44 protein-coding genes, 3 tRNA genes and 1 pseudogene (1 of these 48 running past the window's edge) are annotated in these 57,671 nt (G+C 39.8%); 22 read left to right on the top strand and 26 right to left on the bottom strand.

What is annotated here, in order from left to right; translation table 11 throughout:
- The 6 genes from ASJ81_RS17905 to ASJ81_RS17885 form a co-directional block, all read right to left on the bottom strand.
- A protein-coding gene (locus tag ASJ81_RS17905) for a hypothetical protein (protein ID WP_245860273.1) crosses the window boundary here: on the bottom strand, positions 1-139 show its beginning. It extends 1,664 nt beyond the left edge of the window; only the first 139 of its 1,803 coding nucleotides appear in the window; its start codon is at positions 137-139; the stop codon falls past the left edge of the window.
- Positions 140-1,120: 981 nt separating this feature from the next.
- Positions 1,121-2,071, bottom strand: coding sequence for a glycosyltransferase family 2 protein (locus tag ASJ81_RS17900; protein ID WP_095645530.1), 951 nt, complete (start codon positions 2,069-2,071; stop codon positions 1,121-1,123).
- Between the two features lie 1,055 nt (positions 2,072-3,126).
- Complete coding sequence (locus tag ASJ81_RS22985; RefSeq protein WP_170943393.1) at positions 3,127-3,264, bottom strand: hypothetical protein; 138 nt, start codon at positions 3,262-3,264, stop codon at positions 3,127-3,129.
- A gap of 501 nt (positions 3,265-3,765) precedes the next feature.
- Positions 3,766-4,779 (bottom strand): hypothetical protein, encoded by a 1,014-nt coding sequence (locus tag ASJ81_RS17895; protein ID WP_245860272.1) that lies wholly within the window; start codon positions 4,777-4,779, stop codon positions 3,766-3,768.
- A gap of 505 nt (positions 4,780-5,284) precedes the next feature.
- The gene (locus ASJ81_RS17890; protein WP_095645529.1) at positions 5,285-6,448 is read right to left on the bottom strand and encodes a glycosyltransferase family 4 protein; all 1,164 of its coding nucleotides are present in this window, start codon (positions 6,446-6,448) and stop codon (positions 5,285-5,287) included.
- Between the two features lie 8 nt (positions 6,449-6,456).
- Positions 6,457-7,587, bottom strand: coding sequence for a glycosyltransferase family 2 protein (locus ASJ81_RS17885; protein WP_245860271.1), 1,131 nt, complete (start codon positions 7,585-7,587; stop codon positions 6,457-6,459).
- A 347-nt stretch (positions 7,588-7,934) separates the two neighbouring features.
- On the opposite strand from ASJ81_RS17885, the gene wrbA reads away from it, so the two are divergent.
- Entirely contained in the window at positions 7,935-8,576 is a 642-nt protein-coding gene (gene wrbA, locus ASJ81_RS17880) for an NAD(P)H:quinone oxidoreductase type IV (protein ID WP_095645527.1), read from the top strand.
- Between the two features lie 75 nt (positions 8,577-8,651).
- Here wrbA and ASJ81_RS22980 read toward each other — a convergent pair whose 3' ends face one another.
- On the bottom strand, positions 8,652-8,807 hold the full coding sequence (locus ASJ81_RS22980; RefSeq protein WP_170943392.1) for a hypothetical protein: 156 nt from the start codon (positions 8,805-8,807) through the stop codon (positions 8,652-8,654).
- 645 nt (positions 8,808-9,452) lie between these two features.
- Positions 9,453-10,733, bottom strand: a complete 1,281-nt coding sequence (locus ASJ81_RS17875; RefSeq protein ID WP_095645526.1) for a PKD domain-containing protein — start codon at positions 10,731-10,733, stop codon at positions 9,453-9,455.
- 1,541 nt (positions 10,734-12,274) lie between these two features.
- Between ASJ81_RS17875 and ASJ81_RS17870 the strand changes: the two genes are divergently transcribed.
- Complete coding sequence (locus ASJ81_RS17870; protein ID WP_245860268.1) at positions 12,275-14,029, top strand: glycoside hydrolase family 15 protein; 1,755 nt, start codon at positions 12,275-12,277, stop codon at positions 14,027-14,029.
- Between the two features lie 214 nt (positions 14,030-14,243).
- Here the strand turns inward: ASJ81_RS17870 and ASJ81_RS17865 are convergent, their stop codons facing one another.
- Together ASJ81_RS17865 and ASJ81_RS17860 are read right to left on the bottom strand one after the other, a co-directional pair.
- On the bottom strand, positions 14,244-14,681 hold the full coding sequence (locus ASJ81_RS17865; RefSeq protein WP_095645525.1) for a GNAT family N-acetyltransferase: 438 nt from the start codon (positions 14,679-14,681) through the stop codon (positions 14,244-14,246).
- Between the two features lie 67 nt (positions 14,682-14,748).
- Positions 14,749-16,026: a M20 metallopeptidase family protein gene (locus ASJ81_RS17860; RefSeq protein ID WP_095645524.1), complete on the bottom strand. Its 1,278-nt coding sequence runs from the start codon at positions 16,024-16,026 to the stop codon at positions 14,749-14,751.
- Between the two features lie 477 nt (positions 16,027-16,503).
- Here ASJ81_RS17860 and ASJ81_RS17855 point away from each other — a divergent pair, with 477 nt between their 5' ends.
- On the top strand, positions 16,504-17,445 hold the full coding sequence (locus ASJ81_RS17855) for a nucleotidyltransferase domain-containing protein (protein ID WP_095645523.1): 942 nt from the start codon (positions 16,504-16,506) through the stop codon (positions 17,443-17,445).
- A gap of 260 nt (positions 17,446-17,705) precedes the next feature.
- Here the strand turns inward: ASJ81_RS17855 and ASJ81_RS17850 are convergent, their stop codons facing one another.
- Positions 17,706-19,202: a PGF-pre-PGF domain-containing protein gene (locus ASJ81_RS17850; RefSeq protein ID WP_095645522.1), complete on the bottom strand. Its 1,497-nt coding sequence runs from the start codon at positions 19,200-19,202 to the stop codon at positions 17,706-17,708.
- A 466-nt stretch (positions 19,203-19,668) separates the two neighbouring features.
- Here ASJ81_RS17850 and ASJ81_RS17845 point away from each other — a divergent pair, with 466 nt between their 5' ends.
- The gene (locus tag ASJ81_RS17845; RefSeq protein WP_245860266.1) at positions 19,669-21,168 is read left to right on the top strand and encodes a DUF4139 domain-containing protein; all 1,500 of its coding nucleotides are present in this window, start codon (positions 19,669-19,671) and stop codon (positions 21,166-21,168) included.
- A gap of 268 nt (positions 21,169-21,436) precedes the next feature.
- Here ASJ81_RS17845 and ASJ81_RS17840 read toward each other — a convergent pair whose 3' ends face one another.
- A complete protein-coding gene (locus tag ASJ81_RS17840) occupies positions 21,437-23,323 on the bottom strand; it encodes a hypothetical protein (protein ID WP_170943391.1) in 1,887 nt (628 codons plus the stop codon).
- A 419-nt stretch (positions 23,324-23,742) separates the two neighbouring features.
- Here ASJ81_RS17840 and pheA point away from each other — a divergent pair, with 419 nt between their 5' ends.
- The 6 genes from pheA to ASJ81_RS17810 all read left to right on the top strand — a co-directional run bounded on the left by pheA (position 23,743) and on the right by ASJ81_RS17810 (position 32,487).
- Positions 23,743-24,636, top strand: a complete 894-nt coding sequence (gene pheA, locus ASJ81_RS17835; RefSeq protein WP_095645519.1) for a prephenate dehydratase — start codon at positions 23,743-23,745, stop codon at positions 24,634-24,636.
- A 430-nt stretch (positions 24,637-25,066) separates the two neighbouring features.
- Positions 25,067-25,960, top strand: a complete 894-nt coding sequence (locus tag ASJ81_RS17830; protein ID WP_095645518.1) for an OadG family protein — start codon at positions 25,067-25,069, stop codon at positions 25,958-25,960.
- Between the two features lie 191 nt (positions 25,961-26,151).
- Positions 26,152-27,126 carry an AAA family ATPase gene (locus ASJ81_RS17825; protein WP_095645517.1) on the top strand — a complete coding sequence of 325 codons (975 nt, stop codon included), beginning with the start codon at positions 26,152-26,154 and terminating at the stop codon, positions 27,124-27,126.
- A gap of 110 nt (positions 27,127-27,236) precedes the next feature.
- Positions 27,237-28,118: a DUF58 domain-containing protein gene (locus tag ASJ81_RS17820; protein WP_095645516.1), complete on the top strand. Its 882-nt coding sequence runs from the start codon at positions 27,237-27,239 to the stop codon at positions 28,116-28,118.
- 2 nt (positions 28,119-28,120) lie between these two features.
- Positions 28,121-29,998, top strand: coding sequence for a DUF7408 domain-containing protein (locus tag ASJ81_RS17815; RefSeq protein WP_095645515.1), 1,878 nt, complete (start codon positions 28,121-28,123; stop codon positions 29,996-29,998).
- Positions 29,995-32,487 carry a vWA domain-containing protein gene (locus ASJ81_RS17810; RefSeq protein ID WP_095645514.1) on the top strand — a complete coding sequence of 831 codons (2,493 nt, stop codon included), beginning with the start codon at positions 29,995-29,997 and terminating at the stop codon, positions 32,485-32,487. The genes ASJ81_RS17815 and ASJ81_RS17810 overlap by 4 nt, the downstream gene beginning before the upstream one ends.
- Before the next feature lie 238 nt (positions 32,488-32,725).
- Here the strand turns inward: ASJ81_RS17810 and ASJ81_RS17805 are convergent, their stop codons facing one another.
- The 6 genes and pseudogenes from ASJ81_RS17805 to ASJ81_RS17780 all read right to left on the bottom strand — a co-directional run bounded on the left by ASJ81_RS17805 (position 32,726) and on the right by ASJ81_RS17780 (position 36,990).
- Positions 32,726-33,322, bottom strand: coding sequence for a diacylglycerol/polyprenol kinase family protein (locus ASJ81_RS17805; RefSeq protein ID WP_095645513.1), 597 nt, complete (start codon positions 33,320-33,322; stop codon positions 32,726-32,728).
- Between the two features lie 220 nt (positions 33,323-33,542).
- Positions 33,543-34,721 (bottom strand): annotated as a pseudogene (locus tag ASJ81_RS17800) (sugar phosphate nucleotidyltransferase).
- A 151-nt stretch (positions 34,722-34,872) separates the two neighbouring features.
- Positions 34,873-35,280 carry an OB-fold nucleic acid binding domain-containing protein gene (locus ASJ81_RS17795; protein WP_095645512.1) on the bottom strand — a complete coding sequence of 136 codons (408 nt, stop codon included), beginning with the start codon at positions 35,278-35,280 and terminating at the stop codon, positions 34,873-34,875.
- 31 nt (positions 35,281-35,311) lie between these two features.
- Positions 35,312-35,782 (bottom strand): FKBP-type peptidyl-prolyl cis-trans isomerase, encoded by a 471-nt coding sequence (locus ASJ81_RS17790; RefSeq protein ID WP_095645511.1) that lies wholly within the window; start codon positions 35,780-35,782, stop codon positions 35,312-35,314.
- Positions 35,783-35,905: 123 nt separating this feature from the next.
- Positions 35,906-36,475: an FKBP-type peptidyl-prolyl cis-trans isomerase gene (locus ASJ81_RS17785; protein WP_095645510.1), complete on the bottom strand. Its 570-nt coding sequence runs from the start codon at positions 36,473-36,475 to the stop codon at positions 35,906-35,908.
- A 5-nt stretch (positions 36,476-36,480) separates the two neighbouring features.
- Positions 36,481-36,990 (bottom strand): FKBP-type peptidyl-prolyl cis-trans isomerase, encoded by a 510-nt coding sequence (locus ASJ81_RS17780; protein ID WP_095645509.1) that lies wholly within the window; start codon positions 36,988-36,990, stop codon positions 36,481-36,483.
- A 572-nt stretch (positions 36,991-37,562) separates the two neighbouring features.
- Between ASJ81_RS17780 and ASJ81_RS17775 the strand changes: the two genes are divergently transcribed.
- Positions 37,563-38,135, top strand: a complete 573-nt coding sequence (locus ASJ81_RS17775) for a hypothetical protein (RefSeq protein WP_095645508.1) — start codon at positions 37,563-37,565, stop codon at positions 38,133-38,135.
- A 413-nt stretch (positions 38,136-38,548) separates the two neighbouring features.
- On the opposite strand, the gene ASJ81_RS23935 is transcribed toward ASJ81_RS17775, so the two are convergent.
- From ASJ81_RS23935 to ASJ81_RS17755, 5 genes are all read right to left on the bottom strand, one after another.
- Complete coding sequence (locus tag ASJ81_RS23935; protein ID WP_275112583.1) at positions 38,549-39,346, bottom strand: cytochrome P450; 798 nt, start codon at positions 39,344-39,346, stop codon at positions 38,549-38,551.
- A 251-nt stretch (positions 39,347-39,597) separates the two neighbouring features.
- Positions 39,598-39,843, bottom strand: a complete 246-nt coding sequence (locus ASJ81_RS23930; protein ID WP_245860279.1) for a hypothetical protein — start codon at positions 39,841-39,843, stop codon at positions 39,598-39,600.
- A 34-nt stretch (positions 39,844-39,877) separates the two neighbouring features.
- Positions 39,878-41,323 carry an NAD(P)/FAD-dependent oxidoreductase gene (locus ASJ81_RS17765; RefSeq protein WP_212556109.1) on the bottom strand — a complete coding sequence of 482 codons (1,446 nt, stop codon included), beginning with the start codon at positions 41,321-41,323 and terminating at the stop codon, positions 39,878-39,880.
- The gene (locus tag ASJ81_RS22975) at positions 41,310-41,549 is read right to left on the bottom strand and encodes a ferredoxin (protein WP_170943389.1); all 240 of its coding nucleotides are present in this window, start codon (positions 41,547-41,549) and stop codon (positions 41,310-41,312) included. Before ASJ81_RS22975 ends, ASJ81_RS17765 begins: the two co-directional genes overlap by 14 nt.
- Positions 41,550-42,645: 1,096 nt before the next feature.
- Positions 42,646-42,717 (bottom strand) — tRNA-Ala (locus tag ASJ81_RS17755).
- 223 nt (positions 42,718-42,940) lie between these two features.
- On the opposite strand from ASJ81_RS17755, the gene ASJ81_RS17750 reads away from it, so the two are divergent.
- A tRNA-Ile gene (locus ASJ81_RS17750) sits at positions 42,941-43,017 on the top strand.
- Positions 43,018-43,079: 62 nt separating this feature from the next.
- Positions 43,080-43,156: transfer RNA gene (locus ASJ81_RS17745), tRNA-Ile, on the top strand.
- A gap of 413 nt (positions 43,157-43,569) precedes the next feature.
- On the opposite strand, the gene ASJ81_RS17740 is transcribed toward ASJ81_RS17745, so the two are convergent.
- Positions 43,570-43,983, bottom strand: a complete 414-nt coding sequence (locus tag ASJ81_RS17740) for a transcriptional regulator (protein WP_095645506.1) — start codon at positions 43,981-43,983, stop codon at positions 43,570-43,572.
- A 1,300-nt stretch (positions 43,984-45,283) separates the two neighbouring features.
- Complete coding sequence (locus tag ASJ81_RS17735; RefSeq protein ID WP_095645505.1) at positions 45,284-45,685, bottom strand: transcriptional regulator; 402 nt, start codon at positions 45,683-45,685, stop codon at positions 45,284-45,286.
- A gap of 557 nt (positions 45,686-46,242) precedes the next feature.
- Here ASJ81_RS17735 and hdrA point away from each other — a divergent pair.
- The 3 genes from hdrA to hdrB are packed head-to-tail and all read left to right on the top strand — an operon-like array spanning position 46,243 to position 50,256.
- A complete protein-coding gene (hdrA, locus tag ASJ81_RS17730) occupies positions 46,243-48,648 on the top strand; it encodes a ferredoxin:CoB-CoM heterodisulfide reductase subunit HdrA (protein WP_095645504.1) in 2,406 nt (801 codons plus the stop codon).
- Positions 48,648-49,358 carry a ferredoxin:CoB-CoM heterodisulfide reductase subunit HdrC gene (gene hdrC, locus ASJ81_RS17725; protein ID WP_095645503.1) on the top strand — a complete coding sequence of 237 codons (711 nt, stop codon included), beginning with the start codon at positions 48,648-48,650 and terminating at the stop codon, positions 49,356-49,358. The genes hdrA and hdrC overlap by 1 nt, the downstream gene beginning before the upstream one ends.
- Positions 49,312-50,256: a ferredoxin:CoB-CoM heterodisulfide reductase subunit HdrB gene (gene hdrB / locus ASJ81_RS17720; RefSeq protein ID WP_095645502.1), complete on the top strand. Its 945-nt coding sequence runs from the start codon at positions 49,312-49,314 to the stop codon at positions 50,254-50,256. The genes hdrC and hdrB overlap by 47 nt, the downstream gene beginning before the upstream one ends.
- Before the next feature lie 103 nt (positions 50,257-50,359).
- Here hdrB and ASJ81_RS17715 read toward each other — a convergent pair whose 3' ends face one another.
- The gene (locus ASJ81_RS17715; RefSeq protein ID WP_048107632.1) at positions 50,360-50,770 is read right to left on the bottom strand and encodes a pyridoxamine 5'-phosphate oxidase family protein; all 411 of its coding nucleotides are present in this window, start codon (positions 50,768-50,770) and stop codon (positions 50,360-50,362) included.
- 338 nt (positions 50,771-51,108) lie between these two features.
- Here ASJ81_RS17715 and ASJ81_RS24320 point away from each other — a divergent pair, with 338 nt between their 5' ends.
- From ASJ81_RS24320 to ASJ81_RS22970, 6 genes are all read left to right on the top strand, one after another.
- The gene (locus ASJ81_RS24320) at positions 51,109-51,240 is read left to right on the top strand and encodes a hypothetical protein (RefSeq protein WP_275112582.1); all 132 of its coding nucleotides are present in this window, start codon (positions 51,109-51,111) and stop codon (positions 51,238-51,240) included.
- A 6-nt stretch (positions 51,241-51,246) separates the two neighbouring features.
- Positions 51,247-51,534 carry a GNAT family N-acetyltransferase gene (locus tag ASJ81_RS17710; protein ID WP_095645501.1) on the top strand — a complete coding sequence of 96 codons (288 nt, stop codon included), beginning with the start codon at positions 51,247-51,249 and terminating at the stop codon, positions 51,532-51,534.
- Positions 51,535-51,678: 144 nt separating this feature from the next.
- Positions 51,679-52,188 (top strand): GNAT family N-acetyltransferase, encoded by a 510-nt coding sequence (locus ASJ81_RS17705; RefSeq protein ID WP_245860265.1) that lies wholly within the window; start codon positions 51,679-51,681, stop codon positions 52,186-52,188.
- Between the two features lie 880 nt (positions 52,189-53,068).
- On the top strand, positions 53,069-55,261 hold the full coding sequence (locus ASJ81_RS17700) for a PAS domain S-box protein (protein ID WP_141241798.1): 2,193 nt from the start codon (positions 53,069-53,071) through the stop codon (positions 55,259-55,261).
- A gap of 274 nt (positions 55,262-55,535) precedes the next feature.
- Positions 55,536-56,768, top strand: coding sequence for a homoaconitase large subunit (gene hacA / locus ASJ81_RS17695; RefSeq protein ID WP_245860275.1), 1,233 nt, complete (start codon positions 55,536-55,538; stop codon positions 56,766-56,768).
- Between the two features lie 379 nt (positions 56,769-57,147).
- Positions 57,148-57,324 (top strand): hypothetical protein, encoded by a 177-nt coding sequence (locus ASJ81_RS22970; RefSeq protein WP_170943387.1) that lies wholly within the window; start codon positions 57,148-57,150, stop codon positions 57,322-57,324.
- The last annotated feature ends 347 nt before the right edge of the window (positions 57,325-57,671 follow it).

Raw genomic sequence — 57,671 nt, 5'->3', positions numbered from 1 at the left:
GAGCGCAGAAAGGTATCCATTCAATACTGGTTGCCCCAAAATGGCCAAGTGAGTGTACAAAATGATAAGGTGAGAAAGCAAACACAATTCCTGCAATGAAAGAAGAGATTCTGTCATTAGTCAGATACCTTACAAGCAAATATGCACCGTATGCCCCAAAAATAAATGAGAATAACCATAGTATAGTGTATATGACGTGAATTTCCATTATACTGGATAAAATGTATGAAAGAATTTGATTAAATGCCGATTGAAAGGGTGAAGCTGGGATTCCATCCGGATAAAATATTAAATAATCGTGTGTTAATTTTGTTAGTCCAGGGTTGAATATCGCTACTGGCATATACCAGAGTATTCTTATCCATTGAAATGCGTCACCGTCTCCCGGAATATGATTACGTATATTGAAAACTACAGGATAAGTGAGTATAAAAGTTAATAAAGTATACAGTGTTAAGACACTGGCATGTTCTTTCAAACTTTTGGTGGAAAAGTTCAATATTTGGCTATTAATTAAGTGTTTTTTTAGCCATTTCGGTGTACCCGATATCATCGTTCCTCTCATGGGTAAAACTCGATTATGATTTTACTCGGTTATTTTAAGTTTATGTGAGATCAGCCTCTGGTTAGCCATTTGGCAAATTAATTATATATGCACTTAACTTTTTAAGTATTGTTTAGTTCTTCAAACTTCTTAGTTATTTGAATCTTTTATAATTCTTCAAATATTTTTAACGTCTATTTTTAAGTTATTCTTTTTTAAATTTTCTTTGTAAATATTTTTAAATTTTTTTAATCCTCTTTTTTAATTCCTGTTCTTTAATTATTATTTTCTTTAATTCTTTTTTTGTATGGAATTTCAGGGGTATTATTAAGTTAATGGTTGGGATTCCACTGAAGAGCCAGAATCAGATTTCTATTATTTTGTGGAAAGTTTAATGTTTTTACGGGTTATTTCTCAGGATATGTAGAAAACTTTGTGAAATAGTATCTCCATCAGTTTGAATTGAAGAAGCCACCCATTTGGCATATATTTACTCATAAACTTCAACCTTTTGGAACTGATCTGGATAGGGTTTCTAAGGAGCTGTAAAACGTTAAAACTGAAGTAACTACAATTTTACCTGCCATTTTCCAGTTCATAGCTATCGTATTTTATGATATAATCATCGTTATTTCTCGAGTTCGTGATCAGTTCTCCTATCAGGCCAAGGGAAATAAACTGAGCTCCAGTGACTGTAAGTAAGATTCCGAGCATGAGAAGAGGTCTATCTCCTATTTTTAGTCCTGTAGCCCACAAAACTATCAAATATATGGATATAATCACCCCGGATAACCCAAAAAGGATCCCTATACCTCCGAAAACGTGTAGAGGCCTCTTTTTGTACATCATCAGAAACGTAACTGTAATAAGGTCAAGAAATCCTTTCAATAACCTTTCAATCCCATACTTTGATTCTCCGTGTACTCTCGGGTGATGTTCAACTTCAATCTCTCCCACAGTGTAACCTTTCCAGTAAACAAGAGCCGGGATGTAACGATGAAGTTCTCCATACAAATTTATGTTTTTTACGACATAGTTATTGTATGCTTTATATCCGCAATTGAAGTCGTGGACTTTGACTCCAGTTATGAATCGAGTTAACCGGTTAAAGACTTTTGAAGGTAATGTTTTTGAAATAGGGTCCTGTCTTTTGTTTTTCCAGCCAGAAACCATATCATATCTTTTTAATTCTTCTATAAACCTGGGAATTTCGTTAGGATCATCCTGCAGATCTCCATCCATGGTGATGACAAAATCTCCTTTTGACCGTTTGAATCCGCAAGACAGAGCTGCAGCCTTTCCATAATTTCTCTGAAATCTTACAACCTTAACCTTAGAATTTTTTATTTTTTTTATTTCTTCAAAGGTACCATCTGTAGACCCATCGTCAATAAAAATGATTTCATATGTTATTTCAATTAGGGACGGTAGTGAAAGAGTACTGTATAGTCTCTCGTATAGTTCCAGTATATTTTCCTCTTCATTATGGACTGGGATTATAATTGATAAATTGGGTTTACTAGACATGCATATCCTCTAGAATGTGGCGGCGCACTCTGGAAAATATGCCGGAGTACGTGCTGTATAAACTGCTTCTGGTGTATAGTTTTTCGATTTTATAGTTGGTTTTTGAGATGTATATATTTAAGATGTATATAAATGTCCGTTTAAATGTTTAATGCTTATAAAAAACACAACTATGCGTACTACTGTATTATTTGCTTGGAAATACGGGCCAGTCTTTATAACCAAGTGTCAAAGTAGTCCAGACCTCGGTACTCAAGTTACAGAGAAAGAGGAGACAACTTAACTCATTCTTACCTATCCATACTAAATAATGTGAACAGGAGTTTAACTATAAAGCAGTCCACACTGTCAGTGCTCAGACTACTGAGATATGGACCATAAGTATAACCCATTTTGACCTAACACCACTAAATAATGTAAATCGGAATTTAACTACTTTTCTGACTCTTCGCAGTTTTTCTTAATTGTTTTATTTTGATTGAAAATAATTACCCAGTTAAACAATGTGACCCTAAACAAATAAACATTTGTCTTAGCATGTTTTTCCAAAAAAAACACATTCAAATATTATATACTTAGTATATGCTAAAACGACTTCCTTGAGATCTTGAGTAACCATCTTAGAAGACTCCACTCGGTTTAATCTCCAGAATTCTAGTGTCCATTACATCATTTCTTTGAATTGATGCCAAAACCAATTTGACTCGCACTCAGTAAGATATTAAGAGTTATATCAGTAAGATTTTAAGAGTTATATTAGTAGATTAAGGACCATGTCAGAACCATCTTTCAGGATCAGAAACTTTACTGGTCGTTTATAACTCCAAGTTTACAAAAACAACTTTTTTTGGTCAGCTCAACATTAATCCGTTGATTCGCAGACTGAGCAGGCACTCCCATGAGTGCAGCTGAGGATATAGATCCACACCTTCTGCAGTAGTAAAACTCATTTGAGCCTAGTATCTGCTTTTTGAGAAGTGTACCACAATGGGTACACTCCAAAGAGAACTCAAACATATTATTTTCACTCCAAAGAGAATTCAAAAACGTTATTGTTACTCCAGGATTATTAATGGTTCAAGCCTTGCAGTATTTTTCCTTGTCCAGTACCCACACACAGAGCAATACTGAAAATCCCTGAATGTATCATTTTCAAGCCTGGAGCTACACTTTGGACATTTTTTCAATAACATTTAATAATCTCCTGTTTTCCAAAGATACAGATAAAATTGATTCATAACTCATTGGAGAATTTACACTTGTTAAACGATTCAACCATCATGGAATTTAATGGTATATAGAGAAATTGTCCATGTATTAAGCTGAACCTGTAACGGAGGTAATTACATTCAGCAGATGCTATACAATATAAATGTCCGTTTTTTGAAAGATGAATTTTGGTTTGAAAGTGGATTTTGGTTAGTATTCGTTTTGGTTTTAGAGTAGATTTTGTAGTATTCGTTTTGGTTTTAGAGTAGATTTTGTAGTATTCATTTTGGTTTTTTTGGTTTGAAAGTGTATTTTGGTTTAGCATCCGTTTTGATTTGAAGGTGAATTGGTTTAGTGTTCGTTTTTCCAAATATCAGAAAAAAAGATGGAAAGATAAATTTTAATAGAATTCTTTTTCAACTTCCCTTCTTTTTTCCTTGTTAATTTCCCATCTCACTTTAATCAAATTTTAAATCTGCCAAAACTTAAGCTTCGGTGCTATTATTGACGCTGTTTTCAGGCATTCTTCCGGGACACATTGGGAAATTGCCTCCATGCTGCATCGGATCTTGTTCGGGACCCATTCCAGGACCCATTCCAGGCATTCCCTGTGAAGAGGACATAATCTCTTTAAGGTCTTCAAGGGACCCAACTGCGTTGATATTATCCATTAGAGTGGTAAGTTCCGTGATTTTGTCGTTGAGTTCTGTGACATTCTCATTGCTATCATTGGTTTTGTTTTCACTCTTGCTTACTTTAGCTTGAATGTGTTCAATTTCTCTTTCAATTGAGTCAACAGCCTGAGTCTTCATATGAGTTAATACAACTTCTTGCAATTCTGCTGCACTGGAGGCTGCACTTACATTAGTAGATAAATCTTCAAGCTCAGTTATCTTCTCATTGATCATCTCAGTTCTGTTTTCATCAGTGGTGTTTTCCAGCTGCTTGTTAAGCGTTTCAGTCATATTTCCGATTGAATTGACGATGTCGGTCTGGACTTCAGTATAATTGTCATCAGTTACGTTTTCAACCTGATCAAGATTAAATAGTCCAGGCATTCCACAAGGTCCCTGATTCATTCTATCAGATCCTCTGTGCTTCCCATCCGGTCCGCATCCGTCCACACGTGTCTGACTGCGCAGAACTTCCTGAAGCTCGGAGGCACTGGATGTTTCACTTACATTAGTATAGAAACTTTGAAGCTCAGTAATTTGTTCACTGATAGAATTAAGTATATCGGCCCTAACGTCGGTGAAGTTATCTTCAGTTATGTTTTGCGCAGGAGCAAACTTTGTACTGTTTTCTGCAGCATAGGCTCCTGAAGGGAGAATACATAACACCATTAGTACCGTTGCAAAACGGGAAATTGATTTTAATGAGTTTGTTATCTTCATATTCTCATCCGTTCTTGACTTATTCATTGTTCCGTTTTTCTTGCAGGCTATCAACCTGCTGACAGCCTTGAAATTAGCTGGCTTAAATATAAGCTTACTTCTCACGATAAAGAGATTAAAGAGAATCATTTTAAGAAAAAAGCTTTATTGTACCTTTAAACTCAGAGTAAACCTTAAAAAACAAAATTAAAACTTATCGGAATCCTCAAAAACCGTATATAAAATACAGATGACTATTAATTTATTTCAAATATTCTTCAGAGAACGAATATATTCTAAAACAGAAATATTCTAAAACAGAAATATTCTAAAACAGAAATATTCTAAAACAGAAATATTTTAAGATAGAAATATTTTAAAATAGAAAGGTACTAAGTTTCTTTGAGTAACTCACCCGTATTAGAAGTAACTGAATAGAGAAAAATAGCTGAATAGAGAAGTAACTGAATAGAGAAGTAACTGAATAGAGAAGTAACTGAATAGAAAAATAGCTGAATAGAGAAGTAACTGAATAGAGAAATAACTGAATAGAGAAATACTCATGCCAACACTTCAAACAGAGAATCTCTAATCTTTTTATACAGGTATACTCAGATACTCAACATTAATCTTACTTTATACAAGCTTCAAACATTAACTGAACATCTGTAACTATTTCTTCCCAGTCATAGTTTTCAGATTTCCGCAATGCGGCTTCCGAAGCTTTTTTACTCCTTGAGGTATTCCCAATTATTTTTACCACGGCTTTTGCAATCTCCCTCTCATCAAGTTCCACAACAAACCCGTCAACTCCATTTTCAATGAGTCCCTGTGCGGCGTTATACTTTGCTCTGACCGTCACCACAGGTATTCCGCAGGCAAACGCCTCGATAACCACCATCCCGAACCCTTCACGGCTTGAAGGCAGTACAAGCATCTTTGAAGCCTTGATCTTTCCGATTAATGTCCCATACTCCTGAAAGCCTGCAAACTCGATATTTTCGTAAACTCCGATTTTCTTTGCTAGTTCCACCAGTGCTAACTTTTCAGGTCCGTCCCCAACAATACAGCACCTGAGATATGGAAAATCGGCTTTAAGAAAAGCTACAGCTTTAATCAGCAGGTCAACATTTTTTTCCTTTATAAGACGGCCAGCAAAAATGAGATCATAAGTTTTACATTCAAGACCCATAGGGTTCTTTCCCCAGTTGGGCTCAATCCCGGAGATTTTTTTAAGATCGATCCCGTTAGAGATAACCGTGATCCTTTCTTCAGGCACACCGAGTCCTTCAAGTCTATCCTTCGTCCATTTCGAGACCGCAATATTATTCCTTGATAGCTTGGAGACTGCCTTCTCAACTAGCAGTCCAAAAATCCCTGCCCTCCCTAAATATTCATACCAGTAGTCATCCCATACCTCGTGCCAGGTAAATACTGAAGGCACTTTTTCGAAGACTGAGATCGCTTTTACGGTAAAACAGGAAAAATAGGGGAAGACACTCACATCTATAAGGTCAAAGTTTTCTTTCATGAGCGCAGGAAACAGTTTTATAGCGAAAATTATTGCCTCGGAAATCGAGCGTCTACCATTGACATATAGATTTCGAGCTTTACAAACACCGTGAAGGTTCATACCTTCATATTCAAAATTATCTTCTCCTTCCCACCACTTGATTCCGAAAATGTGTACTTCGTGCCCCCTGGCCGAGAGACGCTTTCCCAGTTCATGGATGCGCATTTCCGCACCGCCCTTGACCCATGGATAAACAGCATCATACACAAAAGCGATTTTCATTGCACCACTTACCAGTCAGTGTCCACTTCAAGGAGCATTACACTCAGGATAATTGCCGAAAAAATCATCTGAAGGCCAATAAAGGCAAACACCATTGAAATGACTGCACTTTTCACTTCCGAGAGAGAGCCGTATCCTGAGCTGATCCAGGTGTACACTACCTTCAACCCAAGCAGGAGGCCTGCAATAAGTATGATTGAACCTGCAAACAGCTCTTTTTCAAGAGAATGGTAGTTCAACCATTTTGTAGTGTTTCCCTTATTATTAGGGTACATGCCGCGGATAAGACCATACGTTTTCAAATAACCGCCAGTAGAGAGAGCCTGTCCTCCGAGAATCAAAAGCATACAGCCTAAAATGAAGGAATGAAACCTGTTTTCTGCCACATCTCCGGTAAGAAGGAGAGAACCGGTTATCAGGACTCCAAGGACGAAAACCACAGCTCCAGGTAGAAAAAGAAAAGGCAAAGGGCGATATAGCATCATAAACCTTATATGCCGCCAGCCGTCCTGAAAAGAACGAAGTTTGGAGGGAGCCCGGCGTGAGTAATAAGTTATGGGGACTTCTTTTATTCTCAACCCGCATTTTGCGGCTTCAATTACCATCTCGGATGCAAGTTCCATGCCGTGAGTTTTAAGGTTCATTTTCTCAAGGGCTTCTTTTGTAAAAGCTCTCATCCCACAGTGAGCATCTGAAATTCTCGTCCCGAAAAGAAGATTGAGTATTGCCGTCAGGAAAGGATTGCCTATATACTGATGCAGCCAGGGCATAGCTCCTTTTTTGATATCACCTTTAAGCCTGGTACCCATTATAAAATCCGCTTCTCCTGCCATAAGAGGATCCAGGAACTTATCAAGCTCAAGCAGGTCATAGGTATTATCGGCGTCGGCAATAGCAATATAGTCTCCTTTTGCTTCGGCCAGCCCTTTTAGATAAGCGTTTCCATAACCTTTTATCGGGCCTATTACCTTTGCACCCATTGAAGCTGCAATTTCTGCGGTCCTGTCTGACGAGTTGTCAGCAACTATTATCTCTCCTTCTATACCATATTTTTTGAATATAGACTGAGCTTTCTCTATGCAAATTCGGATGGTTTCTTCTTCATTCATGGAAGGCATTACGATAGAAAGAGAAGACATGTCCAGCTTATAAAGCACTATAGCCTAATAACTATTTTGATACGTTTTATTCTCAGGAATTTGTACTCCTCTTTAGTTATCAAAATACCCTCAACAGGTTAAAGAACAAACCAGGAAATAAACCAGGAAATAAACCAGGAAATAAACCAGGAAATAAACCAGGAAATCGGATCAGGAAATCACGAGTACTGAGCCAGGGAAAAAGCTTAACTCCTGCTAATAAGCTATATAAGGTATTAGAAAATTATTTTTAAGAAGGGATCCGGATTTTTCCGGAATTATCAATTCACTTCATGTATATTTAAGGCGTTTTACTTACTTTTAATTGGCTTTAACGGGGGATTTTAATGGTTAAGGTAAACGTGATATTTCACAGTATTCATGGTCACATATATAAAATGGCAGAAGCTATAGCTGATGGAGCCAGAGAAGTCAAAGGAGCTGAAGTAGAGATTTATCAGGTACCTGAAACCCTGCCTTACGAAGTCCTGGAAAAAATGGGGGCAATCGAAACAAAAAATCTTTTTGCTCATATTCCCGTGGTTACCAGGAGTATGTATGAAGATGTATTTGCAGGAGCAGATGCCCTTATATTCGGGACACCTACACGCTATGGAAATATGACTGCTCAGATGCGTACAGTTTTTGACGGCCTTGGAGGGCTCTGGAGTAGAGATGCTCTAGTTGGAAAGGTAGGAAGCGTCTTTACATCAAGTGGGACACAGCATGGAGGCCAGGAATCTACAATTCTCACAACGCATGTTACCCTTCTCCATCTCGGAATGATCATCGTAGGGCTTCCGTATTCAGAAAAACGTCAAAGAAGAATGGATGAAATTACAGGAGGTAGCCCATACGGAGCTTCAACGATTGCAGGAGCAGATGAAAACCGCCAGCCTTCTGAAAATGAACTGGAAATGGCCCGTTATCAGGGTAGATATGTAACCCAAATCGCAAAAAAACTCGCTGGAAGAGAAAAGGAATTGTAAAAATAAAAAGATTGGAAAACATTTCCTTTTTAAGGATGTTCTCCGCATTTTTAGTTTTTTTCACATTACAAACGTTCAACTAAAGCTTGGAAAAGTCATACTTCTGGATTCAACTTTACTCTGGGCTTTTATCAGGCACGCCAAAGTACAGTAAGTTGCTTTTTCCTCAGCCTTTTCAAGAACAAAGAACTCTTTCCCACACGTGGGACATATTTTTTTTACGTAAGACATTGTAAACACTCATTCTCTGTAGTGAGTGATTTTTTAATATCCGTTTTTAAGGCATTTATTAAAATAGCACAATAAAATATAAACTTTTTTATTTAGTTTATATATATCTATAATAAGAAATTAAAATTTTTTTACTGGATGGGTTACGAGATTTTGATCAAAATCGGGATAGGTAATCGGGATAGGTAATCGGGATAGGTAATCGGGATAGGTAAAAGTATATTTTAAGAAAGAAGTTGTATTAAAATTGAATAATCTTTAGAATTAGATCATAAATACTGTACCAAGAAATAAACTTAGGATTACAAATGGCAAAAAAACAGAACCTTCTGCAACAATTTTAGGCTAGCCTGCCAAAGTCATAGAAGCTAAAAAGTTCCTGAAAATCGAAAAAAATAACTTTCAAATCTGACAAAACAAGGTCATTATGCCATTTTTGTCAGATTTGGTTCTGTTCTACTGTAAATATTTATATTTGATTTATGGAAAGAACCAGAGATATAGGTTTTCAATAGAGTTAGGTATATCTTTTGTTTTGTGTTCTTCCTTACTCTAACTTAAATTAACTTTTTGCTCAAATATTTAGATAAGCTTTTACTTGATATAGCTGTAATCATTTCCGTACTTGCTACAATTGACTATGTTTTATCTTCTTCTGTAGAGTGCTACTCCAAGAAGTCCGATTACTCCATAAATCATTTCGAATCCAGGAGACTTTTCGTTTCCAGTTCCAGAAGCATTTGAGTTTTGTGCCTGCTCAGGCGTCTGTTCGTCAGTGTTTGCTTCCGTACTTTCGTTTTCCTGTTCAAAGCCCTGAGTTTCAGGTTCGGACTGTGTTTCGTTTACAGCTTCTGTTACATTGCTTTGAAGTTCAGGAGAAGCACTTAAGTTATCGCTAACGTTTGTTGCTGTGCTATTATTTTGATCAACACCAGTAGATTCAGACTCAGTTCCACTCATATGTATTACTGTATTAGAAGTACTGGTATTACTGCTGAGACCAACACCGCCACTACTACTGCTGCTGTGATGGTGGTGGCTGCTACTACTGCTACTACTGCTACTACTGCTGCTGTCATCGTTAGCAATAGCTTCTTCCGTTACGTTTACCACATGAACTTTTGAGAGAGATCCAACTTCGTTGCTTGCCGTGAGTGTTACTGTATAGTTTCCTGCTGTGGAATAAGTGTGTGTTGGGCTCTCATCTTCTGAAGTGTCCCCGTCTCCGAAGTCCCAGACCCATTCGGTTGCATTCTGGGATAAATCTGTAAACTGCACAGAGCCACTTGAATTATCTGCACTAAAGTCAACTATAGGAAGACCGTTGTGTACGGATATTTCTTGAGTTTTTGCGCTCCAACCATTTGAATTGTTTACTGCAAGGATAACAGTATAGTCTCCATCGGCAGAGTAATTATAAGTTGGGTTCCGCTCTGTCGAGATATTTCCGTCCCCGAACTTCCAGTACCAGGAAGTTGCATTTGTACTGTTATCGGTAAATGATACATTCAACGGTGCACTTCCATAAGTGGGAGATGCAGTGAAATCTGCAGTTGGTGTGCTTGAGTTACCCATATTGGCTGTTACATAGGCAACCTTTGTAAGTGAGTTGTTTCCTTCAGGTCCCCATGCGACCAATGTAACATTATAAACACCGGGCTTTTTAAAATAATGACCGGTTGTAACGTTTTCACTATCGTTTCCTTTGCTGTAAGTAGTGTTTTCTGTCACTACATTTTCAAATACAAACTTCCAATCAGTAACGTTCCCGGTGACATCACCAGTAAATCTGGTATTTAAAATAACAGTTCCATTTGTAATGTTAGAAGAAAAGTCATTAACTTGTACATTGCCTTCTGCTAAAGTTGTGGGCACTAAAAGTGTTACTAATACTAGTAAAACCATAGGCAAGAGAATTTTTTTCATATCGAGTTCTCCTCAGGACTAGTGCACTTGATATACAAAATAAAGCAAGAGCAAATTCATTCTGAACACTTGGTTCATACAGCTTGAAGATTTATGCCGCTTATTTTATCTCAGTTGCTTAAGTCCCATTTTTCTTTAATTGTCTACCGGCTATTTGCCGTTTGACAGTTCCAAAATTGACTGACTTATATATAAAGCTATTTTTTAGAGTATTCAAAAAATAATTCAATTTATAAAAACTATTTGGACTTTTTTAAGAAATTAGCAGGATTTACAAGATTTTTTTAGTAAAAATACAATTTTAATTGATTAATTAGTAATTCAAAAATTCAACTAACTTTCAATTCAAGTTTATAGCTTTATTAGTTCTTGTTTTAAAGGCAAAACATAATATAATATAAAAACCGGATCAAGAGGTACAGTTTTAAAAAAAACAAATCAAAAATATAAAACTTTAGTTTAGTTCACATTTTATTTTAAGGATGAATTAAGGCCATCATTTAAAAAATTAGATTTTAAAAGCGAAATTTTGAAAGAAGAGCTTTCTAAATATCATTAATGCCAAAAATAAACTATAGTAACGTTTGATTTTAATCCTTTAACTCAAAATCCCAGCGACTTAAAAATATAAGAAAGTTACTTTAAAAAAACTGTGAATTTTTTAAAAAAGTTGATACTCCACTGACCCATATATTTCGCCAATTCATGTTACAGTAGTTTAAGAGAGACTAAATTTGTTGTTTGCAGCTACTGAAAAACCCAGGGATGAAGTATCTTTTGGTACTGTACTTTTTTGGTAATTTTCTGAATATTTTTAGCTGAAATTTTGGTCAATTAAAATTAATTATAAACTTCCCTTCCTTTTTCGTTCTCACGAAACTATTGAAGAATACATTTTACCTATCTCAGTCGAATGTTCCACAACTTGCTGCAAGGTGAACCAGTACAACTTTGATAGAGTTACTTGGATACCCAGAAAAGTGACATAAACAGTCTTGTTACTTGTAAAGAGACTTACCAACTTCCCGCATTGATTCAAAACTGCAAATGAGCAAGATATTTTTTAAGGCTAAAATCCGGTTCTTGCTAAAATATTCTGTACCAAGCTATTTTAGGTAATACAGTCATTTTTGTGATGGTTATATAAAAAAGAGAATTCAACAAGGTAGAGCCATTATAACACACTTTGGTAACCTGAGCTGAAACTTTAATTTTTGAGTTATGTAGTTTATAGGTCATGAAAACTAAAAAAGCAGGGGGTATCCGGAATTAGACCGCTAATTTTCGGAAATGGAAGAATCCTGATCTGCGAAGACGAAAAAGGGATTATAAGAGATATATATTTTCCATATGTAGGACTTGAAAATCATGGAAACTCTATAAAAGTTGGCATATGCGATCTTGATTCCCTTTATTGTAGCTGGCTTGAAAACTGGAAAATTCGTCAGAGATATAAATCCGAATTTAAGAAGGATTTCTGCAAGCGTATTCTTGAAATCTCAGACGAGAACAGGGAAGGCGTAAGAAGGAAAAACAATATTATGGAAAGCAATCAGGAAGTCCCTGAGGCCTGCATGGGAGTTATCTCTAATATAGGGGAAACAGTATTCGAAAACCCGGAAATCGGACTTCAAATCACTATCTGGGAAGCTGTCCATCCCTCGGCAAATATTTTTTACAGGACTTTTAAGGTCACTAATACCTCTAATAAGTGCAAACATTTACGTCTTTTCTCAAACCAGAATTACCGAATTCTTGAGACAAAAATCGGAGAAACGGCCGTAATCGATAAACATACGCTTATACATTACAAGCGCGACCGTTACTTCCTGCATGCAAGTGACCCTGCGTTTGACCAGTATGCAGTTGGAACTGCAGAGTGGAAAGGGCTTGAAGGCACCTGGAGAGATATGGAAAACGATGCCTCCCTCAGTGGGAATATTGTTGCTCACGGCTCGGTAGATTCCACCCTTGGTTGGACTCTTCCTGAACTGAAGCCAGGAGAATCGGCAAGAATACACTACTGGATAGTTCTCGGAAAAAAGTACTGTAGCGTGCTTCAAACTCATAAACAGGAAAAGAAAGCCGGAAGAAAAGCCCTTTTTTATCATAACTTCAATTTCTGGAGCTCATTTATTGAGAGAGTGTCCGTCCTTCCGGAATTTTCCCGTATATCTCAGTTGCCACATAATGTCTTAAAGTGTTTTTACAGAAGCCTTCTTGCAGTTGTCGCGCACATGGACATCACAGGCTCGATAATTGCATCCTGCGATTCGGATATAAAGCAATTCGGAGCAGACCTTTATACCTACTGCTGGCCCAGGGATGCAGCCTGGGTTTGCCTTGCACTCGATAGGGCACGATATCATCACCTTACCTCAGAGACTTTTGAATTTTTCTCAAAAATCATCACCCCTAGAGGCAACTTTCTCCATAAGTATACCCCTGCCGGAGATTTCGGGAGTACCTGGCATCCTGTCCCTATGATTCAGATCGATGAAACAGGACTTCCTCTTTACGCTCTCTATAACAACTGGGAAATTGCAAAGAGTGTCTGGACTACAGGCAGATACTACAGAAGACTTGTAATTCCCACAGCTAGCTATCTTATAAAATCCATTGACACGGAAACAGGTCTTCCAATTTCAAGTTTTGACCTGTGGGAAGAACGAAAAGGTGTGTATACATACAGCGCTTGTACTGTATATGCCGGCCTCATCGGGGCCTATGAACTCTCTCGTTCTCTTGGTGATTATGACAACGCAGACATCTGGAAGAAAGCTTCAGACCGAATACGGAAGTCCATACTGGAGAAACTTTACGATAAAAAACTGAAGTGTTTCCGCCGCGCTCTTGACGATTCAACTCTTGATTCTTCGGTTTTTGCAGTCTGGTACTTCGGAATTCTTCCCCCGGATGACCTCAGGGTTGTCCAGACAATGGAAGCTATCGAACGTGAACTTAAGCGTCCCTCAGGCGGAATAGCCAGGTACCTTCATGATACTTATTTTGGCTATATGAATAGCTGGATTATCTGTACTCTCTGGCTCTCACAGTGGCATTCCGCAGTTGGCAACCTTGACCAGGCTCTCAAACTCCTGGAATGGTGCGCAGATCACGCCTACCCCACAGGCCTCCTATCCGAACAAATTGATGACAGAGGCAAACCTCTCTCCGTCCTACCCCTGGCCTGGTCCCACTCAGCCTATATATTGGCTGTCCTCGAATACCTGCAAGCCCTTGAGAAAAAAGAGGGTAATTACTGCCTCAGTTTGGAGAAACAAAACCAAGAATAATCACGAAAAATTCAGAGATTGTCAATCTCGCCTCATAATTCAATCCTCTTAGCTCATCTCAGCATCTTCATCATATTTCAGCCCTCTTGAGCGAAGCGAAAAGGGTGTGCCGTACTTCCGAGAAGGAAATCGGGAAGTGAAAAGGGTGCCGTACTTCCGAGGAGGAAATCGGGAAGTGAAAAGGGTACCGTCCTACCGAGACGAAATTTGGGTGTTAAAACATTTTCTCAAAGTACAGGTACCCCCTCTCTTCTTTCTGAAAAGTGAAACCATGTTTGAGGTACATATCTATCGCTTTCGTGAGGGTTGAATCGGTTTTAAGAAACGCACCTGAGCAGTTTTTCTCAGCAAAATCGAGAGCAGTTTTAAAGAGCTGTTTTCCGTAGCCTTTGCTTCTGAAAGCCTTTTTAAGATAAATACGTCGGATTTCGCACAAGTTTCCATCAAGTTTTCGGACGCCTGCAGTGCCTACGACTTTGCCGTCAACAATCCCCACGAAAAACATGCCTCCGTTTCCAAAGTAATAACTGTTTATATCATTGAGGTCGGCATCTTTTAGCCTGTCAGGTTCAAAGCCGTGCTCCATCAAAACTCCAAGCACAACTTCACAGACCTCTTTCTTTCTGGAATCGTCATATCTCTGGATTATCATTTAACTCATCCCGCAAAGAACAGTTCATTTCCTGCTCACCTATCACAAGGGACAGTTCATTTCCTGTTCACCTGTCGATTTTCAGGCTTTTTCTTAAGGGTTCTGTGTTAAAACAGCCCTGAGAATTAAGATATTTTTCCGGGTTTTTGAGAAAGTCCAGAGAAAGAGTATAAAATATCTCAGTACCGGTAACCAGGATCTCTTCATCAATATCAAACTTGCAGGAGTGATTGATTTCCACAATCTTTTTTTCCTGGTTTAGGGTACCCAGGGAAATGAAAATTCCCGGAACTTTCTGCAAGTAACTTGCAAAGTCTTCGGCGGCAAAGGTTTTTTCGAGTTCAGGGTAGACTGTAAGTTCCGGAAAACTTTCCTGCAGCTTTGAATTTACAGCACTTGTGAACTTAGGATTATTCACAAGAACAGGATAGCCATGCAGTATATCGAGCTCGTAGTCCGGAAAACCTGAAAATTCTTCTCCTGGTTTTGCATATCTTTTTACTACCTCGTCCAGACACTCTTTTATTGTCCTGTCAATGATATCCGTAGTTTCCCGGTCAAAAGTTCGGTAACTTCCAAGAATCTCTACAGTGTCAGGAACTCTATTGAACTGAGCTCCTCCTCGAATCCTTCCTACTCCAACAATATACTTGTCCGATTCAAGCTGTTTTTTCAGGGCAGGATAAAGGTTACTCAGAAAATCCGTTGCCATTCGGACGGGATCAATGCAGCTTTCAGGCTTTGAGATATGGCCTCCCTTTCCTTTAACGATCACTTCAAACCGATTAGTGCTTGCCATGAAAGGTCCGGGACGAAAACCCACACTTCCAGACTCGTGATTTGTAAAGATGTGCATACCCATAATCGCATCTACACCCTCAAGCCCTCCCTCTGCAATTACCCTCTCCGAGCCTCCCGGAGGAATTTCTTCGGCAGGCTGGAAGATAAGGCGGACTTCTCCCGGAAAATTCCTGTTCTCCTGAAAAAGCCGTGCAGCCCCAAAAAGCATTGCCATGTGTCCGTCGTGTCCGCAAGCGTGCATTATTCCATCGTTTCTGGAGATATAGTCAGTATTTCGTTCAGTTAACTCTTCCTGCACCTGCAGTCCATCCGTATCCGATCGAAGGGCAATACAGGGACCAGGTAACGTCCCCCGGATGCTTGCAAGTACACCGGTATCTGCTATTTTTCTGGCTTCTACTCCCAGTTCTCCAAGGATTTTCAGGATTTTTTTCTGGGTCTCGTATTCTTCAAAACTGAGTTCAGGATATCTGTGAAATTCGCGCCTGAGCTGTATAATCCAGGCTTCAAGCGCTTCTGTACTCGGATTTTCTCTCAAAAGCATTCCCTCGGATGTTCTGCATTTGCAGCCTATTCCGTTACTCGTCCGTAATACTTATCGTCTTTATATCGACTGGTAGTAATATTAAGAATTTTTTATCTTAGGGTGTTCTATTTCAATATACTTTATTTATGTCTATTTTATTCCTTCAGTATATTTCCCTTAAGTCTTTCAGTATATTTCCCTTAAGTCTTTCAGTATATTTCCCTTAAGTATCTGTAACTCCAGGTATATTATCCATTTTGCTACGTCATTTATTACATAACATGACATTTGTTACATAACATACCGTTTAATCCAGAACTTTTCGCTAAAGCCTTTTTTTAAAAGGCTTTTTTTAAAACACCTGATAACTATATACAGAATTATTACAATACATTTCATATTATTCATTATAAATTATTATAAAGTTCAGCCGTTAAGGTTCCTTAAACCCGAGTACTTTGCAGTACTCCCATAGTTTCCAGGATGATGGTATAAATGCTAAAAACACGCCTGAGGGATTTTCTTGTCACGAAAGACAACTGGCTTTTTGCGGTTTCGGACTATTTCCGTAGGGATGGAATCCGCGCCACACTCCGCTACGTGCCCGATGAGAACGGGGAAAGAGAGTTAAACGGAGTACGATATAAAAAATATGACTTCGGCCCGGCTTTTGAATTTATGAGAAAACATAAGCCTGAATGGGTGCAGGATGTTCATGTAGTGCCTGAATCCGAGGTAAATCAGGTGCTTCGCCCATCGGATGCAATTCCCAGGCTTGTAAACTCTGACAGCCGCGTAAGGGCAATCGTAAAAACCCTTGACCTAGCAGGTATTCCCAGGACAAGCATGGGAGTTACGGGCTCAATGCTCGCGGGACTCCAGAACGAAAACTCGGATATTGACTTTGTTGTTTACGGCCCTGTATGGTTCAGGGCAAGGGATGCAATAACCGCTGCAAAACAACAGGAAGGACCCATTGAAGAAATCAATGAGGAAATGTGGAAGAGAATCTATACTAAGAGAATTCCGGAGATTTCATTTGAGGAGTTCATGCTGCACGAATCGAGAAAAGGTAACAGAGGAATGGTCGAAGGAACTTACTTTGACCTCCTTTTCGTAAGGGAATGGGACCAGATTAAAGAGCCTCTCCTGCGTGGGAAGGATACTGTCAAAATGAAAATCGAAGCCAAAGTTACAAATGCTGACTTTGCTTTTGACAGCCCTGCGTATTACAAGGTCGAACACGATGAAATAGACCACGTACTATCATATACCCATACCTATGCAGGCCAGGCGCTTCCCGGAGAACTGATAGAAGCTCGAGGCATCGTCGAAGAAGTAGGAGATAGCAAGCGGCTTGTTGTGGGCACTTCAAGGGAGCCAAAAGGAGAATGGATAAGGTCTCTTACCTGGCTTGAGAAATGCGGATATCGGTAAAACGATGCGGATATCGATAAAACGATTGGATATCGGTAAAATGATGTGTATATCGGTAAAATGATGTGTATATCGGTAAAAAAGCAAAACATAAGCTTAAGGAATGAAGTTATTCAAGGAATGCAGATTTCTACTTCAGCATCCAGACTAAGGTAAAAAGTTGAAGAGAGGATAGAAAGGAAAATAAAACCTCGAAAAAGGCTTTCAACAAAAAAAATTATATTCCAGCTTTTGTTTTAATTATCTTTTCTATCCCCGGATTATTTATTTCTATTTAATAAGCCATACAAAACCAGTAATTCAACCACTACAAAGTGCAATTTAAACCCTGGAGAGCTTTTTGACTCTTCTTTTTTAAAATCTGAAGCAGGAAACTCCTGTTTATCCTTTTCAGACGTATTCTCCTCGTTCAGGGTCTGATTTTTCCCGATTTTGGACGACGGAATTTCAACCGACTGAATTATCTTTTCGCTGCATGAGATTGCAAAATGAGAAAAGCCAGATGTTTCTGCGGTAAAGTAGAAATAAACTCCATCTTCTCTACTCAAGGTTGTAGGTAGTGGGTTCCATACTCCTTCACTGTAGCGGTACAGGGTTACAGTATCTTTACTGACTCCCTGTTCGGTAGTCCAGTCCTTGCTTACTTTGAAATTTATTTGGGCATTCTCAAAATTTTCCTGGTTTGAAAAGCCACTGTTTCCAACCCAGATATTTATATTCCTGTAGACAGTTCCGGGTGCAGGTTCCTTAACAATTGAAGATGTATTTTTTAGTATTTCTACAATAGCAGTTATTTTTCCAAAATTCTTTTTCGGATCAAACTCCACAGAGACTATTTCGTTTGTTTCGCCTTTAAAAGTGAAACATGTGTGGACCTCTTTGAAAACCTGTTCACTCGAAATTTCCTTTAGTTCGACATTACTGGTTGATTCAGGAGAGACAGAACCTCCTCCGCCTCCTCCACTCCCTCCACTTCCTCCGCTACTTTCCCTACTTTCATAACTGGAAACTCCCTCGGTCACGGTTATATATCCTGCTTTTGTTTGGGTAATATTTCTATACTTATTATTAGTTGCTTTTAATATTACAGTGTAGGTTCCAGGACTCTCATAAGTGTAAACCGGATTCCTTTCGTTTGAGTCAATGTTCCCGTTTCCGTCAAAGTCCCACTTCCAGGAATCAGGGTTGAAGGTAGATAAATCCGTGAACTGGACAATCAGAGGTGCAGGGCCAAGGAGAGGAACTGCGGAAAAGTTGGCTTCAGGAGGTGAAGAAGTAACCATTACTTCTGAAAATCCTTCTACAGGGACAGCAGAAACAGAATGAGCAGAGATCCTACCCGTAAGTGTAAAGTTTCCAGGTTCGTAGTTTGAAGGCACAGTCACATTATACACAACTGTCCTTTCTTCCCCTGCTGAAAGGTTCTCAACCCAGATCCATTCCAGAGTGGATGCTTTGAATGTGCTGGTTTCCTGGAATATAGCCCCATTATTTTCCCATTCACTCACCTGCCACCCTTCAGGGAGATTTTCATCGAGCGTCAGAGATTCAATATCCTGATCTGTAATTATATGTACAGTTATTGCAAAACTTTCTCCTGGATTAACCGTTCCGGCAGAAATCTCCCTGTTTGCTTCTATTCCTGCGGCTGAAGCAGGGAGAATTATCCAGGCAAATAAAATAATCAGAGCGAAGCCTGAAACAAGGCCTGATAGTTTAATCCAGCTTTTATTCCTGAAAGCTTTGATGAGATTCATAAGAAAGGATCCTTAATTCTTTTCCAGATTTTACGGGTTACCCGATTTACGGCCATATAATTTGTTTTTGAGCTGTTCCTTCCCCGATTTATCTTTTAGCTCATTTTTCTATTAGGTATGTGTTTTTCAGATCATTTCAGATACAACGAAATAACTTTGTGATAATATTAACTATGTACTTCTGTATATTATTTATAACTGTCTTTTACCCTTTTATTCTAAAAATAAAAAGTAAACTATCTACAGTCTGTAGCCTTTGAAAAACGCTAAATCGGACAGGTAAAATCGGATAGGTAAGAATGACAAGAAGCTATTCAGATTTTAAAGCCATATCTAAATTCCTGCAAAACTATGTAGAAAAACGAAGAGACAACTTTAAACAAAACTGCAGCTAAAGCTAAATATAAATAAGAAAGTTACCTACACATCTTTTATGAAAATAAATAAAAGTTATATCTGGCTTATTATGGCATCAAGCTTGATTTTAACCGCATCTGCAGCTTTCCTGTATCCTGGTTTTACCTTCCATCCTGATTATACAGTAAGCATAGCTCAAGCAGCTCAAGCAGATAGGTCTGAAACTACAATTAACGGAATAGAATCCAGTTCGAGCATAGTTACCAGAGTACAAACTTCAAATCCCCTGGAGATCCTCACCGCAGGTGCTCAGGCAATTGATTCAGGTACCGAAGTTACTGTTTATAATGATAACCTTGCTCTTGTAAAAGAAAAAAGGGAACTCGAATTTGATTCAGGAGTGAATAAAGTTGAATATAAGGATGTTGCTGCCCTTATTGACCCGACATCAGTAATGTTTGAGGATACGAAAAATAAGAATACTGTCGTACTGGAGCAGAACTATGAGTATGATCTCGTGAGCAGCCAGGAGCTCCTGGAGAAATTTCTGGACAAAGAAATTACTGTAACCGAAAAAGAAGGAGGCACATACACAGGGATTCTCATGAATTATAACGAGTACAAAGGTCTGGTACTCAAGTTAAGTGACGGAAAAGTTGTAACTCTTTCCGAAATCTCGAAAGTGGAATTTCCTGACTCTGCCGGACTGCTCACAAAACCTACCCTTATTTGGCAAGTCTACTCACCTGCTGCGGGCAAGAGGGATGTCCTCACTTCCTATCTTACAAATGGGATGAGCTGGAAAGCAAACTATATTGTAAAAACCACTGCGGATGATAAGAAAGCCGATGTACAGGGTTGGGTTACTGTTAATAATAAAGCAGGGACAACCTATGAGAATGCCAAATTGAAACTGGTTGCAGGGGACGTTCACCGCGTAACTGTACCGAAGGGGACGCCTGCGAGAGAGCCAGCTGTGGAAGGAGGAGTTGCATATGATGAAGCTGTGGAAAGTGTTGTTGAGGAATCCCTCTTTGAGTATCACCTGTATACACTTCAAAGACCAGCCACTCTCAGGAATAATCAGGTAAAACAACTTTCCCTGCTCTCTGTCAATTCCGTGCCTGTAGAAAAAGAGCTCATTTTTGATGTCTCAAAAAACAGCGATGTGCAGGTCGCCCTGAGCTTCAACAATTCAAAAGAAAAAGGCCTTGGAATGCCTCTTCCTGCCGGAGTTCTAAGGGTATACAAAACTGACTCCGAAGGTCAGCTTCAATTCCTGGGGGAAGACAGCATAAAGCACACCCCAAAAGACGAAGAGATAAAAGTTGTTGTCGGAAACGCTTTTGATGTAACAGGCAAAAGGACCCAGACTAATTACAATAAGATCAGCTCGAATATCTGGAGAGAGAGTTACGAAACCGAAATCAAAAACCACAAATCCGAGTCCCAGAAAGTAAAAATCATGGAAAACTTCTACGGCGACTGGGAAATCACAAATACTTCTGACCCATACGAGAAAAAAGATGCATATACTGCTGAATGGAGTATAACCATACCCGCAGAAGGCTCAAAGAAAGTTACTTACACCGTAGAACGCAGTTATTAATTCAGAAAAAAACGACAAATTGCCAAAAGCGGACTTTATAATACCGAAACCTGCAGAAAATCCAATCCAGAACCTATAACTGTGGAAAAAACGGAAAAACGAAAATATGTATCATAAGACAGCCTCTAAGCTTGTTGAAAGACAATTTACTTACCTAAAACAAGTCAGATTGGCTTAACTGAACATCTTCATCGAAATTCAGCTCTTAATCGCAGCCATTGAGCCGCATGACCAGACAATATTGTTGCCGGGACTTTCGATAAAGTGCTTAAGAAATATAATAAGCACTCAAGTCTTTGTTGTCATATATTTTATCATATTGACTCAATCTGGAGTGGAAAATTTGTCCAAGTACGATATGGGAGGGTATTGATTCATGTCCCACTAATGGTATAGTGTATTCTATAGGCCTTTTTTCCAGGAAAGATCTCCATAAAAAAACACTACCATGATTGAAACGCATATCTTTACTAAATATAGTTGGATATCGTTTCGAATATGAATTAACTACGAGATTTCCAAAACTGGGATCAGCGATAAAATTTGTTCCAAGTTTAGACAATGTTTTTGCACCGCTTACCTCCTCTAAAGTAAATGTTGTAGATACAGTATTGTTTTTGAGCCACAAAGGACTATCTAAATTTGAAACTGTACTTGCCGACATAAAAAAGGAGAAAACAATAAAAACAATGGAAATAAAAATAAGTCTGGATCTTCCGCTTTTAAAATAGGCAGCGAGTTTAAATATAGAGAAACTGGCCAGAATACTTAGAAAAAAATACTCGAAAGAAAACCACCTGGTTGGCAAAATATCCCTCAGTCCAAAGAAAGGAAAACAAAAAGTTATGCCAAGGAGAATTGTTAATGAAAAAACAAACATAAAATTAGTCTTACTTCTATATTTAGATGATAAACAAAAAAGAGACCCAATAATTCCAAAAAACAAAAATAGAAATAAACCAAAGGTATTTGCAAATCTTTCAAGAAACGGGGGTAACATAGCAGATATTATTGAGACTGTTTCAGGCCTATATAAGTCTACAGGCCCTGTGATATGATTATAAAATGTAGAAACTACTACGTCAAATAAAGATTCTTTCCCCTTAGAAAAAACAACGATGAACCACCACTGAAGCAATGCTATTACAGAAACAAGAGAAATATTTCTAAACATCGATATTGTACTCTTCTCATATATTAAACTATAAAAAACAGATCCGAAAAAAAGGCTTAATATTGTAGTTACAAATATAAAAGAGGAAACTGCTTGAGTGATTGTCAACATAAAAATCAAAAATATCGAGAGTGATACGAATTTTGGATTGGGTTTTGGGAAATACGCTTTAATAATAATATAGATAAGTAAATAATATAAGATAATTCCATAAGAAGTTGTTTGAGGAGCAGAGCCCCAGTATATATTGAAATCGCTAATACTAACCAGCAACATGGTAAATAACCCTACTCTTTCTCCGAAAAAATGTTTTGATGTTAAATATACAAAACTGGATGCAAGAACGAAGGGGATAATTATCGCAAAATTACTGGCATCCTTTAATGAGACATTAGAAGTAATGTTCATAATTGCAGTTTGGATATGCATTACAGGAAAATACATTTCTTTATCAAATAACACTCCAATATTTCCTGTTTGAGAAAGCAGATAATTCATCTTAGCCTGTTTCCAGGAATCGGCACCAGGGATAAATCCGGCTAAGTTAAAAATTGAATAATCGATATTGAAAGATAGCAAAATTATTTTTGAATACTGAGTTAGGTAATCAAGCTTATGAGTACTGAAAAATATAGATACTGCAACAGAACCTACACATAAGGAATATATAAAAAAATAACTGAAAGGCCGATATTCTGAGTAATGTAGTATAATCAATGATAGAGAAAATAACAATAAAAAACTGATATCCAAAACTGTTTTCCATTTTCTAGATAGATTTTGTTGTGGGTAGATAGGAAATTGTACGTGAGTAATAACAAGGTACAAATAGCAACTTAAAGTAAGTGCCATGCCTATAGAAAAGATATGAATTGTAGGTGACACCGCGTATAATGAAATAATCACGATACCGAAAACTACTCCAAGTGCCGCCAATAAGCAATCAACTTTATTTAAAGTATTAGAAACCATAATTGACACAATTCCATAATCCAGTGATCTTTTTCATTTTTAGCTTGAAGTATTACTTTACAGACAAATCATTCGTCAAATAAAATCATTCGAGCTTTGAGACAGCTTGTAAGATTATTCTTTGGATAGGCTTCAGCAACATACACAAATTCAGAACTTATTAGGTGATCAATAACTAAGGAACGATGAAAATATCACTTCAAGCTCTCAGTTAGAGGATTAATCTATATTTACATTTATAGTTTTCTTAATATAATTCAATTTTTAATACACGACAGTAAATTTGCTTAACCTGTTCCGCTATATTCTCCCTGGAAGAGGCTCGGGTAGTTCAGCCTTCCTGAGCAAAGTGAAAAAGCACCGTCCTTCCTAAACTGGAACTCAGGAGGCAAAAAATATTATTACCATTGCCGTAATTAACCCCTAAGATGATTATCGGTGCATTGGGGCCCGAAGGTTCGTACTCGGAGAAAGCTGTACAAATCTGGATTCTGAGACATAGGCTGGACAGTGTAGGAATTCAGTATTTTGCAGATATAGAGGACGCATTTCTGGCTGTAATACAGAAAAAATCCGATCTCTCAATAGTTCCGATAGAAAACTCTATCGAAGGTTCGGTAGGTGTTACTCTCGACTTACTTCATGAGAATGGGGTTGAGATAGTCGGAGAGATTGTTGTAAAAATTGAGCATTGCCTGCTCTCCAAAGGTGGACCTGAAAAGATTAAGGTCATTCTTTCCCATCCTCAAGGACTTGCCCAGTGCAGGCATTTTCTAAAAAAATATTTTCCTGAAGCTGAACTAAGGAGTACGGGCAGCACTTCCCATGCAGCAAGGCTCGCAGGAGAATTTGAAGAGATGGCAGCAATAGCTTCTCCTGAGGCTGCAGAGTGCTACAGGCTAAAGGTTCTCCTTCCAAATATACAGGATAGAAAACAAAACTACACTCGCTTCATTGCTTTACGAGCAGCAGGAAAAAATACTGCTGAGCAGGTTTTTGAGCAGGTTTTATGTGACACAGAAGAAAAAACGAATAGGCCTGAAAATTCCAGCCATTCAGCTTTCAAGACCTCCATAATAGTATATCTGGAAAAAGACAGACCAGGAGCATTATACGAAATACTCGGGGCTTTTGCAAAAAATAAGATTAACCTGACAAGAATAGAGTCAAGACCCTCTAAAAAAGAACTTGGAGATTATCACTTCTATATCGATTTTGAAGGGCACATAAGTGATGCGATTATAAAAGAGACCTTAAAAGACATAAAAACTAAAACCGATACTCTTAAAATACTGGGTTCTTATCCCGCTTTTAAAGCATAGCAACTGCCTTTCCAAAACACTGAAATTATCCAACTTTAAGAATGTAATCATCCATTAAGGATCGTGTTTATCTCTTTTAAAACTTTAAGTAATTCCTGTGAGACACCAGAACTATCTATCCTTAGTTATCATATTACTTAACATTAAAAACGAGTAAAGGCCCAGGTCGAGTTCTGCAAGTTTTGGCAAAAGGACGTGAAGGAGTGCAAATATATACAAAATCGTGAATTTAAAAAGAAAGCTTAACAAAAATTGGATTTTTGTACGAATCCAAAAAAATGCATATTCAGGAACGTGTACTTTTATATACTATCTTTCTCTATTCTCTTCCTAGAATATCTTCAGACAGTATATTTGTATGTTTCATACAGATTCTTTCTCATAACTACTTACGATCACAGCCTTTTACCAGGCTGCAAAAGGGAGCGAGATGGCTCTGAGTATTGAAGAAATAGTAAACAAACACGAATTGGCTCTAAAAAAGTATAGAGGACTCTATGCCTTTGCAGACCTGCTTGCAACTTATCTTGTCCTCTATGTCCTGTTCGTGCTGTTCAATATGAGAGATTTATTTTTAATGTTTAGCATCTTTGAGCCTTATACCGGTGCAAGATACAACATTCTGGGCTTTGGGATTGTTTTTGAAACTCTGGGACTTATTTTTCTGGCTTTTGTCCTCTCCCTTATCTTTACAGCTATCAGGCATTACAGAGCTGAAAAGAAAGATGCGATTGCCTTTATAGAAGAGACGCACCCCGTACTCAAGGAGAGGTTGAGGACTGCCTATGATAACCGCAGTACGGACAATATTATTGTCCGGGACCTGATAGGCGGAGTTATAATCGATTCAAAACCCGTACAGTCCTCGTCCTTTCTTGACAGGAGAAAACTTGCAAAAGATCTGTTTGTAATAGTTTTTGCAGTTTCCGTTCTCGCATATGTTGCCGGAACCGGATACCAGACGACTTTCAGCCCTACTGACCTTAACGGAGTAATCGATAAGCTTCCCTTAGTTTCTAATTCGAACTCTGAACTTTATCCTGTGGATGAAAATGGAGGAACCTCGAATAATACCAGCCAAGAAGAGATTTTGGGGAAGCCGGCCGTTGTTGTGGTGGAAGGCAAAGAGGTTGACCTGAAGATTCCTCCGGGTACAGGTCAGGGCTTTACAAGCCAGGAAACAGGAGAGCAGACGAATGAGTCATTTACCCAATCAGGCCTGGTAAACCCTGAAGCGGCAGCTTCCCAGGCTTATTATGATAATTTACCGGAAGGATACAGGAACGTTATCCAGAGTTACTTTGAGGGACTTGCAGAAGAATAATTGGAAAATTTATTAAAAGTGAATTTATTTGAACTCAGGTTAATCAAATGTTGTCTAACAGTAGTTTTTGAATAACAAACAATATACTTAAGATACACTGCTCTGGAGATATACTCTGCAGGAACAGGTAACATCCAGAAAAATCGGGCTTTTGAGCCTCTAAAAACAGAAACTTAAAGGGTGAAGCGGATATGAATGAGACTAATATCGATTCTGGTCAGGCTGTTACAACTTACCAGAACGCAGGCCGGATTTTCAAAAACTTTTTTGAAGACATTGGAAATGTTGTGGTGGGTCAGAATAAAGTAGTAGAGCAAATTGTGATTGCAATACTCTGTGAAGGTCATGCCCTCGTTGAGAGCAACCCGGGGCTTGGAAAAACGCTTATGATCTCCACAGTGTCAAAGGCAATGAACCTTAAATTCAGCAGGATCCAGTGTACTCCTGACCTCATGCCCTCTGATATTACAGGGACAAACGTTATTGAAGAAAAAGACAACAAAAAAGAATTCAGATTCCAGCCAGGGCCGGTTTTTGCAAACGTTGTCCTTGCGGATGAGATTAACAGGGCATCCCCTAAGACCCAATCAGCCATGCTTGAAGCTATGCAGGAAAAACAGGTAACAGTCGGAAACGATACCTTCATGCTGGATCGTCCCTTTTTCATTCTTGCCACCCAGAACCCCATAGAAATGGAAGGCACATATCCTCTGCCTGAAGCCCAGCTCGACCGTTTTCTCTTAAAAATCCTTGTAGATTATCCTTCCTATGAAGAAGAAATGGAGATAATAAACCGCTATACGAAATCCGAAGTCCCGAATGTTTCCAGGGGTCTTGACAAGTCTACACTACTCGATTTGCAGAAACTCACCAGGCAGGTCCCGATCTCAGAGGAACTCAAGCAGCGCGTCCTTTCTATTGTGGGTATGACAAGAAAAGACAAAGAGCATATCGAGTACGGGGCTTCTCCACGGGCATCGATCGGACTTATCCTTGCCGCAAAAGCCAAAGCCCTCATAGAAGGCAAGAACTTTGTAAGCAAAGAGGATATCGATTATATGGCATATCCGGTTCTCCGCCACAGGCTTATCCTTACCTTCGAAGCCGAAAGAAGCGGGATGACCCCTGACCAGGCTATTGAGGAAATTATCCGAAAGCTCAAATAAAACCTGAGCCTGGGATTGTCAGGCCAGGAAAGGAACTGTAGAATAAGCTAAAATAACCCTGAAGGGTTTCCCGGACCCGGAATAAACCGGGCTTTTATTGACGATCCAGAATGACTCGCACAAAACAAAATATTGAAACGGATTTTTTCAGACAGCTTGACCGCTTTACTTTCTCTGTCCGAAAAAGAGTATCTACCGTTTACGCCGGAAACCGACCTTCAACCCGAAGTGGACACGGAATAGATACCATTGGATTCAGAGAATATGATCTTAACGACAGTCTGAAAGATATCGACTGGAAAGCCTATGCGAGGACTGAAAAACTGTATGTACGGCAGTTTGAGGAAGAGAAAACCCTTACCACCCATATCCTTCTGGATGCCAGCAAAAGTATGGATTACCCTGAAAAAGGGACTTCGAAATTTGAATACGCTGCCATGCTCGCGGCAGGCTATGCCTACATGGTAACAAAATATAACGATAGGTTTGCAATCTCAACCTTTACACAGGAAATAGATATAAATAAACCCAGTCGTGGACGAAAAAACCTTTTGCGAGCAATCGACAGGCTGACAGAGCTTGAACTATCCGGAAGCACTTCTATTGGGGAAACTGTCATAAAATATAGTCGGGAAATCAAGTCCAGATCTCTTGTAATCCTTATTTCGGACTTTCTTCAGGAACCCGAGGCAATAGAAACTGCAGTTTCCAGGTTATCTGACCACGACCTGATTTTGATCCAGGTGCTGGACTCCACGGAAAAAGTGCTCCCTCTCCAGGGCAACAGCAAGCTTATAGACCTTGAAACCGGAGAAGAAATAAGGACTTATGTTAGTGAAAAGTTTAAAGAACGCTATATTAAAAAACTTGATGATCACAGCGCAAGAATTAAAAAAGCTTGTATGAGGGTAGGAGCTGAATTCTATACTTTTACAACCGACACCCCTATCTTCGATGCTTTCTACCATACCATCAGGAGAAGGAGACACTAAAAATGCCTTTTGAAAATCCCCTTGCTCTTGCCGCTCTCCTGAGTTTAATACCACTTATTATTATCTACATGCTCCGTCCCAGGCCGACGGTACTTGCAATTCCCTCACTTATGTTTGTCCTTAAACTTGAGAGGGAAAGGAAACGTGTTTATGCTTCACTAACCAAAATTGTGCGAGACCCGCTCTTCCTGATCCAGCTCCTGATGCTGATCCTTCTTTCCATTGGCGCAGCAGGCTATTACTATACTTCACAGGAACCGCTGAGTGGAGAGCATACAGTGCTTGTCCTTGATACCTCTGCAAGTATGCAGGTTGATTCTCGATTTGATGATGCTGTTAAGATTGCGGATGGCTATGTGAGCAAGAAAAACAGCATAATCCTGGCTTCTGATACGCCTCTTCTTGCTCTTGACGGAGGAGATGCATCCTCTGCAAAGGATATTCTCAATAAGGTTAAGCCAGGAGCAGGTACTGCCGACCTGTCTGCAGCAATTACTACAGGTATGCGGTCTCTTTCCACAGAAGGAGGAAGGATTATCGTTATTTCGGACTTCACTAACTATAAAGGTGATGATCCGGTTGCTTCAAAGAACCTGGCTGAATCTTACGGGATTTCAGTCAATTTCGTAAAAGTGGGGAGTCCTGCCGATAATATAGGAATCATTAATGGTTGGATTGAGGCTACGGACGGAAAATATGGCTATACAGGTGTAATCAAGAATTACAAAGACCATAGCGAGAGCATTAAAATCGAAACAGGCAGAGGGACTTCAGGAAATTCCTCAACTTCCTTCTCTCTTGATGTCCCTGCAGGTGGGACAAAACAATTTACTCTAGAAAATCTTGGGCCAGGCATTACAACAGTCCAGCTCGATGTTAAAGACAGCCTGCCTGTTGACAATAAAGCGTATATTTCCATTCCTGTGACTTCAAACCAGCGCATACTCTATGTTACTGACAACGGAAAACTGCCTTCGAAAACTGCACTCTCCCTGCTTCCTAACAGCAACTTGACAGTCTCAAAATCCGTACCTGACGTGCTTGACAACTATACCCTTGTCGTACTTGCCCAGAAGAAAACCCCAATCGGCAACAGTTCAGTCGAAAGAATCGAAAGTTATGTCCGAAACGGAGGCAATGCGGTTTTTATTGCAAGTGGAGCCCTTGTTCCCGAGAAAACCGATGTTGACCTTCTCAAGATCCTACCTGTGAAACCCCTGAAGCTTGATGATGACGAAAACGGACTTGGGGTTAAGGAAGTCCTGAAGAGCAGTATTACGACTGACATAAGGAGCGATGAAATTTCGGCCCGCAAATACCTGAATGCAACTGAGAGGACCGGTTCAACAACCCTCGTAACACTTGATAATGGCGTTCCTTTACTGAGTTACTGGCAGGTAGGCAAAGGAACAGTTTTCTATATGGGGTTAAGTGACGAGCTAGGAGAAGATTCCTGGAACAATTTCCACAACCTGCCCGAGTATCCTGTCTTCTGGATAAAACTTGTCCAATGGCTTGGAGGAACTGGGGATATTTCCGAATATAATCTGAATACCGGCACATTGAACTCCCTCTCAAAGACCGAGGAAATCCGCACACCTTCAAAGACTTTCACATCAAACCGTGTCCTCTTTGACGAAGCAGGGATTTACGAACTTTCGGGGAAAAAAATTGCAGTGAATCTATACAATGACAGGGAGTCCAACACTACAGTCGATGCTTCGGAACTGATCAAACGAGCTGTTGCGGAAGATGGGCCTAAAATTGTGAAGGAAGATTCCTATACTGCCAAAAATGATATTACCGATTATCTTATAGGATTTATGTTCCTGTTCATACTGCTTGAAATTCTTATTGTGCGCCAGCGGGGTGAATTATGAATTTATCTCTTGAACATCCCGAAATGCTCTTCCTGATAATCCCCGTGCTTATTGCGGGATTCTACCTCCTGCGGAAGACAAAAACGAAGCTTGTAGAATGGAGAATGCTTGTCGCGTTTCTGCTTGTGCTTGCCCTGGCATCTCCTTTTACTACGGTTACGCAGACAACTAATGAAAAAGATCCTTCTCTTGTAATGGTTCAGGACCAGACCTCAAGTATGAATCTCTTTCCTGAAGAAGCAGGAACTGAACTGTATAAAGCCCTGGTAGCTAATACACCGACAACTTTAGTCCAGCTAACCGGGGATAAAACCTCGCTTGGAGATACTATTACGCAATATGCGGGAAGCGGAAATCAGATAGTGCTGGTCAGCGACGGGAACAATAATGCAGGCAAAGACCTCCCTGAAGCCCTGGAGTTTGCAAAAGAAACCAGCACACCTGTTTATCTTGTCCAGCCCGAACTCCAGACAAATGACCTAAGTGTCGAAATGCAAGGGGATAAGACGGTTGTAGTGGATAACCAGAACGAGTTCGATATAGTTGTCCGACAGGCTTCAAACCAGAGTGTCAACTATCTCCTTGAGGTATCTATGGATGGAAAACTTTCGCAGAGCAGAGACTTTACTCTGCAGGGCAGGAATAACAGTGAGGATCCCATAAAGATTAATCAGGCTTTTAACACCCTTGGTGCCCATAACCTCAGTGTAAAAATCACCCCTCACGGAGAGGACAAAAATACAGTTAACAATCAGTTTTTCAAGTCAGTGTATGTTATTCCGAAATCAAAGCTTATCCTGGTTACAGGCGAACCTGATTCTCCTCTCGGTAAGGTTCTGAGCAACCTTTACAATGTCTCGGTAGTCAGCACTTATCCCGGAGCTGCAGCTCTTAAAGGCAGCAAAGCTCTGGTGCTTGACAACCAGCCTATCAGTTCTTTTTCCGAAGCCCAGATGAAAGAAATTACAAATTATGTCAGCAACGGTGGCGGACTGGTTGTCGTGGGAGGAGAACAGGCTTACAACTACGGGAACTACCTTAACTCCTCACTTGAAGAAATCCTGCCTGTTCTCTCAAAGCCTTCCGACTATAAAGGAGGAAGAAATCTGGTCCTGCTCCTGGATGTCTCTCCGAGTACTGCTGCTCACAAGTCCCAGGGAGATATTCTGGGAAATGCTATCTACATTATCCAGAATGAAAACCTTAAAGATGCAAATGCAGGAGTTGTCGCATTCGGAAGTAAAGCATATGATGTTTCAGGAGGGTTTGTGTTTCTGGGACTTGAGCAGAATAAGAAAATATTGAAAGACAAAATTGAGCGGTTGACCCCTGACGACCAGAGCAAGACTTCCTTAAATGAGGGACTTAATATCACAAAACAAATGCTTACCGGTAAGGATGGCGATCTTGACGCTATTATTATTTCAGACGGAGCAATAAAACAATCCTATGAGCCAAGCCTTCAGGCTGCAAAAGAACTTCAGAAACTCGGTGTGAACCTGTATTTTATCCAAGTCCACTCAGTAGCTCCTTCCCAGATAAATGAAAAAAGACAATATTATGCTGAAAACTTGATGAAGGAACTCGGGCTTGAAAAGAACTATTTCCATATTGATACGGGTGAAAGAGCAAACATAGGCTTTGAGACGTCAAAAGAGTCTTCTGAGGAGAAAAAAGAAGAAAAAGAAGAAGTCGAACTTGACGATTACCCTCTGCTTGCGTATTCTCCTGATCATTTCATCACTAAAAACGTAAATCTCACAAATGCCAGTATTACGGGCTATAATGATGTTACTCAAAAGGCCGGGGCTGAACGCCTGGTAATTACTTCTACCGGAAAGCCTGTACTTACCACCTGGCGTTTTGGGCTTGGTAGAGTTGCAGCCTTTACCACGGATAACGGGGAAGGAGAAGGTTCTCGCTGGGCGACTACCCTTTATAACGGTTCAAATGCAAAGTTCATTTCGGGCACTATAAACTGGGCAATAGCAAACCCGAGAGCTGAAGAAGGAGCTGTTGTGGACAGTCCGGATACCTGGCTAGGAACTCCTTCCAATCTGACGCTTACGATGTACGATGAAGGAATCCCGCAGATAAAGCTGGATGGAAGCTCTCTTGACCTTGCTTTAACCGGAAGGAACACCTACGAAACAAGCGTAAACCCCGAAACTACCGGAGTCCATGATATATCAGGCTATCCGCTTGCGGTAAATTACCAGCTTGAGTCCCGGGATGTAGGGCTTAATGAAGATATAGAGTCGCTTGTCCTTGAAACAGGAGGAAAAATATACAGTGAGAAGGATGCAAGAGCCCTTCTCCTGAAAGATGCACGGCAGAACTCAATGAGACAATCTGACGAGCAGGTAAGCCTGAAAATGTATGTGCTCCTTACTGCGCTTGTGCTTTATCTTGGGGAAATCCTTGCCAGGCGCATAAGGGAAATGAGAAAGCTCAGGAATGCACAGGTTGAGATCGAAGCTGGAAAATAAGAGCTCGTCTAGAGCTCTTTGAACTTTTTGAAAGCATCTCAAAGAACAAACTTTGAAAAACCTTTAAATTAAGGGGTTTCTTCAAGGACCCTTTAATTGAGGGGTTTTTCAAGAATATTTAATTAAGAGGTTTTTCAAGGACCCTTTAATTAAGAGGTTTTTCAAGAATATTTAATTAAGAGGTTTCTTAAAAAATCCATTAAATGTCGGCGTACCCTTTGAGAAATCCCCAAGATTGTCATAAATACGACAGAAGATTCAGAGTTATCTGCCCGAAAAAACCGGCGAAAACCGGTACTATGAGGTTATCATCAATTTTATTGACTGCAGTTTCCGTAAGGGTTGCAAGAAAAGCCATGACCAGGGAAACGATAGGATTTCCGAGAATCAGCAGCCCTATAAAGAAATCAATAAGAAATTCCGAAGCTGAGCCTTCAATTGATTTATCATTTTTAAAGATTTTTTGAAAAACTCTCCTCTTTCCGTAGAATTTTCCGATAAGGGCTGCAGTCAGGTCTCCGAAAGTTGCCATAAGGATTGCAGAGTAAGCGATTTCTCTACTGCACAGAGATATTACTGAAATTGCTCCGAGTGCAAAAAAAATATGCCCTCCGAAACGGTCAGATTCACTTTTTCTGTACATGATATGGAAAAAAGGTATTCGAATTCCATGCTCTATCCGGAAGTAGTCAAGCACGAGAACAGTTACAAGAAACAGCATAAGCACCCAGAGAATGGCTTCTTTTCCGTAAAATTCGTAGATAAGCACTATCAGGATTGAAACCAGATGAACGCTTTTTCTCAGGATTTCCAGGACAAATTCTCTGGATGGCATGGAAAAAGATTTTGTAAGGATCTAATATAAACATACCTTTACTTGGCTGAATCTTCAAAACACGACGGCGTAGTCACGATCCTTTTTAAAAAAAGCTTAAGTGCAAGCCTTTTCAAAAAAGGCTTGAGCGAAAACCCCAAGAAACATTTAAGTTTGAGTACCTTAGCCCCAAACCCTATAGGCGTGATAAACCGGCGCAACGGTTTCGGGTCAACGGTTTTTACGAGCCATCGTTTGAAGCGTCATAATCGTAATTAATTACGGTTTCCTTTATGCTTGAGTCTTTATCTATAACGACTTCGGGCCAGATTTTAACTCCGGAATGTATTGTTGAATCACTTCCGATCAGTACTTTATGTCCGATAACGGTTCCATTTTCAAGGAAGCAGTGTTCTCCGATGATTGTTCCGTCTGCTACCACTCCACCTGAGATATTGGACTCCTTTCCTATGGACACATTATCAAAAATATAGGACGAAAGGATCTTTGCATTGTCCTCTATATTGCAGTTTGAGCCTATCACGCTGTAAGGCCCGATAAGGACGTTATTGCCTATGGTTGTGTTTTCCCCTATTACTATTGGCCCTACAAGAGAAGAGTTCGAACCTATGCATACATTGTTTCAAATGGACAGGGGACCTTTTATTCTTGCGTTCCGGGTTGTGAAATTCCCTTCGATTGTTGTTCCAGGAAGGGAATCGAGCATCCAGCGCTGCGCCTGCCTGTAAGCTGCCGAACTTCCTACATCAGTCCATTTTCCCCGCACAAGTACACCATTGATTTTTTTGTCGGCTGCAAGCATGAAGGGGAAAAGATCTTTTGCAAAATCGTATTTTTTATCTTCAGGGATCCATTCAAATATCGAAGGGCTACATATATAAATGCCTGTACTTGCGAGGTTGCTGAATATCTGGCCTGATTTCGGTTTTTCCAGGAAGCGGTGGATCCGGTTGTTAATGTCCATGTCCGCAATTCCGAATTCTCGAGGGTCGTCAATCGAAAGGAGCCCTATGGTTACCGGAGCATCATTTGCTTCATGGAAGCGGTACATCTCCCTCAGGTCGAGGTTAAGGACGTGATCTCCACCAAGAACGATAAATGGCTCGCCTTTCAAGTATTTCTCAGCGTTTTTAATACCGCCTGCAGTTCCGAGCTTTTCTTTCTCATATACATAGTCGATATGTACCCCAAACATGTGCCCATCTCCGAGCTGCTCTTCTATACGCTCTCCCATGTACCCAAGAGTCATGACTATTTCATTGAACCCTTCTCTTGAAAGATGTTCTATCAAATGTCGGACTGACGGCTTATTTAGAATCGGTATGCTGGGTTTAGGGTGCTTGAAAGTTAGCGGCCTGAGCCTTGTCCCTGCCCCTCCGCACATGATACACGCTTTCATATTTTTCCCAGATGTCCTTATATGAATATATTGTTAACGATTCTGTTGTCGTTATAAAGGTTATTGATAACGGTTATTCAATTAATGGCGACCGATCAGATTAATGGAAATAAAGGTCATTGACGGTCACTCAGATTAATGGAAATAAAGGTCATTGACGGTCACTCAGAAGAATATCTTCTTTTCTTTCTACCTTGATTTCCCTTTTCCCTTCGTACTCCGAAACAGTACCAGTTACACTAATTATATCTCCTTTCTGGACTGAGTTATTAAGGGATTCAGCACCAGCAGTCTTTGGAATAAAGACACTAAGGACTTCGGAGTTGTAATCTACCTGTAAAAGCAAGTGTCCACCTGTATAGGTTAACCTTTTGCTCAAAACTTGGGCTTCAAGGAACACCTTCTCCCCTTCACCGGATTCCCTGGTATACGGCTTGGCTTCTTCTCCGGCTTCCTGTCCAGAAGCTGTAAGTTCCGGTCCAAAGCAGAGATAAGCTGTCACAAGAGAAGTCAATGTCATAAACAGCAGCAGTACCATGACTTTTTCTTCTTTTTCCATACTTTACCTCCCCGCATTTATGGACCTGAAATCAGTTTATAATCGAGACCAGTTTTATTTCAAGAACCAGAGTTTTGCCTGCAAGTTCATGGTTAAAGTCCAGGGTAGCAGAAGTTTCCGTGGAGTCAAGCACTTTAACCTCACTCCCAGCGGGTGTTATGATTTTTGTTCCTGGCTCAGGAGGGTTCTGGAGTTCAAGTCTTGCAAGGGGTATCTTCTGGACAAGGTAACTCTTATAATCTCCATAAGCTTCTTCAGGAGGGATTATGAGGGTTTTTTCTTCACCTTCTTTCATTCCAAGTACCCCCTTGTCGATTCCGTTTATGACCTGATATGCGTCCGCTCTGAAAAACAAAGGTCTGTACTCTTTTTTTTCGTCATATATCCCTTCTTTGAGAGCTTTTTCCTTCAAGGTGGTATCAAAGACCGCGCCGTCTTCAAATTTTCCAGTGTAATCAATAAGAAGGTAATCTCCTTTTTTCACAGTACGAGAATTTTCCATTATCCCTTTCTCCTGTGCATTTTCCTTTCAGTATTCACGTCAGCTCAATATCTAAGGATACTTAAAGGACACACATTTTAAAGAAATACCATAATTCTCAATTTGATCTTCAGTAACTTAAATTTATTCTATTGAGATGAGTTTTATATCAAAAGTCAGGGTCTTGCCTGCAAGCTCGTGATTGATATCAAGAGTGATATGAGTGTTGTTTACAGCTGTTACTTTGTACTGGTTCCCGTTCATATCTCTCAGGGTTTGTCCCACTTCAGGAATTTCGGATCGGTTTGTTAGATTTAGTTCTTCAATCGGAACAGCCAGGACTTTTGCTTTATCATATTCCCCATAAGCTTCTTCTGGAGGAATTTTCAGGGTCTTTTCTTCCCCTACTTTCATTCCGATTATACCCTCATCAAAACCCTGGATTACCTGTCCCGAGCCAACGACAAAAGTAAGAGGGGCATACTCCCTTCCTTCAACGTATATGCCGGCCTGCTTTGCAACATCTTCTCTTGAGGTGTCAAAAACCGTGCCGTCTTCAAGCTTCCCGGTATAGTCGACCTTGACTGTATCTCCGGACTTTACCGTTCTGCTATCTCCTCCCTCACTCCCTTTGTCCGTGCAGCCGCTGACAAAAATTATACTTACGAGGAGCAGTACCGCTATGAAGAAAACTGCTCCTTTCCTGGCCTTCATCCCGTTCACTTCTCCACAGAAACAACTTTGACTGAGAAAATCAAGGTCTTGCCTGCAAGCTCATGGTTGAAGTCTACAACAAAGTTATTTTCATTTACGTTTGTGATAGTACCTGTCAGACCGCTGTCCGTAGCCAGCCTCATTCCGACTTCCGGAGTAAAATCAACAGCGTCAACAGGGATCTCTCTTACGAATTCTTCCCTGTATTCTCCGTATGCTTCTTCAGGCGGGATTGTAAGGATTTTTTCTTCCCCCACTTGCATTCCAACAACCCCCTCATCAAATCCTTTTATCATCTGGCCTTCGCCGATGGTAAATGTGAGGGGTTCATAATTTCTCATTTGGATATATATCCCTGCCTCGACTGCAACTTCTTTTACGGAAGTATCAAAAATTGTACCATCTTCAAGTTTTCCTACATAATTAACTGAGATTGTATCCCCATTCTCAATATTTATGCTTGTGTCTTTTGTTATATCCTCGGCCATAAGAATCAATAAAACAAACGAAAGCATTCTAGATAAACGTAATGATAAAATAAAAGTCAAAAAACCAAGTAAACAGGAATTTCAGAATTCGGTATTACAGGAATGCCTGTAATCCTCATTTTTAAGTTTTAATTTGAGATTTGATCCCTTCCAGTTCTTTTTGATATTCGAGGTATGAGTAAACAGCCGTGAACCCCGCAATAAAGATTACAAGCCCAAGAATAAAAACGAATTAAGAGTCCGCCTATTAAGGTTGTAACTCTACTCCAACTTGAGAGGACCCTTAATATACTCAGGGCTGACAATGACCCCGATAAGTAAATTAATTAACAGGAATATGCTAGTGACAATTATCAGGAACACCAAAGTCCACCCTCACTTCTGTTTTTTAACCTATCCATAAACGTCAGACAATCCTTGTTATGTCACAAGTGATGATGCCGGTACTTTTTAACAAAACTAATGTGGAGCTGCTTTGACATTTTATGTTTGGGTGTGTCTAAATTTGTTCCAGATTATTTTTTTTATGATCTGTTATCGAAGACTTAAAATATACTTTCTGTATATACAGTCTAATAAAAATTATTATGTTGATAGTCATGGTAACAAGTCAGGAAAGACAGAAGGCAAATCTGACCAAAATGAAAAAAGTAATGGAAGAAATTGAAAATACGACAGATGATTCCTATCTGATTGCCGAATTGCATGAACTTTTGAAAAAACCATATTCGCAGTCTCTTAAATGGCACATGATTGTGTTTAAAAGTGAAATTGATAAGAGTTTGTGGTACCTGGAAGATATAAGAAAAGAAGAGATTGAAATAGAAAAGATGAAGCGAAGAAAAGGAAAAGATCCAAAAGAAGGATTAAAACAAGGTAACTGTAAGTTTTCTGAGGCAGTTAGTGCATTTAAACTCGATCATCAGATGGTATACGATCCGAAAACAAGTAAGTATAAGTTGTCAAAATCTGGAGTTTCCAGAACAACAAGAGAGAACATTTTTGCAATCCCAAAGTCTATGATTGGGAACGGTAAACTTCAGTGGAGTGAAGCAGTTAAACAAAAATGGGGAGAAGACACTATCGGGCAAACAGAACTATTGGAAAGAGAACTCTACAATCGGAAAAGTATGAGAATCGATTGCAATCGGGAGGATGAACTATCTATTTAATTATAGTCACGAGGCTAAACAATGTAACTACTCAATATGGTAAGATGAGGTCTTTTGTTGCAACATTTACAGGTGTGACTATAGTTCATCTTTCAATTACCAATCCTTTAACAAATCTTCCAGTTACCAATCCTTTAATCAATCTGTCAATTACTAGTGCTTCGATTCCAAAATCAGTTCCTTATTTCTGGGAAAAATCCGTGATCTTCGGATCAATTCAAAAGTTAAGTTTTATGAACCTAGTTGAGAATCGCAGTACTAGTCCTTCAATTATCCAATCGTTTATTTGATGAGCTTATCCTAAAGCAAAGTTATTTTCAAATTAGTAAAGTCTTATAACTATTTTCCATAATCAGAAACTCAGTTAACTACAATGGAAAATTTCAAAGTAAGTTTAATTATAAATTGAACTCTCAGTCCTTCACGCCATCGATTTCAATAATAAGATGTCGGGGTCCTCGTAGAGTGGCACTCTGTCGGTATGGAGGTTGATCATACGCAAGCCTGGGATTTTCAAGCCGTCGTACGAGTTCTGTTAGTGCAATCTGAGTTTCCAACCTTGCGAGTGGGGCGCCGTAACAGTAATGGATGCCGCAGCCAAAACCAAGGTGCATATTATCCCTGCGATCAGGATCGAATTTATCTGGATCGTGGAAGCGAGCCGGATCACGGCTTCCAGAGGCAAGCAGCAGGATAACAGGTGAACCTTTCTGAATAATAGTACCGGCAATAGTGATGTCGGCAAGAGCCACCCGGTTTGGCAGAATCTGGACAGGAGGCTCATAGCGTAGCAGTTCCTCGACCAGGCGAATAACCAGGTTTGGTTCACGACGCAGTCGTTCGAGGACATCAGGATGCCTCAACAGTGTGAGCATGCCGTTTGTGATCAGGTTCACTGTGGTCTCATGGCCGGCAATGAGCAATAAGCTCGCAGTGCTCACAATATCTGGTTGGGCCATTGGCCCGTCAGGACCGTAGTCTGTTATAAGTCCTGAAAGCAGATCGGAACCGGGATGCTTGCGATGACGCTCAATCAGCGCCTCCATGTATTGCTCCAGATCTTTAAAAGTTTGGCCAGACTGTTCTTGTCGCCGCTTTCGTTCCTCCTGGCTTTTCTGGGGGTCCAGGTCAATACCTTCGATAATAGCTTCTGATAAAGCATGAAGACGTGCTTGATCCTCAGGAGGTACACCAAGCAGCTTACTGATCATCGTCACCGGAATTGGGTAGGCGAAATCCTCGACAATGTCAATCGAAGACTTGCCTTTCATAGTATCTATCTGTCGATTTGCAAGGCAGATCAGTTCAGATTCCATGTCAGCTACTCTACCTGGTTTGTGAGGTGGGCCAAACGGCCATGTAGCTTGCCGGCGTATTCTATCGTGCTCAGGTGGGTCCAGACCGATAAAACTTGGAACTACTTCCGTTTCAGAACCCTCGTTGGATGCGGATGCTTCGGTACCTACTTCCGGCACCTGACTTTTAAAAGCCTGCTCCTTATTTGTCGAAAGGCCTGCAGGAGGACGATCATGAACGGAGCGCTTGCGAAAGTCTGAACCAATCCTGGGATCATGAAGTAGCGAGACAATCTCCCTATAAGTGCTGACAACATAGCTCCCATCTGTCTGTCGTGTAACTGGTGTCTGGCGCAATTGGGCATATAGAGGATAAGGGTTGGCACGGTTGGCGTAGTCAAGAACTTGCTCATACAAAGATTGCTGTATCACGTAGTCTGCCTCCTATCATTTGGGCTGAAATCCTGGCGGTACACGAGGGTCCTTCACTTTATCGCTTGTAGATGATTCTTCTGGAGGAGGTGTGCTCGGACCTGTACCGGTCTTTATAGCATTAGCGCTATGGGTAGTTTGTCCATGAGGTGGAAATCCGGCAGGAACTGGCCGAAGTTCGGCTGAACTATCTGGAGAATGAAGTACAGGCGGAAATGGAACCCTGGCTTCGATCATTGCCTTATAAGCTGGCAACCAGCGTGCCATATTTACGGTGAGAGCTGCGACAATTCTGCCCTTGTAGCCATAAGCTGCAACCAACCTGCGTTCCAAAACAGAGCCCTGTGTGAGCACAACCTCATCAGCAAAGCTTGGAAGGCCTATCGTCTTCAGGTTGACGCCAAACTGACGGGACCAGAAAGCAGGCAGGCTTTTGTATGCCCGGAAATCTGCCGGAACACTCACCATATTATGTGCTGCCGTTCTTGCCTGCTCAACAGCATTTCCCCAGTGCTCGACTGCCAGCAGCTCACCTCCGTAGAGCGGATGAGGCCAGCGAGCCACATCTCCGGCAACAAAAATACCGTCTGTGACTATTCCATTGATATCGAAAGCACGACAGGCGGCATCACAAGCTAGCCCTCGTGAGTCAAATGCCAACCCGGAATCACGCAACCATTCAACGTTTCTTACTGCTCCAAGAGCGACTACAGCCACATCGATGTCAAGTATATCACCATCTGAAAGATAGGCACAGCGCAGCCGTCCGCTCTCATCTCCCTCCAGCGACATAACCGTGACATTGCAACGCAGATCGACTCCATGTGCACGCTGGAGCTGGCCAGCAAATGCACCTGCAGCCGCGCCGAGAGCGCCGATAAGAGGTGTAGCACTGCGCTCTGTAACCGTGACAGCCAGACCTAGCTCTCTGCAGACTGAAGCAACTTCGGACCCAGTGAAACCACCGCCAATCACCAGTACTCGCTTCGGCCGGGCAGCTAACCGGGCTCGTAGCCGGGCAGCATCATCACGGGTGTGCAACAGGCATACTCCATCAAGGGCAGCCTGTGCCAAATCCGGCCACGTACGAGCATGTGTCCCGGTAGAAATTAACAGGCGATCAAAGCCAACCCGCCTCCCGTCAGCGAGCTCAACCTCTCGGTTACCCAGATCAAGCCCTATGGCAGGCATTCCAAGCAGCCACTCGGCCTGTAAATCAACACTCTGCGGAAGAGTCGTGTGCTCTGCCTGTAGCCAGCCTGTGAGGACAGTTTTAGACAGAGGAGGGCGATCATAGGGAGCATGTGGTTCGTCGCCGATCACAGTTATTGTCCCGGCAAACCCTTCGGAACGCAGTGACTCTGCAGCACTTAAGCCAGCCAAAGAGGCACCGACGATAACTATTCTTTGAACAGATCTTTGTACGGAAGAAGAAGTCTTCTCAGCATTATTGCTGCTCACTGTGATTTCCTCCCTGCTGCTCCAACTGCTCATCCAGCCAGCAAATACTAATCGCCTGTACCGGGCAAGCTGCAGCCGCCCGCTCTACTTGCACTAGTAGTGAATCGTCCGGTGCATAATCATATTCGAGCGACTCTTCATCCTTCATCCAGAATACAGTCGGTGCGGCAAATACGCACTGAGCGTAGCTCTCACACCGGTTTAGATCGACTACAATTCGCAGCACTGTGAAACCTCCAAACCCGGAACAAAACTTGTAAGATAATAATAATGGAATTTTTATATAATTAACTATTCGGCTTTGTAAAAATGCATCTAAATCAGTATCAAGAGAATAAATTCTGAAAATCTTATCTCTTAACGTGTTTCAGCAAGAAAGTTTCTGGCTGCTGTCCTTTTCCTAAAGTGCCATAAGCGTAAAAATAAGTTTGAAAAATAGTGGTATTGATTAAGATTATCTTGACTATGTTACTTTTAAAGTAGACCGGCGACTTGCGAACTATACCCAAACTCTCTCAATTTTCCATTTTGAGCTCCGACTTTTCGGCTCGATATTTCACATACAATGCTATTCCTACAGGACCCTCAAGTATATCAACTTTGATACTACCCTCTTCACGCAGCATTTGTTCATTGCCCGAGGCATTCGTAACATCACCGATGACGACGCGGTCAAATTGACGTATATATTAACATGGCACAAACATTACATTATAGTGATTAAGCGTGTAGTGTAATCGTAATACATTTGTATTCGGTTAAGGATTTTGAGCTGCTGATCTCGATTTCGACGGAAAAACTCAAACCCAAATGTTTAGTGTTTAAATTGAAATCGATATCAGATTCCAGTTTTGCATTTGATGAATAATTTAACAAATTTTATGAAAATCAATGCAATTGATAACGATTTTTCCTTAACCGATGACCAATGAATCGTAATATTACTGAAGTCCTGCTTTCATAGTAGTATTACTGAAGTCCTGCTTTCCTGCATCACGTATTAATAGAATTTCAGAGCTATTGAAGCAGTGTAATCATATTAGGCAAAATCTTCGTTTTCTAGGTAAAATCTTTGTTTTCAGCTTCAATGTCAAAACTCATAAAATATATTTATAGTTAGGTTCGCATATAACTAGGAGTGTATAATATTTTTATAATTATTTTGGAGCTCTGGAGGTAAACATTGTTCATTACCAAGTTGTAGGAACGATTGAATTTTAAAACACGCTTTGAAGTTTTTTAAAATCAGCCCTTGCATAATAGATATTGCAAAAAGAGTACAAAAAAGAGTATTATAATCAGGACTATTAAAAGTTATTAAATGGACCGGTCGGGAATTGAACCCGAGGCCTCTACCATGCCAAGGTAGCGATCTTCCCCTGATCTACCGGCCCATATAAGGCTTTGCTTTATCAGCACCCCTCATACACTCAGTATCTTATATAAAGATGTCGCCATATAGGCTCAGCATCTTATAAATAAACTTTTGAAGCTTGAGTATGTAAGAGCTTCAAGCAAAAGTTATAAGTAGTAAATTGAGTATTAGAAGTGTTGTCGGATTGGAAAGCTTTCCCGAAAAGCCTTTCTACTTCGGTAATTCTAAAAAACCTGATAATCGGGCCCGTAGCTTAGCCTGGTGGAGCGCACGGCTGATAACCGTGAGGTCCTGCGTTCGAATCGCAGCGGGCCCACCACAATTTGATAATCCTTTTTCAGGAGAATATTCAGGTTTTACAACCTCACTTATCCTTCAATCGGGCCCGTAGCTTAGCTTGGTGGAGCGCACGGCTGATAACCGTGAGGTCCTGCGTTCGAATCGCAGCGGGCCCACCACATATTTTATTGATGTTGTTTATTATTTTATTAGTGTTATTTTTTAGTGACGTTATCTTTAAGTGATGTTATCTTTAGTAATATTATTTTTTTAGTAATATTATTTTTTAGTAATATTATTTTTTAGTAATATTATTTTTTAGTGATATCATTCTGTTTTAAATTTTTTTAGAGATTTTTAAAATCATTTTCGCATATATTTAAATTTATTTAGCTTAGAATAAGAGAATAGACTCAGGAAAAACAGAGAATTAAGAAAATAATCTCCGAAAAAAATAAATTCCGAAGATATTGCATGAAATCGGAAATTTTCAATAAATCTTCGTTAAATAACTATTCTCTATTAGTACTTTGTAACAAAAGAGTTAATCGTCAGGGAAAAGTTAGATTGGGGTAAATCCCCATGAGTAATTTCAAGCAATATGTTTCAAGCGTTCAATATTTCTAAGCACGACTCTACTCTCGGCTACAATATCTTCTTCGATCTTGCCAACAATATAGTCCATTGGGACTATTAGCCTGTATAACTTTATCGGTCTGCCTTTACCCTTTGACCTCTTTTCTTCTCGGATATCAATCCAGTTATTTTCGCGGAGATACCGCATTGCAACACTGACTTCAGGTTGTCTCAAGCCTGATACCATTTCAATGCTCTGGGACGAGATCTCCCTTCCTTTTGCAAGGCATGCAAGCGTAAGAGCAATTGGCCTATTAACATTAATTTTTCTAAATAGTTCTATCATTTCATGTTCAATCGGTCCCATAGCTACAGGGATCTCTTCTATTGTATCAGAAATATCCATAACTGGACCACTTTCATCTACCATTTAATCACCCAAAGAACCATTATAGAGTTGATTAATATAAATATTTACTTATGTTTTCTTTTTAATATTTGTTAATTAATAAAAGCTCACTGGGTGTGTTTATCATTCACTCACTCTAAAAGTGTCCATTAGATACTGCTTTTTCATTTCCGGCGTGAGTTATAAATTTTTTTTGTATTCTTAAAACTTTAAAATCTTCTAAAGCCTTTAAAATCTGCTAAAAACTTAAAAATATGCTGAAAACTTAAAAATTTCCTAAAAATATAAAACTTTAATATTCTTTCTTCTCAAATAGGGTTCTTTTTTAGATTATGATAGAGTTTTAAGTTCTGCCTTTCATTTTATGACGACAGTGTCCTGAATTTTCTGTAAATTCAAAATCAAATTTTTCTATATTAATCATAATTCAGTTCTTTTAATACTGGATTCTTAAGTTACAAACTTACCAAGATTTTGAATTTTACAGAGAAGTTGGCATACTGCCTTTATGACTCAAACTTTATCTTAACTTTGACTTTTTTAAAACTAAATTTTTGCTTCAAACCTAACTTTCTTGAAAGTCCAGTTTTGTAAATACATAAAAGTGTAAAAAGAATTTGCAGGACATTTTTGTACTAAAAATTGCTGAAGCTTGCTGGAAGCCCTCTTTACCTCTATTAAGATGTTTCGTCCTCGTACCCTTTATATACTCTATTCTCTAAAAATTGTACAGTTTAATTTAGAAAATCGATAACCTGGGTCTTTAACTTTATAAATTACAAGTTTAACTGGAGAGTTTATTTTGCCTAATTTTGTATTTCAGGTGCGAGGTCCTAATCTTATAACTAAATTAATGCCCTTTTGACGTTTTCGAAATTCAGATTCAAGTAGAAAAAAACATTAAAAAGATCTAGAATGGGTATTGAAAAAAAATGGAAAATAGATGACAGGAACCAAGAGAAGATGACAAGAATCAAAAGTCGATAACAAAAATAAAATAGCAGAGATAAAAATCAAGAACCAATGGTAAGAACAAAGAAAAGATTAAAAGAATCAAGTAAGCGCTATAAGAATCGAAAGACAGATAATAAAAAATCAGAATAAGGACAAAAATTGAGAAGAATAAACCTAATTATGAGGTGACGATAAATTTTCTTCAAATATACTACTTTTAAATATATATTTAACAGATAAGAAGCAGATCCGGGTTATAAAACCCAGATTTTTAAATTAAAGATTAAGTTTTTTGAAAATTTGTGAAAAAAGCTTGTGATATTCCTCAAAAAGCGTTTTAGGGTGATATTTCTATTCAAAAAGTGTTTTAGGAAAGGTTCTTGAGACGTTCTATGTTCTGGAGCACGGCCTTACTTTCAGCCATTACATCTTCTTCTATTGAACTGATAATCGTTTCCATCCGAACCGTCAGTTTATACAATTTAACCGGTCTTCCTTTGCCCTGATTCTTCTTTTCTTCCCGCATATCTACCCAGTCATTTTCACGGAGATAGCGCATTGCAATGCTAACTTCCGGCTGTCTCAAGCCTGATACCATTTCGATGCGTTGGGAAGAAATTTCCTCTCCTTTAGAGAGACACGCAAGGGTAAGAGCAACTGGCCTGTTAATATTAAGCCTTCTCAAAAGCTCCACCATCTCGTATTCAATTTCTCCCATTTTAAATTCAATATCCTCTGATATAAACTCATTATCTGCCACAACTATCATCTACCGATTATATCGAAAAAACAGCATATAATTGCTTCCGATATTATTTCTCCGTCCAGTATTTCAGATCAATAGAAACATATTATTTTAGATTTGTTATATTTCCAGTGTCTTTTATTGCCTTTATTAAATATATTTCTATTTATATGAGTTTCTGATCTGTGGAAGTATCTCACAAAATCTGTTTTTCTCTGTTGATTTAAATAATAATACTTTCTTCATATATATAATTATGCGCCTATAAAAACTTCTCGACAATTTTACATATCATTTTTTTGCAGGGAGAAAATTTTGAATTTCTAGACTGAAGGTCAATTTATATTCCTGGAGTTTTGCAAGCCTTCCTGTATATATAGGAGAAGTGCATATTGATTACAGTTTTATTTATAAGGAAACTGAATTATAGTACTAACAGAGTAAACGAAAATTTAAAAAATTCACCTTTTTTCCAAAATTGTCCTTATTTTGTAAGTATTGCAAGTGATCTGTCCTAAATAGGTCAATTATTTAGGTGTTCTGGCAAGTCTTAAATACGAATCCTTGAAAGATTTAACATAATGAACGCTGCCCTGGACAAAACCGCTGTATTTATCTGCCATTGCAGTGGGAACATTTCCGAACGTATTGATATTAACTCACTTAAGAAAACCCTTAAGGCAGAAGGGATCCCGGTCTTCGATTACGAGTATCTCTGTTCAAGAGAGGGACAGACCCTTATCAAAAATAAGATTTTGGAAGGGAAACTCGACCGGATAGTAATAGGTTCGTGCACACCCTCAAAACATGGCACTCTCTTTAAAAAGTGTATTCAGGAAGCAGGCTTGAACCGGGCAATGCTTGAAATCGCAAACCTCAGGGAACACTGTGCATGGGTGCATCCGGATAAAGCCGGAGCGACCGAGAAAGCACTCTCACTTATTCGGGGAAAACTCAACCGCCTGGAAAATCATAAGCCTCTTGAGGAAATAAAAGTAAATATCGTTCCGCAGGCCCTCGTTATTGGCGGAGGAATTGCAGGGATAACTGCGGCGGTTAATCTTGCAGATAATGGAATTTCCACCTACCTTGTAGAGAAAGAATCCAGTATAGGTGGAAATATGGCAAAAATAGGCAAGGTTTTTTCTCCTGACAAGCTTGCGGAAGAGTGCGCGATGTGCTCGCTAAGTCCGCTAATGAATGAGGTAGTAGCTAACCCAAGAATAACCCTTTTAACCTGGACTGAGGTGGAACGCTTAAGCGGAAGTGCCGGCAATTTCACAGTCAGGCTAAGGAAAAAATCGAGATACGTACATGACAACTGTACAGGCTGTGGCCGATGCAGCCGCGTCTGTCCGGTCCTGGTTGAAAACGAGTTTAACTGTGGGTACATAGACAAAAAGGCAATTTCCCTGCGTTTTTCCCAATCCGTTCCGAAGATCTACTGCATAGACCCTGACTACTGTCTGCAGTTCAAGGGTGAGACCTGTGGAAAATGTGTAGAAGCCTGTAAATCCGGAGCGATTGACTTCTCACAGAAGGAGGAGATTATTGAACTTAATGTCGGTGCAGTTATTGTTGCTACCGGGTTTGAGGAGTATGACGTATCCCAGAAACCCCAGTATGGTTATGGATTTTTCAAAAATGTTATAACCCAGATGGAACTTGCCAGAATGCTCGGGATTAATGGCCCTTCAAAAGGAATATTGGTCAAGCCTTCGGACTTCAGTCTGGACCCGGATGCTGTCAGCTCAACAAGTACCTGCAGTACTGAAAGATCCTTAGAGAATTCTTCAGAGAAAGGATCGGGAACTCCTAAAAGGATAGTTATGATTCAGTGTGTGGGTTCAAGGGATGAAAAAGAAGGCGGAAATCGCTATTGTTCCAGGTATTGCTGCATGGCAGCTTTAAAGCACTCGAACCTTATAATGAAAAAATACCCGGGTACTGAAATCACAATTTGTTATGTCGATTTGCGGGCGCTTGGCTTTTACGAGAACTACTATCGGGCAGTCCAGGATATTGGAGTTAGATTTGTAAGAGGAAGACCTGCTGAAATCGTCGAGAAGCCGGATAAAAGTCTTCTTGTCAGACTAGAAGATACACTTAACCAGAAAATAACAGAACTGCCTGCTGATCTCGTCATACTCTCTGCAGCCATGGTCCCTTCAAAGGGAACCCGAAAAATTGCCAGTATACTGAATATCAGCCAGGATGAAAGCGGCTTTATTAAAGAAAGGCATTCAAAACTGAGGCCTGTAGACAGCTCACTGGATGGGATCTTTGTCTGCGGCACTGCCCAGAGCCCTAAGGATGTTACGGATACCATTTCCCAGGCAGGACTTGCAGCTATCAGGGGAAGTGCCTTTATTGCTGACAGCCCAAAAGCCCTGGTAAACGAAATTCCGACTATCAATCAGCTTCTTTGTGATCAATGTACTGAATGCCTCAAGTGTCCGTTCGAGGCTTTTTCCCTAAATGATAGTGGAAAAGTCATCGTAGACCCGCTTGTATGTACTGGGTGCGGGTATTGTACTGAACTCTGTCAGAAGGGAGCTATTCAGATTTCAGGCTTTACAAAAAGCCAGCTAAAAGCCGAAGTTGAAGGAGTAGTCAAAGAAGGAGACCTGTTGGGTTTTGTAAACAGCGGTATCGCGTCCATAACCTGCGATAACATAGGAAATAGTGCACTGACTTATCCTTCAAATGTCAAGCTAGTCAAAGTGCCCACAAACCTCGTCGTTGATAAAGACCTGTTACTTCACGCCTTCAAATGTGGAGCATCGGCTGTCCTATTTATAGAGGATCCTCCTGACAGCCCGAAAGTCGAGGTAATATATCCTTTAACTATCAGCCATTTTGAAAAGTTGAAAAAAGAACTTGGAGATTCAGGAGACCGGCTTTATTTCAAAAAAGCTTATGTTCCAAATACAAGAGGGCTTGCAGGCACTTTTACCAGTCTTGCCCGGGAAGGAGAGATGATATAATGATTCCATATGTAAACAAATATGATACCCCGGAATGTAAAACCCTTGCAGAAACTGTAAAGAAAAGCATCCGGACACCTGCCTCTCTGGGGCTTGACCGCTGCATCCAGTGTGGAGCCTGCACGGCTTCCTGCCCTGCAGCCCGCTTTACAGATTACAGCCCGCGTCAGATTGTGAAAAAAGTACTGGAAAACGACCGCAGTGTGCTTGAGTCCGAAATGATCTGGTCCTGTTTCTACTGTTATTCCTGCAATCTGCGCTGTCCCAGGAATAATAGCCCTGTAACAATTGTACAGGTGCTCAGGCAGATGGCCGTCAACGAGGGCATAGGAGTTGAAAAGCTTGCCTACTTCCTTGAGATCGGAGAATACCTTGCAGAAAATGGAGCTAGCAAGATACCGGGTGCCGGAGTTAAGAATATGGAAAGCGACCTCGGGGAACGCTGGATCAGTTTTAAAAAGAACCTTGAGTCAATTCGTGAGGAACTGGGGCTGAGTTCAAAGGATATCAGGAACACACATGGGGAAGTTCAGGCTATTCTTGAAGCCACAGGCTATTTTAACAGAGAAAAATGGCTCAAAGCAAAAATACAGGAAAAACTTTTGCATCAGCTCCTGGAGAACCAGTGCATCAAGAGAGAAAATAGAAGCGGAGATTTCGGCTTTGAAAGCGATAGAAGATGTCCCGGACAACCAGCTTTTATTATTTAAAAGCTGCATGGTTGGGCAGGAGTACCCAGGAGTGGAAACCTCCACTTGTTATATCTTTGACAGGCTTGGGATAGACTATTGTATAAACGATGAGCAGTCCTGCTGCACAGGAATAGGCCATTATACTGACGTATTTGAAGGACTGACAACAGCAGCTATTGCAGCTCGGAACTTCGCAGTTGCAAAAAGGTGCGGTTACCCCAATATAACCTGCCTCTGTTCAACCTGTTATGCCGTAAATAAAGAAGCCTGTGAAACCCTGAACACCAATACCGAAGTCCGGGAAAAAATTAACTCCATCTTCCTGGAAAAGGGCCTTGAAAATCTTGTTTACGAAAAAGACGATATGAATCCGAGGACAAACTTCTACCATGCAGTAGAGATTCTTTTAAGCAAGGTCGATAAAATCCGGGAGCAGAAAAAATTCGACTTTTCAGGAATCAAGACTGCATCTCATCATGCCTGCCATTACTATAAAGTTAAGTATCTTGATGTCCTCGGAAACCCTGAAAACCCCCAGTTGATAGATAACATATCCGCAGCCTGCGGAGCCGAGCCTGTACGCTGGTACGAAGACCGGACTCTCACCTGCGGGATGGGCTTTTCCCAGCTCCACCTCAACAAAGATACGTCACTTCAGGTGACAAAGACTAAACTCGACAGCCTTCAAAGAGCAGGCGTAGAGCTTATGCTTCATATGTGCCCGAATTGCCAGATCCAATATGACCGCTACCAGCCGGTTATCGAAAGAGAGTTTGGTGTAAAATATGATATGGTGCACATGAATATCGCCCAGTTCGCAGCTCTTTCAATGGGTGCCGATCCATACAAGGTGTGCGGCTTCCAGACTCACTCCGTGCCTCTTGAAGGGTTTCTAGAAAAGAATGGGATAATCTAAAAACCTGAGTTAATCCCATTTTAAGATTTTAGCCAGTAGTTTTTTTTGATCTTTTATTCCGATTTTTTTAATTTTTATTTTGATTCACATTACTTATGAATACTCAGATCGATTCCTCCCAGCCCTGTCCCATATCAACGAGAGGTCTCAGCTCAATAATCTCGAAGGTAACCGTTGCCTTCATCATCTCCGCAGCCTCCTCCCCGGCCATTTTTGCGATCTGGCTTTTAATCGTATCAAGCATTTCCCCCGACGTTGCAGATTCCTTCATCTTCAGGTAAACTCTGATCCCTTTCCATTCCGTATCTTGTTCCATTATCAGGTATATCGCGTAAGGGTTTTCCTGAAGGTTTGAAAACGTGCGGTTCTTACCTGTTGCAATTACAACGGTCTTTTCATCGATCATATTCGGTGAGCCGAAAATAGCTGAGTCTACCTTTCCGTCTTTACTCGCTGTGCTTAGAACTCCAATTCTCGGTTGCTTGTTAAAGTAGTCCATCAATTTTGACGTCATATCTAAACCTCCTCTAATAGCCTGTTTTAGCGCTCTCTCCCTTAAGAGTTGAGTTTGCGAAGCTGCTTGGTCACAAAACACTGTCATGAAAGAAATCATAATTAATTAGCAGACTGTAATAATAATAGTCTTAAATATGTTTAAAACTTTTCACTCTGCCAATATGTATACTATGAAGAACTTTGATAATCTGTTAATGAAAATGTGGCTAAATTCCATAAAAAGTAAGCGAAAAATTTTCAATATAAAATAATTGATAAATATAAAAGAAAAGAATATATTTCTTTTCTTATTAATTGTAGTTTCAGTTGTTAAAGTAAATTTTATAGGAGTAAAGAATGAAAGATATTGAATACAAAACGAGTCCTCCTACCTGGCATGAATATTGTCAACTGTTTTCAAGCACAGGATGGATGTCAGTTCTTAAGGTTTCCGAAGATGACTTGAAAAAGGTCTTTGATAATACCTAGTACTGGATAACAGCATACAAAGATCAGAAGATTATTGGTGCAGGACGTTTGCTTTCGGACGGAGCCCTGTATGCTCTGATCTGCGATATAATTGTAATGCAGGATCATCAAAATAAAGGGATAGGAAGCACGATCTTAAAACAACTGGTTAACAAGTGCCAGGAGACCAATATTAAAAGGGCCTGGTTATTTGCAGCTCCCGGAAAAGCCAAATTTTACGAAAAGTACGGTTTTTCAGTTCGTCCAAACGAGGCACTTGGAATGCAACTCATAGAATTTGAATTCCAGCAATGAAATTATGTTATTTTATCATCAACCTGGAAATATAATTGTGCTACTTTTTCGGACAAAAAGTAGCTTGCAGGTTTCAGAGCGTACTATTCTCAAGTCTTTAGTCTATTGAAACTTGCACTAACTCGTTAATTTTTGAAGTTAGGAATGAGAGACATGGCAGAACAGGTAGAAATTTTTCGGGCCAGCCTTGAAGATGCAATCGAAATCTTAACCCTTCAGAAACTGGCATACCAGAGTGAAGCTCAGATCTACGATGACTGGTCCATTCCCCCTCTGCTTCAAACTGTCGAAGAGACCAGAGATGAGTTCAGTAACAGTGTGTTCCTCAAAGCCATCAGCGAGCACTCGATCATAGGATCTGTACGATCTCGTGTAATAGAAAATACTTGCCATATAGGCAGGCTGATTGTGCATCCTGAATGGCAGAATCTGGGGATAGGCACTCGTTTGATGACAGAGGTTGAGCTTATGCATCGGGATGTAGCTCGATTTGAACTATTCACCGGATCGAATAGCATCAGAAATATTCAACTCTATCATAAACTTGGGTATAAGGAGTTCAGGCGAGAACCACTCGGCAACAAAGTTGAACTTGTGTATTTGGAAAAGGTGATGATTGGAAAAAAGGAAGATATCGGATATAAAAATCCTTGATTTTTAATAGATATTGATATCTTAATATTGTCCATATAACACTATTTACAGCCTTTTCGGCCATCACAACTTTGCTTTTGATTTCCTATTTGAGTTCCATGACTTTGAAAACTCAGATTGTTCCTTCCCAGCCATTCATAAGCTCCTTTGTACTCACTTTGTTAATAACGATAGTTGGATATTTCATTTCCTGTAGAATAAATACTACTTTTATAAGTTTGTTATTTTTAGAGATGACGTAAGGAAAAGAAGGAATTTTATAAGTAGCTATTCATATAGTCTTTACAAAACTACCGAAATAATAGTTACAGTGATATTATAGAAAAAACTAAGTTAAAAATGACTCAAAATCCCGCAGGACAAAGAAGTCGTAGCTTTACTGACAGTGGGAATCTCAGCCGAATCGCCAGCTGCCAGACTAAGAAAATCTCTTGAAGAAAATAGTAGCTTACGAAGAACATAAATAAAAGTTTATACTTTTTTGATGTCTTCTGGTTTTCATTAATTTTGAAAAATATAGAGTATTAAACTTAAAATAATTTTTAACTTAATGAAAATTATTTCTACTACTTCATTTACTTTAATTATCAATTATTAACTCTTTCTAAAACAGATCTTAACTAAGTACACTTATACTTGCATTATAAAAAACTGATAGTGATTGCTTATGGCTAGTTGCGTTTATCAGAGAAGAAATAATCATACTTTGAAGATCTCTGCAAAAATATTATCTCAATTCAAAGTCAAATTTAATGTATTATATTTAAAGAATATTATATATTAATATAGTTGTGCAATAGATACTTTTAACGTTCGTGAGTCATCGACAGTAGGCTATAACCACTAGAGATAGGATAGAGATAGGAGCCTGAAGGGGAATATGGAAACAAGCGTTGAAAAACTTCTAGCAAATAACCCAAATCCTGTGCTCAGTGTCGATACGGATGGTACCGTTATATACTCAAATGAAGCGGGTGAGTCCTTACTCCTGGAGTGGGGCACGAAAATCGGAGGAAAACTACCTTCTTCTATAGAAGAATCAGTGCTAAAAACAATTTCTCGGAATAGTCCGGAAACAACGGAAATTAGTGTGGGAAAAACAGTATACCTGATCAATCTTTACCCTTTACCGGAAGAAGGGCACGTCAATATTTATGGATTTGATATAAGTAACCGTAAGGAACTTGAAGAGAAGCTGTGGGAATGTGAGGAAAAGTATCGCAGCATCGTAGAAACAACAAACGAGGGTGTCTGGATTACAGACACTGAAGCGGTAACGACTTTTGTTAATCAAAGAATGGCAGAAATGCTCGGGTACACAACGGAAGAAATGGTAGGGAAATCGGCCTTTGACTATGCCGATAGAGATAATGTTGAAAGTTCGCCTACCAGGTTAAAATCCCAACAGGAAGGCGCCAAAGATAAAGGGTACGAAATGAAGTTCTGCCGTAGGGATGGTAGTGTTGTCTGGTCGCTTGTGAGCTCTACGCCTTTTCTTGACTCAGAGGGAAAACATATCGGTAATATTAGCATGCATTCTGATATAACTCAATACAAGAATACTGAAGAAGAACTTAAAAGAATAAGTAAGAAACTGAAAAAACGGAACCATGAAACAATAAACGAACGTCAACGTCTTTATAACGTGCTGGATACGCTGCCTGCAATGATAATTCTGTTAACATCTGACTATCATATCGCCTTTGTCAACCGCAGATTCCGTAAACGGTTCGGAGATCCAGGTGGCCGACACTGCTATGAATACTATTTTGGATTCACCCAGCCGTGTGAATTCTGTGAATCACATAAAGTACTTGAAACCGGTCAACCTCATCATTGGGAAGTAAGCGGGCCGGATGGAAGCTATTATGATGCTTATAATTTACCGTTCACCGACGTTGACGGTTCTCCCATGATCCTTGAGATGGACATTGATGTCACCGAGCAAAAAAAAGCAGAAGAGAGACTTCAAGAAAGTGAGGAGAGATACCGCAACATTGTAGAGACCGCAAACGAAGGCATAAGCATAATTGATGCTGAAGAGAGAATTACTTTCGTCAATAAGCAGATTGAAGATATGTTTGGTTACAGTTCAGAAGAACTCATTAGCAGGCCTATGTGGGACTTTCTCAGTGATGAAAGTAAGGCTATTATCAAACATACTTTAAAAAAAGGATGGGAAAACGTCAATGAGAGTCTTGAAATTAAGTTTATACGCAAAGATGGCTCCACTCTATGTACGCATACGAATGCCAAATCTATTTTTGACAAGAGTGGTAAATTTTTAGGAACTCTGAACCTTCATACTGACATAACCAAGCGAAAGGAAGTTGAAGAAGCTCTCAGAAATTTTGAGATTGCCCGTAAAAAGGAAATCCACCATAGAATCAAGAATAATCTTCAAGTAATCTCATCACTGTTGGACCTTCAAGCTGAAAAGTTCAGAAACAGAAAGAGTATTAATGAATCGGAAGTCCTGGAAGCCTTCAGAGAGAGCCAAGATCGAGTGATATCAATGGCTCTTATCCATGAAGAACTGTATAGAGGTGAAGAGCTCGATAAACTTAACTTTTCGCTGTACATAAAGAAACTCGCTGACGCTCTGTTCTTTACTTACAGGCTTGGTAATGCTAATGTCAGCTTAAATATGGATCTGGAAGAGAACATATTACTTGACATGGACACAGCAGTTCCGTTAGGAATAATTGTCAATGAGCTCGTTTCCAACTCTCTTAAATATGCATTTTCCGACCGAGATAAAGGAAAAATCCAAATAAAATTCCATAAAGATGGAAACCAAATAAAATTCTATAAAGATAAAAATGGAGAACATAGGAACATAATAGAGAAAAGTAAAAACAAAGACTATAAGAGTACCAGTTTTATATTGACAGTTTCGGATAACGGTGTGGGTATTTCTGAAAACCTTGATATAGAGGAACTTGACAGTCTAGGACTTCAGCTTGTAACTTTCCTTGTCAACCAGTTAGATGGAGAACTTGAACTGAAAAAGAGCAATGGTACCGAGTTCATTATTAGGTTCACTGTAGTAGAAAAGAATAATCATGTATAAGCATCAGCGCTAAATTTAATTAAAAAAGAGTAGTTTATTTTACTTTATAAAAACCCTATATAAACCAGCTTCAAGAGGCTGAAAAGATTTTTGTATAATTTATATTTGTAATATTAGGATTCTATTCTTTAATATGTCAAGTATATATGTCAAATATATTACAGTTATTTCTTTATAGTGAATTCAGGAATTTTAGTTTCTTAGACTTCATTATTGTTCAATTATCAAACCGTTATTACTTGATTATCAAACAGGAGACTTACTTTTGGGAACAATTAGCGAAAAAATTTTCACCCGAGCAGCGGGAAAAGAGGCAAATGCAAATGATTTTGTCCTGGCAGATGTTGATTATGCAATGGCGCATGACGGCACCTCCGTACTTACAGTTAACGCTTTTAAAGAAATGGAAATGAAAAAGGTCTGGGACCCCTCAAGGATTATAATTCCTTTCGACCATATTGCACCTGCAAATAATGAGACTTCAGCTACTCTTCAAAAGGAAATCCGGGAATGGGTAAAGGAGCAAAGCATTCCGAATTTTTACGAGCTTGGAGAAGGAATCTGCCATCAGGTACTTCCCGAAAACGGATTTGCCTTGCCCGGAAAACTGATTGTGGGAGCTGATTCGCATTCCTGTACCTACGGGGCTTTCGGGGCTTTTGCAACAGGCGTAGGTGCTACCGATATGGCTGAAATTTTCGCTACAGGCAAGCTCTGGTTTAAGGTGCCCGAAAGTCTTAGATTCACGGTTGAAGGAAGGCTTGGAAAAGGAGTTTATGCAAAAGACCTGACCCTTTACCTTATCGGAAAGACCGGAATTGACGGTGCCACCTATAAGGCGGTAGAGTTTTACGGGCAGGCTATCTCTGAATTGTCAGTTTCCGGCAGAATGACTCTCTGCAACATGGCAATAGAAATGGGAGCAAAAACCGGAATTGTTCCACCTGACGAGAAAACCTTCGATTTTCTGAAAAACAGAGCGGCTGCTCCATATGAGCCGGTTTATGCCGATCAGGACGCATTTTATGTAAAAGAACCCGTTTACTCTGCTGAGGATATCGAGCCTCAGGTAGCCTGTCCTCATCAGGTTGACAACGTAAAGCCTGTTGGAGAGGTTGAAGGCACCCATGTAGACCAGGTTTTCATAGGGACGTGTACAAATGGCAGACTTGAGGACCTTGAGGTCGCAGCATCAATCCTTAAAGGAAAAAAGGTTGCAGTCAGGACAATTGTAATTCCTGCATCCCGCACAACTCTCCTTGCAGCGATTGAGAACGGAACAATGGAAACTCTACTAAAAGCAGGTGTCACACTCGCAACCCCTGGCTGCGGGCCCTGCCTTGGCGCCCACCAGGGAGTGATCGGTGAAGGAGAAGTCTGCATTTCAACCGCAAACCGAAACTTCAAAGGCAGGATGGGAAAAGGTGGTCTTATTTACCTGGCTTCCCCTGCAACCGCGGCAGCCTCAGCACTATCAGGAGAGATTACTGATCCAAGGACAGTATAAGCCTGAGAACTGAAGCAAATTATTATCAAAGTATTATAATGTAAGCGTTAAAGCAGAATCGTTCAAAACCTGATTCTTAGCTCTTGGGATTTTAAACAATTCTACTTATCAAACTATTTTCATTATCAAACTATTTTTATTATCAAACTATTTTTATTATCAAACTATTTTTATTATCAAACCATTTTTATTATCAAACTATTTTTACTATCCATATATTCTACCTGTTCTCTCTTATTTGTTTATTTTTTTATATTCTCACGGTATCTTTATAGAAATTCTAATTATATCCAGCGGGCATTTATACCATGAATCGTATATATTTTGAACAGGAGGGACGACTATTACTGAAGAACTTAGTCATGACAACCTTTCACATTTGATTGAGCACTGGATCGAGCATAACGAAAGCCACATTGAAAGTTTCAAGGAATGGGCTCAGAAAGCTAAAAAAGATGGTTTTCTCGATGCTTCCGAGGATATCCTTGGAGCTGCCAGTAAAATTGAGGAAGCAAACAAATATCTTAATAAAGCAAAAGAAGAGCTTTTCCATTAAATGAATAAGTATAAAGGGAAATCTTAAGAGCAGAGTAAAATCTTAAGAACTGCCCTGGGAACTGCCTTTTAAAGCTGAACCTTAGGAACTATTCTTAAGAGCTCTATGGCAAGACTTTCTCATGGCGGATTTTCCTGTCACTATTTTTGTTTTTCTTGGCATCAAAGTGCTTTGTCAGGAAAGTGTTTGAAAGTATTTTCAAACACTTTTATTTATTTGCATCTAATATGCTGATTGCGTTTGAATTTGAGAAATTTATTCCCAAACCTAATAAGGCGATCACAAACCTTTTAAAAAACTGCTTGACCGCAAGCCTTTTTAAAAAACTGCTTGCCCGCAAGCCTTTT

This window comes from Methanosarcina spelaei (assembly GCF_002287235.1).
GTDB lineage: Archaea > Halobacteriota > Methanosarcinia > Methanosarcinales > Methanosarcinaceae > Methanosarcina > Methanosarcina spelaei.
Note: the sequence above shows the minus strand (reverse complement) of the source record. Positions and strands in the feature narration are given on the sequence as shown.

Coding starts and splice junctions, on each gene's coding strand:
- ASJ81_RS17900 (WP_095645530.1), bottom strand. CDS start 2,071: ATGTCTAGTAAACCCAATTTATCAATTATAATCCCAGTCCATAATGAA.
- ASJ81_RS22985 (WP_170943393.1), bottom strand. CDS start 3,264: ATGTTATTGAAAAAATGTCCAAAGTGTAGCTCCAGGCTTGAAAATGAT.
- ASJ81_RS17890 (WP_095645529.1), bottom strand. CDS start 6,448: ATGAAAATCGCTTTTGTGTATGATGCTGTTTATCCATGGGTCAAGGGC.
- ASJ81_RS17885 (WP_245860271.1), bottom strand. CDS start 7,587: ATGTCTTCTCTTTCTATCGTAATGCCTTCCATGAATGAAGAAGAAACC.
- wrbA (WP_095645527.1), top strand. CDS start 7,935: ATGGTTAAGGTAAACGTGATATTTCACAGTATTCATGGTCACATATAT.
- ASJ81_RS22980 (WP_170943392.1), bottom strand. CDS start 8,807: ATGTCTTACGTAAAAAAAATATGTCCCACGTGTGGGAAAGAGTTCTTT.
- ASJ81_RS17875 (WP_095645526.1), bottom strand. CDS start 10,733: ATGAAAAAAATTCTCTTGCCTATGGTTTTACTAGTATTAGTAACACTT.
- ASJ81_RS17870 (WP_245860268.1), top strand. CDS start 12,275: ATGGAAAGCAATCAGGAAGTCCCTGAGGCCTGCATGGGAGTTATCTCT.
- ASJ81_RS17865 (WP_095645525.1), bottom strand. CDS start 14,681: ATGATAATCCAGAGATATGACGATTCCAGAAAGAAAGAGGTCTGTGAA.
- ASJ81_RS17860 (WP_095645524.1), bottom strand. CDS start 16,026: ATGCTTTTGAGAGAAAATCCGAGTACAGAAGCGCTTGAAGCCTGGATT.
- ASJ81_RS17855 (WP_095645523.1), top strand. CDS start 16,504: ATGCTAAAAACACGCCTGAGGGATTTTCTTGTCACGAAAGACAACTGG.
- ASJ81_RS17850 (WP_095645522.1), bottom strand. CDS start 19,202: ATGAATCTCATCAAAGCTTTCAGGAATAAAAGCTGGATTAAACTATCA.
- ASJ81_RS17845 (WP_245860266.1), top strand. CDS start 19,669: ATGGCATCAAGCTTGATTTTAACCGCATCTGCAGCTTTCCTGTATCCT.
- pheA (WP_095645519.1), top strand. CDS start 23,743: ATGATTATCGGTGCATTGGGGCCCGAAGGTTCGTACTCGGAGAAAGCT.
- ASJ81_RS17830 (WP_095645518.1), top strand. CDS start 25,067: ATGGCTCTGAGTATTGAAGAAATAGTAAACAAACACGAATTGGCTCTA.
- ASJ81_RS17825 (WP_095645517.1), top strand. CDS start 26,152: ATGAATGAGACTAATATCGATTCTGGTCAGGCTGTTACAACTTACCAG.
- ASJ81_RS17820 (WP_095645516.1), top strand. CDS start 27,237: ATGACTCGCACAAAACAAAATATTGAAACGGATTTTTTCAGACAGCTT.
- ASJ81_RS17815 (WP_095645515.1), top strand. CDS start 28,121: ATGCCTTTTGAAAATCCCCTTGCTCTTGCCGCTCTCCTGAGTTTAATA.
- ASJ81_RS17810 (WP_095645514.1), top strand. CDS start 29,995: ATGAATTTATCTCTTGAACATCCCGAAATGCTCTTCCTGATAATCCCC.
- ASJ81_RS17805 (WP_095645513.1), bottom strand. CDS start 33,322: ATGCCATCCAGAGAATTTGTCCTGGAAATCCTGAGAAAAAGCGTTCAT.
- ASJ81_RS17795 (WP_095645512.1), bottom strand. CDS start 35,280: ATGGAAAAAGAAGAAAAAGTCATGGTACTGCTGCTGTTTATGACATTG.
- ASJ81_RS17790 (WP_095645511.1), bottom strand. CDS start 35,782: ATGGAAAATTCTCGTACTGTGAAAAAAGGAGATTACCTTCTTATTGAT.
- ASJ81_RS17785 (WP_095645510.1), bottom strand. CDS start 36,475: ATGAAGGCCAGGAAAGGAGCAGTTTTCTTCATAGCGGTACTGCTCCTC.
- ASJ81_RS17780 (WP_095645509.1), bottom strand. CDS start 36,990: ATGCTTTCGTTTGTTTTATTGATTCTTATGGCCGAGGATATAACAAAA.
- ASJ81_RS17775 (WP_095645508.1), top strand. CDS start 37,563: ATGGTAACAAGTCAGGAAAGACAGAAGGCAAATCTGACCAAAATGAAA.
- ASJ81_RS23935 (WP_275112583.1), bottom strand. CDS start 39,346: ATGATCAGTAAGCTGCTTGGTGTACCTCCTGAGGATCAAGCACGTCTT.
- ASJ81_RS23930 (WP_245860279.1), bottom strand. CDS start 39,843: ATGAGCAAGTTCTTGACTACGCCAACCGTGCCAACCCTTATCCTCTAT.
- ASJ81_RS17740 (WP_095645506.1), bottom strand. CDS start 43,983: ATGGTAGATGAAAGTGGTCCAGTTATGGATATTTCTGATACAATAGAA.
- ASJ81_RS17735 (WP_095645505.1), bottom strand. CDS start 45,685: ATGATAGTTGTGGCAGATAATGAGTTTATATCAGAGGATATTGAATTT.
- hdrA (WP_095645504.1), top strand. CDS start 46,243: ATGAACGCTGCCCTGGACAAAACCGCTGTATTTATCTGCCATTGCAGT.
- hdrC (WP_095645503.1), top strand. CDS start 48,648: ATGATTCCATATGTAAACAAATATGATACCCCGGAATGTAAAACCCTT.
- ASJ81_RS17715 (WP_048107632.1), bottom strand. CDS start 50,770: ATGACGTCAAAATTGATGGACTACTTTAACAAGCAACCGAGAATTGGA.
- ASJ81_RS24320 (WP_275112582.1), top strand. CDS start 51,109: ATGAAAGATATTGAATACAAAACGAGTCCTCCTACCTGGCATGAATAT.
- ASJ81_RS17705 (WP_245860265.1), top strand. CDS start 51,679: ATGAGAGACATGGCAGAACAGGTAGAAATTTTTCGGGCCAGCCTTGAA.
- ASJ81_RS17700 (WP_141241798.1), top strand. CDS start 53,069: ATGGAAACAAGCGTTGAAAAACTTCTAGCAAATAACCCAAATCCTGTG.